50 protein-coding genes, 1 tRNA gene and 1 other RNA gene (1 of these 52 running past the window's edge) are annotated in these 57,671 nt (G+C 52.1%); 10 read left to right on the top strand and 42 right to left on the bottom strand.

The window, feature by feature from the left end:
• The 10 genes from BS639_RS14105 to xerD all read right to left on the bottom strand — a co-directional run.
• Positions 1–1,427, bottom strand: partial view of a site-specific integrase gene (locus BS639_RS14105; RefSeq protein WP_084983400.1) — the 5' portion only. The gene continues 181 nt to the left of window position 1, outside the view; 1,427 of the gene's 1,608 nt are visible here — the first part of the coding sequence; it begins with the start codon at positions 1,425–1,427; its stop codon lies beyond the left edge, outside the window.
• Positions 1,428–1,561: 134 nt separating this feature from the next.
• A tRNA-Gly gene (locus BS639_RS14100) sits at positions 1,562–1,635 on the bottom strand.
• Positions 1,636–1,847: 212 nt separating this feature from the next.
• Positions 1,848–3,179, bottom strand: a complete 1,332-nt coding sequence (locus tag BS639_RS14095) for a cytochrome c (protein ID WP_084983399.1) — start codon at positions 3,177–3,179, stop codon at positions 1,848–1,850.
• Positions 3,180–3,189: 10 nt separating this feature from the next.
• Complete coding sequence (locus tag BS639_RS14090; protein ID WP_084983398.1) at positions 3,190–4,974, bottom strand: GMC family oxidoreductase; 1,785 nt, start codon at positions 4,972–4,974, stop codon at positions 3,190–3,192.
• A gap of 2 nt (positions 4,975–4,976) precedes the next feature.
• Positions 4,977–5,717 (bottom strand): gluconate 2-dehydrogenase subunit 3 family protein, encoded by a 741-nt coding sequence (locus BS639_RS14085; RefSeq protein ID WP_055772711.1) that lies wholly within the window; start codon positions 5,715–5,717, stop codon positions 4,977–4,979.
• A gap of 342 nt (positions 5,718–6,059) precedes the next feature.
• Complete coding sequence (gene lysS, locus BS639_RS14080) at positions 6,060–7,592, bottom strand: lysine--tRNA ligase (RefSeq protein ID WP_055772708.1); 1,533 nt, start codon at positions 7,590–7,592, stop codon at positions 6,060–6,062.
• 9 nt (positions 7,593–7,601) lie between these two features.
• Positions 7,602–8,700, bottom strand: a protein-coding gene (gene prfB, locus BS639_RS14075; RefSeq protein ID WP_139804108.1) for a peptide chain release factor 2 whose coding sequence is annotated in 2 segments (ribosomal slippage) — positions 7,602–8,624 and positions 8,626–8,700 — 1,098 coding nt in all. Because the reading frame shifts where the segments join, the coding sequence is not laid out codon by codon here.
• A 129-nt stretch (positions 8,701–8,829) separates the two neighbouring features.
• Positions 8,830–10,563, bottom strand: coding sequence for a single-stranded-DNA-specific exonuclease RecJ (gene recJ / locus BS639_RS14070; RefSeq protein WP_055772704.1), 1,734 nt, complete (start codon positions 10,561–10,563; stop codon positions 8,830–8,832).
• 62 nt (positions 10,564–10,625) lie between these two features.
• Positions 10,626–11,333 (bottom strand): bifunctional protein-disulfide isomerase/oxidoreductase DsbC, encoded by a 708-nt coding sequence (dsbC, locus tag BS639_RS14065; protein ID WP_055772701.1) that lies wholly within the window; start codon positions 11,331–11,333, stop codon positions 10,626–10,628.
• 26 nt (positions 11,334–11,359) lie between these two features.
• Positions 11,360–12,241 carry a site-specific tyrosine recombinase XerD gene (gene xerD / locus BS639_RS14060; protein ID WP_055773177.1) on the bottom strand — a complete coding sequence of 294 codons (882 nt, stop codon included), beginning with the start codon at positions 12,239–12,241 and terminating at the stop codon, positions 11,360–11,362.
• Between the two features lie 155 nt (positions 12,242–12,396).
• Here xerD and fldB point away from each other — a divergent pair, with 155 nt between their 5' ends.
• Entirely contained in the window at positions 12,397–12,915 is a 519-nt protein-coding gene (gene fldB / locus BS639_RS14055) for a flavodoxin FldB (protein ID WP_055772698.1), read from the top strand.
• Between the two features lie 41 nt (positions 12,916–12,956).
• Here fldB and BS639_RS14050 read toward each other — a convergent pair whose 3' ends face one another.
• Positions 12,957–13,421, bottom strand: a complete 465-nt coding sequence (locus tag BS639_RS14050) for a protein YgfX (protein ID WP_055772695.1) — start codon at positions 13,419–13,421, stop codon at positions 12,957–12,959.
• Positions 13,402–13,668, bottom strand: a complete 267-nt coding sequence (sdhE, locus tag BS639_RS14045) for an FAD assembly factor SdhE (RefSeq protein WP_055773174.1) — start codon at positions 13,666–13,668, stop codon at positions 13,402–13,404. The genes BS639_RS14050 and sdhE overlap by 20 nt, the downstream gene beginning before the upstream one ends.
• Positions 13,669–13,986: 318 nt before the next feature.
• On the opposite strand from sdhE, the gene ygfZ reads away from it, so the two are divergent.
• On the top strand, positions 13,987–14,979 hold the full coding sequence (ygfZ, locus tag BS639_RS14040; RefSeq protein ID WP_084983397.1) for a tRNA-modifying protein YgfZ: 993 nt from the start codon (positions 13,987–13,989) through the stop codon (positions 14,977–14,979).
• Positions 14,980–15,085: 106 nt separating this feature from the next.
• Here ygfZ and BS639_RS14035 read toward each other — a convergent pair whose 3' ends face one another.
• Positions 15,086–17,515, bottom strand: coding sequence for a M60 family metallopeptidase (locus BS639_RS14035; RefSeq protein ID WP_084983396.1), 2,430 nt, complete (start codon positions 17,513–17,515; stop codon positions 15,086–15,088).
• Between the two features lie 196 nt (positions 17,516–17,711).
• On the bottom strand, positions 17,712–18,359 hold the full coding sequence (gene trhA / locus BS639_RS14030; protein ID WP_055772686.1) for a PAQR family membrane homeostasis protein TrhA: 648 nt from the start codon (positions 18,357–18,359) through the stop codon (positions 17,712–17,714).
• Positions 18,360–18,659: 300 nt separating this feature from the next.
• On the opposite strand from trhA, the gene BS639_RS14025 reads away from it, so the two are divergent.
• The gene (locus tag BS639_RS14025) at positions 18,660–19,268 is read left to right on the top strand and encodes an HD domain-containing protein (protein WP_084983395.1); all 609 of its coding nucleotides are present in this window, start codon (positions 18,660–18,662) and stop codon (positions 19,266–19,268) included.
• 57 nt (positions 19,269–19,325) lie between these two features.
• Here BS639_RS14025 and BS639_RS14020 read toward each other — a convergent pair whose 3' ends face one another.
• The 17 genes from BS639_RS14020 to BS639_RS13940 all read right to left on the bottom strand — a co-directional run bounded on the left by BS639_RS14020 (position 19,326) and on the right by BS639_RS13940 (position 37,204).
• Entirely contained in the window at positions 19,326–20,633 is a 1,308-nt protein-coding gene (locus BS639_RS14020) for an ABC transporter substrate-binding protein (RefSeq protein ID WP_055772681.1), read from the bottom strand.
• On the bottom strand, positions 20,626–21,735 hold the full coding sequence (locus tag BS639_RS14015; RefSeq protein ID WP_173882099.1) for an ABC transporter ATP-binding protein: 1,110 nt from the start codon (positions 21,733–21,735) through the stop codon (positions 20,626–20,628). The genes BS639_RS14020 and BS639_RS14015 overlap by 8 nt, the downstream gene beginning before the upstream one ends.
• Positions 21,735–22,562, bottom strand: coding sequence for a phosphodiesterase (locus BS639_RS14010; protein WP_055772675.1), 828 nt, complete (start codon positions 22,560–22,562; stop codon positions 21,735–21,737). The genes BS639_RS14015 and BS639_RS14010 overlap by 1 nt, the downstream gene beginning before the upstream one ends.
• A 9-nt stretch (positions 22,563–22,571) precedes the next feature.
• The gene (locus tag BS639_RS14005; protein WP_084983393.1) at positions 22,572–23,474 is read right to left on the bottom strand and encodes a carbohydrate ABC transporter permease; all 903 of its coding nucleotides are present in this window, start codon (positions 23,472–23,474) and stop codon (positions 22,572–22,574) included.
• Complete coding sequence (locus BS639_RS14000; RefSeq protein WP_084983392.1) at positions 23,464–24,336, bottom strand: carbohydrate ABC transporter permease; 873 nt, start codon at positions 24,334–24,336, stop codon at positions 23,464–23,466. Before BS639_RS14000 ends, BS639_RS14005 begins: the two co-directional genes overlap by 11 nt.
• Positions 24,337–24,430: 94 nt before the next feature.
• Positions 24,431–25,375 (bottom strand): ribokinase, encoded by a 945-nt coding sequence (locus BS639_RS13995; protein ID WP_084983391.1) that lies wholly within the window; start codon positions 25,373–25,375, stop codon positions 24,431–24,433.
• Complete coding sequence (alsK, locus tag BS639_RS13990) at positions 25,372–26,319, bottom strand: allose kinase (RefSeq protein ID WP_084983390.1); 948 nt, start codon at positions 26,317–26,319, stop codon at positions 25,372–25,374. Before alsK ends, BS639_RS13995 begins: the two co-directional genes overlap by 4 nt.
• A 15-nt stretch (positions 26,320–26,334) precedes the next feature.
• On the bottom strand, positions 26,335–27,015 hold the full coding sequence (alsE, locus tag BS639_RS13985; protein ID WP_055772662.1) for a D-allulose 6-phosphate 3-epimerase: 681 nt from the start codon (positions 27,013–27,015) through the stop codon (positions 26,335–26,337).
• 71 nt (positions 27,016–27,086) lie between these two features.
• On the bottom strand, positions 27,087–28,142 hold the full coding sequence (locus tag BS639_RS13980; protein ID WP_055773171.1) for an ABC transporter permease: 1,056 nt from the start codon (positions 28,140–28,142) through the stop codon (positions 27,087–27,089).
• 77 nt (positions 28,143–28,219) lie between these two features.
• Positions 28,220–29,209: an ABC transporter permease gene (locus BS639_RS13975; protein WP_084983389.1), complete on the bottom strand. Its 990-nt coding sequence runs from the start codon at positions 29,207–29,209 to the stop codon at positions 28,220–28,222.
• Complete coding sequence (locus BS639_RS13970) at positions 29,202–30,737, bottom strand: sugar ABC transporter ATP-binding protein (RefSeq protein ID WP_055772656.1); 1,536 nt, start codon at positions 30,735–30,737, stop codon at positions 29,202–29,204. The genes BS639_RS13975 and BS639_RS13970 overlap by 8 nt, the downstream gene beginning before the upstream one ends.
• 2 nt (positions 30,738–30,739) lie before the next feature.
• A complete protein-coding gene (locus BS639_RS13965; protein ID WP_084983388.1) occupies positions 30,740–31,723 on the bottom strand; it encodes a substrate-binding domain-containing protein in 984 nt (327 codons plus the stop codon).
• Between the two features lie 95 nt (positions 31,724–31,818).
• Positions 31,819–32,670, bottom strand: coding sequence for a DeoR/GlpR family DNA-binding transcription regulator (locus BS639_RS13960; RefSeq protein ID WP_055772651.1), 852 nt, complete (start codon positions 32,668–32,670; stop codon positions 31,819–31,821).
• A gap of 376 nt (positions 32,671–33,046) precedes the next feature.
• Positions 33,047–34,375 carry an MFS transporter gene (locus tag BS639_RS13955; protein ID WP_055772649.1) on the bottom strand — a complete coding sequence of 443 codons (1,329 nt, stop codon included), beginning with the start codon at positions 34,373–34,375 and terminating at the stop codon, positions 33,047–33,049.
• On the bottom strand, positions 34,372–35,016 hold the full coding sequence (locus BS639_RS13950) for a DUF4286 family protein (protein ID WP_055772646.1): 645 nt from the start codon (positions 35,014–35,016) through the stop codon (positions 34,372–34,374). The genes BS639_RS13955 and BS639_RS13950 overlap by 4 nt, the downstream gene beginning before the upstream one ends.
• 78 nt (positions 35,017–35,094) lie before the next feature.
• Entirely contained in the window at positions 35,095–36,450 is a 1,356-nt protein-coding gene (locus BS639_RS13945; RefSeq protein WP_084983387.1) for an amidase, read from the bottom strand.
• A 43-nt stretch (positions 36,451–36,493) separates the two neighbouring features.
• Positions 36,494–37,204, bottom strand: coding sequence for a DUF2848 domain-containing protein (locus BS639_RS13940; RefSeq protein ID WP_084983386.1), 711 nt, complete (start codon positions 37,202–37,204; stop codon positions 36,494–36,496).
• 134 nt (positions 37,205–37,338) lie between these two features.
• On the opposite strand from BS639_RS13940, the gene BS639_RS13935 reads away from it, so the two are divergent.
• Positions 37,339–38,016 (top strand): GntR family transcriptional regulator, encoded by a 678-nt coding sequence (locus BS639_RS13935; protein WP_084983385.1) that lies wholly within the window; start codon positions 37,339–37,341, stop codon positions 38,014–38,016.
• Positions 38,017–38,141: 125 nt separating this feature from the next.
• Positions 38,142–38,717: a chorismate mutase gene (locus BS639_RS13930; RefSeq protein ID WP_084983384.1), complete on the top strand. Its 576-nt coding sequence runs from the start codon at positions 38,142–38,144 to the stop codon at positions 38,715–38,717.
• A 172-nt stretch (positions 38,718–38,889) separates the two neighbouring features.
• Here BS639_RS13930 and gcvP read toward each other — a convergent pair whose 3' ends face one another.
• The 7 genes from gcvP to BS639_RS13895 form a co-directional block, all read right to left on the bottom strand.
• Positions 38,890–41,763, bottom strand: a complete 2,874-nt coding sequence (gene gcvP, locus BS639_RS13925; protein WP_084983383.1) for an aminomethyl-transferring glycine dehydrogenase — start codon at positions 41,761–41,763, stop codon at positions 38,890–38,892.
• Positions 41,764–41,959: 196 nt separating this feature from the next.
• The gene (gene gcvH, locus BS639_RS13920) at positions 41,960–42,346 is read right to left on the bottom strand and encodes a glycine cleavage system protein GcvH (RefSeq protein WP_084983382.1); all 387 of its coding nucleotides are present in this window, start codon (positions 42,344–42,346) and stop codon (positions 41,960–41,962) included.
• Between the two features lie 87 nt (positions 42,347–42,433).
• Positions 42,434–43,528, bottom strand: coding sequence for a glycine cleavage system aminomethyltransferase GcvT (gcvT, locus tag BS639_RS13915; RefSeq protein ID WP_084983381.1), 1,095 nt, complete (start codon positions 43,526–43,528; stop codon positions 42,434–42,436).
• A gap of 377 nt (positions 43,529–43,905) precedes the next feature.
• Entirely contained in the window at positions 43,906–45,129 is a 1,224-nt protein-coding gene (gene ubiI, locus BS639_RS13910; RefSeq protein WP_084983380.1) for an FAD-dependent 2-octaprenylphenol hydroxylase, read from the bottom strand.
• A 56-nt stretch (positions 45,130–45,185) separates the two neighbouring features.
• Positions 45,186–46,364 (bottom strand): 2-octaprenyl-6-methoxyphenyl hydroxylase, encoded by a 1,179-nt coding sequence (gene ubiH / locus BS639_RS13905; RefSeq protein ID WP_084983379.1) that lies wholly within the window; start codon positions 46,362–46,364, stop codon positions 45,186–45,188.
• A gap of 4 nt (positions 46,365–46,368) precedes the next feature.
• Positions 46,369–47,682, bottom strand: a complete 1,314-nt coding sequence (pepP, locus tag BS639_RS13900; protein ID WP_084983402.1) for a Xaa-Pro aminopeptidase — start codon at positions 47,680–47,682, stop codon at positions 46,369–46,371.
• A 105-nt stretch (positions 47,683–47,787) separates the two neighbouring features.
• Positions 47,788–48,360 carry a YecA/YgfB family protein gene (locus BS639_RS13895; RefSeq protein ID WP_055772618.1) on the bottom strand — a complete coding sequence of 191 codons (573 nt, stop codon included), beginning with the start codon at positions 48,358–48,360 and terminating at the stop codon, positions 47,788–47,790.
• Positions 48,361–48,565: 205 nt separating this feature from the next.
• On the opposite strand from BS639_RS13895, the gene zapA reads away from it, so the two are divergent.
• From zapA to BS639_RS13875, 4 genes are all read left to right on the top strand, one after another.
• Positions 48,566–48,895 carry a cell division protein ZapA gene (gene zapA, locus BS639_RS13890; RefSeq protein WP_009637913.1) on the top strand — a complete coding sequence of 110 codons (330 nt, stop codon included), beginning with the start codon at positions 48,566–48,568 and terminating at the stop codon, positions 48,893–48,895.
• 60 nt (positions 48,896–48,955) lie between these two features.
• Positions 48,956–49,138: non-coding RNA, 6S RNA (gene ssrS / locus BS639_RS13885), on the top strand.
• A 36-nt stretch (positions 49,139–49,174) separates the two neighbouring features.
• Entirely contained in the window at positions 49,175–49,777 is a 603-nt protein-coding gene (locus BS639_RS13880) for a 5-formyltetrahydrofolate cyclo-ligase (RefSeq protein WP_084983378.1), read from the top strand.
• A 160-nt stretch (positions 49,778–49,937) separates the two neighbouring features.
• The gene (locus BS639_RS13875) at positions 49,938–52,439 is read left to right on the top strand and encodes a PKD domain-containing protein (protein WP_084983377.1); all 2,502 of its coding nucleotides are present in this window, start codon (positions 49,938–49,940) and stop codon (positions 52,437–52,439) included.
• 92 nt (positions 52,440–52,531) lie between these two features.
• On the opposite strand, the gene serA is transcribed toward BS639_RS13875, so the two are convergent.
• Together serA and rpiA are read right to left on the bottom strand one after the other, a co-directional pair.
• Positions 52,532–53,770, bottom strand: a complete 1,239-nt coding sequence (serA, locus tag BS639_RS13870; RefSeq protein ID WP_055772600.1) for a phosphoglycerate dehydrogenase — start codon at positions 53,768–53,770, stop codon at positions 52,532–52,534.
• A gap of 364 nt (positions 53,771–54,134) precedes the next feature.
• Complete coding sequence (gene rpiA / locus BS639_RS13865; RefSeq protein ID WP_055773157.1) at positions 54,135–54,794, bottom strand: ribose-5-phosphate isomerase RpiA; 660 nt, start codon at positions 54,792–54,794, stop codon at positions 54,135–54,137.
• A gap of 186 nt (positions 54,795–54,980) precedes the next feature.
• On the opposite strand from rpiA, the gene BS639_RS13860 reads away from it, so the two are divergent.
• On the top strand, positions 54,981–55,883 hold the full coding sequence (locus tag BS639_RS13860) for a LysR family transcriptional regulator ArgP (protein WP_055772597.1): 903 nt from the start codon (positions 54,981–54,983) through the stop codon (positions 55,881–55,883).
• Positions 55,884–56,015: 132 nt separating this feature from the next.
• Here BS639_RS13860 and BS639_RS13855 read toward each other — a convergent pair whose 3' ends face one another.
• Both BS639_RS13855 and argO read right to left on the bottom strand, forming a co-directional pair.
• The gene (locus BS639_RS13855; protein WP_084983376.1) at positions 56,016–56,750 is read right to left on the bottom strand and encodes an oxidative stress defense protein; all 735 of its coding nucleotides are present in this window, start codon (positions 56,748–56,750) and stop codon (positions 56,016–56,018) included.
• 80 nt (positions 56,751–56,830) lie between these two features.
• On the bottom strand, positions 56,831–57,448 hold the full coding sequence (gene argO / locus BS639_RS13850; RefSeq protein ID WP_084983375.1) for an arginine exporter ArgO: 618 nt from the start codon (positions 57,446–57,448) through the stop codon (positions 56,831–56,833).
• Between the last annotated feature and the right edge of the window lie 223 nt (positions 57,449–57,671).

Genomic DNA, 57,671 nt, shown 5'->3' with positions numbered 1-57,671 from the left:
GAGTGGAACGCCAATCCGTCACGGTCAATAATAACCTTAGGTAACAACGTCCGGTTAAACCATTTGCTTACCTGCTCACCGTAACCATTCTTCATGAGGCGAAGTTCATTAAACACCATAGCATCCCCCCCACCAGTATTACTACGGGCTTCTACAAGCGTCATAAAGTCAGCCAATACAAAACCATAGGCTCCATCGACCAGAGGCACACAGCGATCACTGTGGGCATTCTTGATGCTCTTACCGGGTAAGCTACTGTCATCTTCATTGATATGGATATAAACGGTTCCGACTTCCGTGGCCCTGACATCCTTGACCTGTAGCTGAGCTACTTCATTAAGTCTTGCTCCAGTGATAGCAGCCAAAACGGTAACGTAATAGTGATAGGGCTTACCAGAAGGCTTTTGTGAGTAAACTTGGGCGGCATCCAATAGTTGATTTACTTGCACCGTAGAGAAAGCATTACGGGCCTCTGAAGCTTTACGCTGAGGAACCTTCAGTTCCAGACCCTCAGTCATATTCTTTTTGATCAGGTCGTTGCGTAAAGCCCACTTGAAGACAGCCGCCATCTTAATAAGATATTTATTATTGATAGTGACCACATCAAGACAATCAGTCTTATCTTCACGACTCAGCAGGTCAACCAACAGGATATCCTTAAAGCGCTGCTTACGATTCTTCGGTAACTGTTGGAGCACATCACGAACCTTGAGTATATCGGCCCTATTAGCATCAGCATTGAGACCGAGATAGCCGAAGATTTCAATTAATGTAGCGTGGGACGCTTTGTTTTCTTTTAAGGTGGCTGGCTTCCAGTTCTGAGCGTTTTCCGCTTCGTATTGCTCAAAGAGGCTCGCTACAGTGACCCCGGAATTAACTTCTGGAGCATTTACAGATAATGAAGCAGAGGTTTGATCACTTGAACGACTAACATCATTAAATCCATCGACGTAATCTATAAGAGGCTTACTGTCTCCAGCTTCGATGCGTTTCATGCACGCCTTGAGCACTTCCAGAGCCTCATTGATGTAACGATGCTGGTCAATGTTCAGGGGTTCACTCGCCAGCGCATCAGTAAGGCTCTCGCCTAATTCGCTGTACTGGTCCCGATAGAGATCTCTCATGTCTGGCTCGAATAGGTCTGAACGTCCCGTTGAAAGTTCCCACTCTGCAACTTCCCTAAGGTGCCCCCTCATTTCCTCATAGGTGGCATCAGGTCGGTCTGCATGGATTACTTTTAGTGCTGCCTTGATGTGCCGAGAGTGAGCCATAGCGGTACGCCTGTCCTTGGTCCGTAATGATACTGACGTAAGTTTATAACGTTTATGTTGTGGAAGCGAAGCCGGAAAGCGACCAATAGCCTTCATCCTAAGTCGGATATAGAAGACGCCATTGCGCTGATAAAGATAGGTTATTGAGTTGAGCATGTACTGAGACCTTAGGTCCGCTCACTACGTCAACAAAGTTAGTCACAGTGTTGGTTACAGTGAGTAAAACTATCGGAAGGCTTTGAGCCATATCCCTTAGGATTCAGTAAATTGAGATGCTTTAAGAAAGGTCATGGAGCGGGTGAAGGGAATCGAACCCTCGTATGCAGCTTGGGAAGCTACCGTTCTACCATTGAACTACACCCGCTTCGGTGTGTGGCTGGCATTATAACGGGTTACGCAGTACTAGCAAGGAATGCATCCAAATAATTGCTGAGGATTTAAGCATTTAGCTCAAAAAACATAAAGGGGTCGCCTGTATCACAGGCGACCCCTTTGTTTATTAACAGCGCTTAAATGAAGAAACGCATCTCATGCTTAATCGATGCCGTACCTTGTGCAAACAGCGGCCAGCGCGGGTTACTCAATCGGCGTCAGCAGTTCGATATTCTGATTACCTAACTGTTTTGGATTGGTGATGACATTTTTGTCTTCACGGATCTTTTTGACATCGTCGGCGGTGACGGGTTCTTGCGCCATGTTGCCCCAGCTGGTGCGGATAAATTTCACCACGTCTGCCACCTGCTGGTTGTTCAAACGCCAGCCGAAAGCAGGCATGGTGATGTTCGAAGGTGCACCGATAACGCCCGGCAATGTATTACCGGTCAGCACGATGTGGATAAGCGACGTTGGATCTTTCGCCAGCACCACCGGATTGCCTTTCAGCTCTGGGAAGAAGCGCTTATAGCCAGTGCCATCGGTCTTGTGACACGCGGCGCAGCTGTCAACATACACGGCGGCGCCGGGTTTGCTGTCGTCACCTTTCCACAGCGCTTTTGCCACGCTGTCGTCCGGCTTGAAGGCCGGTTTGCTGCTGTCTTTGGCATCCAGCGACTTAAGGTAGCGAGCGATTGCCGTGGCGTCTTCCGGCGTCAGGTACTGCAAGCTGTGTTTCACCACGTCGGTCATGCCGCCAAATACGGCGGTGTGATCGTTACGGCCGGTGCGCAGGAACTGCACCAGATCGTCTTCGCTCCAGCGACCCAATCCGTCCTGATTATCGCCACGCAGATTGCTGGCGGTCCAGCCATCGACGGGCGCAGCACTGCCGGAGAGGAAGTTATTGCCCTCGCCATTGTTCATGGCTTTTTCCTGCATAGTGATGCTGCGCGGGGTGTGGCAAGCGCCGCAGTGACCCAGGCCTTCAACCAGATAACGGCCGCGCGCAAGCTGCGAGTCTTCATCAAGTTTACCGGCGAAAGGCTGCACCTTCGGCGCGAAAGCGGTACGCCAGATAGCCAGAGGCCATCTCATAGAGAGCGGCCACGGAATATCGCTGTCACGGTTAGGTTCGGCAACCGGCTCAACGCCGTGCATGAAGTAGGCATACAGCGCCTTCATATCTTCATCGCTCACTACGGAATAGGACGGGAACGGCATCGCCGGATACAGCGTTTGACCGTTTTTCGCCACACCTTTACGCACTGCTTTTTCAAAATCTTCGAGCGTATAATCGCCAATACCGTTGGTTTTATCCGGTGTGATGTTCGTGGAATAAATAGCCCCTATCGGGGTGACCATTTTTAGCCCACCTGCAAACGGCTTGCCGCCCGCGGTGGTATGGCAGGCAACACAGTCACCGGCTCTCGCCAGATATTCACCGCGTTTAATCAGGTCCGCATTGGCGTTATCATCGGCCAAGGCAGCAAAGGCCACCGATCCCAAGAACAAGGCAGAAAGTAATGTTTTCATAGCGATATCCTTATGCCTGTACCAGTGGGCCTGGGTTTTTCAAATAGGTCTCACGAATTGCTTTTGCAGACCAGTAAGTCAATGCTGCCACCATGCCAGTTGGGTTATAGCCCAGTCCCTGCGGGAAAGCGGAGGCGCCCGGCACAAAGACGTTGTGCACGTCCCAGCTTTGCAAATAGCGGTTAACGGCGCTGGTTTTTGGATCTTCGCCCATAATCGCCCCGCCATTCATGTGGGTGGTCTGATAAACCGTGCTGTCAAAATGCGTATTGGCATTTTTAGGCGCGCCGGTGATCAGTTTCGGGTTCATCGCTTCGGCAATCTTGTGCATCTTGTCGTACATAAATTGCGACATCTTCACGTCATTTTCCTGCCAGTCAAAGGTCATGCGCAGCAGCGGCTGGCCGTAGACGTCTTTGTAGGTAGGGTCGAGGTCAAGATAGTTAGCACGATAAGACTGATGCGCCCCGTGGGCATCCATTGAAACGTTATGAGTATAAGCATCGGCTACCGCGGCCTTCCACTTGCTGCCCCAGTTTGGCGTACCTGGAGGGATCGGCAAACCTGAAATCGGCTTGGAACCGGCCTGGTTTACCCAGAACGGCGAGCCGCCGACAAAGCCGTATTTGGCATGATCGAAGTTGTCGGCGTTGAAATCGTCGACGCCCACCCCTGCTCCACCGGCACCTATAAAGGTGTTGGTGAACTTGTCGGTCTCAAAGAAGGTTTTGATGGTGGTCAGGTTCTGGTAGGCAAAGTTGCGGCCCACTACACCTTCGTTGGTCACCGGATCATAAGGTTTACCGATGCCGGAAAGTAGCATCAGGTGAACGTTGTGGAACTGGAACGCAGAGAGAATAACCAGGTCAGCGGGTTGCTCAACCTGCTGGCCCAGCGCGTCCACGTAGGTCACGCCGGTCGCGCGTTTTTTGTCACCCGTTAGGTTAACACGCAGCACGTAGGCGTTGTTGCGCAGCTCAAACGTAGACTCCTGACGCAGCGACGGCAGAATATTGACGTTCGGTGAAGCTTTGGAATACATGTAGCACGCATAGCCGCTGCAGTATCCGCAGAAGTTGCACGGGCCCATCTGTGCGCCGTAGGTGTTGGTATAAGGGCCTGAGGTGTTGGCCGATGGCAGATCGTAAGGATGATACCCCACCGACTCCGCCGCCTGAGCAAACAGTTGGGCAGAATAAGTGCGTTTTTGTGCCGGAAGCGGGAAACGGTCGGAGCGGTCTGGCGCAAACGGATTTCCGCCTTTATCTTTGCCAACTAGCTGACCTTTAATCGTCCACGGCGAACCGGAAGTACCAAACACTTTCTCAGCTTTGTCGAAGAACGGCTCCAGCTCGTTATAGTTAACGCCGAAGTCCTGAATGGTCATACCCTCAGGAATAAATTTCTTGCCGTAGCGTTCTTCATAGTGGCTGCGCAGGTTCAGTTCGACAGGATCCACGCGGAAATGCACGCCTGACCAGTGCAGACCTGCACCACCGGTACCGGTCCCAGGAAGAAACGCATTAAGTTGGCGATAAGGTAAGGCGGTCTGGGTCACGTTGTGACGAATAGTCACGGTGCTTTTCGACAAGTCCTGGAACAGCTTTTTACGAATGTTATAGGTCAGCTCATCCACTACCTGCGGATAGGCGCCGTCTGGATAGGTATCTCGGCTCGGGCCACGCTCAAGCGCAACCACGCTCAAACCGGCTTCGGTCAGCTCTTTGGCCATAATTGAACCGGCCCAACCAAAACCGACGATGACTGCATCTACTTTCTTCATTGCTTTAGTCATAATTACGCTCTTTCACCACTGATAGACACCGGCGGGAACGGATAACGTTCGCCGCGTTCAACCCAGTCCATAAAGTCTGCACGGGCACCGGGGAATCCGATGAGCTTCCAGCCGACCATCTGGTGATTGCCACCGTGGATAGGGTCACTGAAGAAGCCTTCACGGGTGTTTTGCAGCAGGAAAGAGAAGAAAACTTTGCTCGGAACCTGTTTGAACTCAGCCTTGCCGCTCTCAAATTCCATCAGCAGGGACTCTTGCTGCTCTGTCGTCAGCTCAGTGAATACCTTGCCGAACTTGGCTTTCGAGTAGTCGTTGGCATCGCTGATACCCAGCTGATAAATCGCGAAAGGCCCCAGCGGCAGCTGGTAACCAAAATCATGTTCGGCTTCGGGATGAAACGGCCCCTGCATGTACCAGTTGGCACCGGTGGCGTAAGGCGTGTCCATTTGACGGTCGATAAACTCGGGCACACCGGCTTCCAGCGCGCCAGGTCCACGATCGTCTGCCGGGATCAGTCGCGCAACGGCAGCTTGAACAAAAGCATACTCTTCGGCGGTAAACTTGGTGGGGTGATAATCAGGCGCTTTCACAGCGGATGACGACTCGGACGGTTTTTTTTCATCGGCCTGAGCCGGCGCTGACATAGCCATGAAACCGGTTCCATTTAAAGCCACAGCGGGAGCAATTGCGATGGTTTTGAGAAGGAAGTCTCGACGGGAATTTCCAGTAGTTTTAGACGACATAGCGGGTGTTGAATAACCAAAATGTTGGGGAAATTTGTTATACGCCTATTACCAGCGTTATAAGTTGTTAATTCCTTCCTTACATATAAGGAAGAATATGTAAAAATTTTACCACAATGTTAATGAGTGTAATTGGCTATTGATGCCAATAAATGTTTCGTCCTGTAAAATCATGCTTATAAAATACAAATAATCTTGTAATTTTTACGCATAAATTTTAAGGATACGATTCACCTTCTAGCAGGTTTTTTACTGTAAAAAAGTGAGGATATTTAGAGGGATACGACTAGATAGTGAAGAAAATAAATCACCCTCTCCTTTGCAGAAGAGGGTGTGGCACGGTTATTTCTGTGGGCGCATCGCCGGGAACAGAATAACGTCGCGGATGGTGTGGCTGTTGGTAAACAGCATAACCATACGGTCGATACCAATGCCGAGGCCGGCGGTTGGTGGCATACCGTGTTCCAGAGCGGTCACGTAGTCTTCATCATAGAACATTGCTTCGTCATCGCCTGCGTCTTTCGCCGCAACCTGGTCGGCAAAGCGCTGAGCCTGATCTTCTGCGTCATTGAGCTCAGAGAAGCCGTTACCGATTTCACGTCCGCCGATGAAGAACTCGAAGCGATCGGTCACTTCTGGGTTATCGTCGTTGCGGCGCGCCAGTGGAGAAACCTCTGCCGGATATTCAGTAATGAAGGTTGGCTGAATGAGTTGGCTTTCAGCGGTTTCTTCAAAGATTTCACAAACTATACGGCCCAGACCCCAGCTTTTCTCGATTTTAATACCAAGAGATTCCGCGATAACCGTCGCCTTCGCCATGTCTGCCAGATCGGCTACGTTGGTTTCAGGACGATATTTAAGGATCGCTTCGGTCATGGTCAGCTTGGTAAACGGCTTACCGAAGTCGAAGGTTTGATCGCCATACTGCACAACACTGCTGCCAAGAACGGTTTCGGTCAGCGTGCGGAACAAAGATTCTGTCAGCACAATCAGGTCACGGTAGTCCGCATACGCCATATAGAGTTCCATCATGGTGAACTCTGGGTTATGACGCGGAGAAACGCCTTCGTTACGGAAGTTACGGTTGATCTCGAACACGCGATCGAAGCCGCCCACCACCAAACGCTTCAAATACAGCTCTGGTGCAATACGCAGGTACATATCGATGTCCAGCGCATTGTGGTGAGTGATAAACGGACGCGCAGAAGCACCACCGGGAATAACCTGCATCATCGGCGTTTCAACTTCCATAAAGTCCTGCTCAACCATGAACTTGCGGATGCCAGCCATGATTTGTGAGCGGATTTTAAAGGTGTTGCGCGACTCGTCGTTAGCAATCAGATCAAGATAACGCTGACGATAACGGGTTTCCTGATCGGCAAGGCCGTGGAACTTGTCTGGCAACGGACGCAGCGCTTTAGTCAACAGACGCAGTTCAGTAACGTGGATAGAGAGTTCGCCGGTCTTGGTTTTGAACAGCTTACCGCGAGCGCCGAGGATATCGCCCAGGTCCCACTTCTTGAACTCTTCGTTGTACTGACCTTCAAGCAGGTCGTCACGCGAAACGTACAGCTGAATGCGGCCGCCGACGTCTTGCAAGGTGACGAAAGACGCTTTACCCATGATACGGCGGGTCATCATACGGCCACCGACGGTGACTTCGACGTTCAGCGCTTCCAGCTCTTCGTTTTCTTTGTTGCCATATTCAGCGTGCAGTGCATCGGAAATGCTATCACGACGGAAATCGTTCGGGAAAGCGATGCCTTTTTCACGCAAAAGGGCCAGCTTCTCACGACGCGCTTTCAGCTCGTTGTTAAGTTCCTGCACGTGTTCTGCGCCCTGTGGCTGCTGCCCAGATGGTTGTTGCTCAGACATTTCGGTTCCTTATAACCCGGCTTTCAAACTTGCTTCGATGAATTTATCCAGGTCGCCATCTAATACGGCCTGTGTATTGCGTGTTTCAACACCTGTGCGCAGGTCTTTGATACGAGAGTCATCCAGAACGTAGGAACGGATCTGGCTGCCCCAACCGATATCAGACTTGTTGTCTTCCGCCTGTTGTTTATCAGCATTTTTCTTTTGCATTTCATACTCATAAAGCTTAGCTTTCAGCTGCTTCATGGCCTGATCTTTGTTCTTATGCTGTGAACGGTCGTTCTGACACTGCACCACAATGTTGGTTGGCATGTGGGTAATACGTACCGCAGATTCGGTTTTGTTGACGTGCTGACCACCGGCACCGGAGGCACGATAAACGTCGATACGCAAATCTGACGGATTGATTTCGATATCAATATCGTCGTCAACTTCAGGATAAACGAACACCGAACTGAAGGAGGTATGGCGACGACCGCCCGAGTCGAACGGGCTTTTACGTACCAGGCGATGCACGCCGGTTTCAGTACGCAGCCAGCCGAACGCGTAGTCACCAATGATTTTGACGGTGGCCGATTTGGTGCCAGCAACGTCGCCATCAGATTCTTCAATGATTTCGGTTTTGAAGCCGCGAGAATCGGCCCAACGCAGGAACATACGCAGCAGCATGCTGGCCCAGTCCTGAGCCTCGGTGCCGCCGGAGCCTGCCTGGATATCCAGATAGCAGTCGGCACTGTCGTATTCGCCAGAGAACATACGACGGAATTCAAGCTGTTCAAGCTTGGCCATCAGCACGTCAAGTTCAGCTACGGCTTCGTTAAATGTTTCTTCGTCTTCAGCTTCAATTGCCAGCTCAAGCAGACCGGTCACGTCTTCACGGCCCTGAGTCAGCTCATCGATAGTATCGACAATGGCTTCCAACGCCGAGCGCTCTTTGCCCAGCGCCTGTGCGCGTTCAGGTTCATTCCATACGTCCGGCTGTTCCAGCTCGGCATTTACTTCTTCGAGGCGTTCTTTCTTGGCATCATAGTCAAAGATACCCCCTAATAACCGCGGCCCTTTCAGCCAAGTCTTGAATGCGGTTTTTTACCGGATTAATTTCAAACATGATTTTTTCGCGTCTTACGTTGAGTAAAATCTGGCACAGCGCCATTCGAACCGCACATTCTAAAGGAATATGCGGCTGTTTTATAGCAAGTCGAGTGACAATTACACTAATGAAGGGATATTGCGTGACTTAGCGTGGCCACAGGTGCTGGATCATCAGTTGAACGTTACGGTTACCGCGGTATTCGTTGATATCCAGCTTGTAGGCCAGTTGAACCTCACGCACGCTGCTGTCGGGCCATAAAGTGGGGTCGATATTAAAAGCAATACCGTCCAATAACGGGCCGCCGCCCAGCGGTTCGATCATCAGTTTCAAATGCCGCTCTTTTAAAAGCTTCTGCTGCAGAATGCGGAAAGTACCGTCGAATACCGGTTCTGGGAACGACTGCCCCCACGGACCTCCCTCGCGAATCTGCTCGGCAGTTTCAAGAGACATCTGCTGAGATGTCAGTTCGCCGTCAGACCATACCACGCCCTCAAGATAAGACGGGTCGAGCCATTCGCCCACCAGCTCGGCAAAAAGATCGCGGAACTGGTCAAATTTATCCGCTTCGAGCGAAAGCCCCGCAGCCATTGCATGACCGCCAAACTTCATCATCAGCCCGGGATTAAGGGTATCAAGCCGCTCCAGCGCGTCGCGCATGTGCAACCCATTGATCGACCGGCCCGAACCTTTGAGCACGCCATCACCCGCAGGAGCAAAGGCAATGACAGGACGGTTAAAGCGTTCTTTCAAGCGCGAAGCCAGTATACCCACCACGCCCTGATGCCACTCAGGATGATACATCGCCAGCCCGAACGGTAGATTCTCAGTACTGGTTTCCAGCTTCTCACACAGCGCCAGCGCTTCAACCTGCATACCCTGCTCGATTTCACGACGCATCAGATTCAGGGCGTCAAGGTCGCCCGCTAAGGCCCTCGCCTGCGCCATGTCTTCGCTGAGCAGCAGTGCTACACCCACCGACATGTCGTCAAGCCGCCCCGCCGCATTGAGCCGTGGCCCAAGCGCAAAACCCAAGTCACTGGCGGTGAGCTGGCGTGCCTCGCGCCCTGCGACTTCGAGCAACGCACGAACGCCTGGGCGGCACTTACCGGCGCGAATTCGGTTAAGCCCCTGATAAACCAAAATTCTGTTGTTGGTATCCAGCGGCACCACATCGGCGACAGTTCCTAACGCAACCAAGTCCAGCCATTCGGCCAAATTAGGCATCGGCAGGCCGCTCTGCTCAAACCAGCCGTTTTCGCGAAGCGAGCTGCGCAGCGCCAGCATCAAATAAAATGCTACACCAACGCCCGCCAGCGATTTGGACGGAAAAGCACAGCCGTGCAAATTAGGATTGATAATCGCTTCGGCAGCCGGCAGCGTTTCACCCGGCAAGTGGTGGTCAGTGATCAGTACCTGAATGCCCTTTTCATGTGCCAGCTCAACGCCCGCATGCGATGAAATACCGTTATCAACGGTGAGGATCAACTGTGCGCCGCGCGCCGCAGCCTGCTCAACCACTTCCGGACTTAGCCCGTAGCCGTCTTCAAAACGATTAGGCACCAAATATTTCACGCCGTCGTAGCCCATACTGCGCAGCGACAACACGGTCAGCGCGGTACTGGTTGCACCGTCGGCGTCAAAGTCCCCGACAATCATAATCTGTAGACGCTCAGACAGGGCGTTTCGCAGCAGTTTTACGGCATCATCAATGCCATCGAGCTGTTTATAATCGAGCAAACCGCGTACGCCGCGCTCAAGTTCCTGACTCTGTTTTACTCCGCGCATGGCGTAAAGACGACGTAGCAAAGGGGGCAGGTCCGCGGGTAAATCGGCGCCTTCCTGTGCCTCACGACGGCGAAGCTGGGTCTTGACTGTCACGAAAATCAACCACCTATATAATTTTGGACGGCAGAGATGTCATCCCGCCGTCCGTTAAAGTCTTATGCTTTGATACCCAGCATGGCGGCCATTGCCTCAGGCGGTTGGTAACCCGGAACCAGCGTTCCGTCTTCCAGCACCACGGCCGGTGTACCCGTTACGCCAAGCTGTTGACCTAGCTCAAAGTGTTTGGAAATATCGACCTTGCTGTCGGCAGTTTTGGCAATAGGGGAAACTGCGTCACCGCGCATCGCCTCATCCAGCGCCTTTTTGCGGTCACCGGTATTCCAGATTGACTGCATTTCTTTTTCAGTTGGCGACCCCAAACCGGCGCGCGGGAAGGCTAGATAACGCACGGTAATGCCGAGATCGTTATAGCCCTTCATCTGCTGATGCAGTTTGTGGCAATAGCCGCAGGTGATGTCGGTGAACACCGTGATCACCCGTTGCTCTTTCGCCGCCTTATAAACGATCATCTCATTTTGCAAGGCGTTGAGCTTAGTGATCAATGCCTGATTGCTAAGATTAACCGGACGCTCACCGCTCACGTCATACAAAGGGCCTTGCAGCACATATTTACCGTCTTCACTGACGTAAATTACACCCTGCGGAGTCGTTACCGCTTTTAAGCCCTTGATAGGCGAGGTGTTCACTTGTGGATTTTCAAGGCCAATCTTCTTGAAGGTGTTTTTCATGGCGGCGTCGTCGGCGTGTGCTGCCTGAGTCAAACCAGTGGCCACCAGGGCCAGCATGAGTAAAGTCTTTTTCATCGTTACGTCCTTTGTTATCCCTCGGATCACGCACGAGGGTGATGTTGTTGATGTAGCTGCTTTAAACGCTCCGTTGCTACATGAGTATAAATTTGCGTGGTCGACAGGTCACTGTGGCCCAAAAGCATCTGCACGACACGTAAATCTGCGCCGTGGTTCAACAAATGTGTGGCAAATGCATGCCTTAACACGTGCGGCGACAGCCTTGCAGCATCGATACCGGCCAGCACAGCATAATGCTTAATCCGGTGCCAAAAGGTCTGACGGGTCATTTTTTGACTGCGATTGCTGGGAAAAACAATATCCAGCGACTGGCCGTTCATCAACCAAGGTCTGCCGTGCTCAAGATAGTTTTCCAGCCAATAGACTGCCTCTTCTCCCAACGGCACCAGCCGCTCCTTGTCACCCTTACCAATAACCCGCACCACACCCTGTCGCAAACTAATATCGCTCAGTGTAAGTCCCACAAGCTCGGAGACGCGTAGCCCAGTAGCATACAGCAGCTCGAGCATAGACTTGTCTCGTAACTCTAGAGGAATATCTGTACTGGGGGCCGCGAGCAGCGCTTCAACCTGCGCTTCACTGAGGTCTTTAGGCAGCCGCTGTGGCAGTTTGGGCGACGAGAGCAACGCCGTTGGGTCATCATCACGCAGCGACTCACGATTCAAATACTGAAAGAAACGTCGCATCGCACTGAGCAAGCGCGCAGAACTGGTCGCCTTGTAGCCGCCCTCAACGCGCTCGGCAAGGAAGGATTGCAACTCAAGCGCCTGAACTTGAAGCAGGTCTGTCTCATGATGGTCCATCCACATCAGCAGCGACTTCAGGTCTAGACGATAGGACGCCAGCGTGTTTTCGGCGAGGTTTCTTTCAAGCCACAGCGCGTCGAGAAACTGTTCGACCAGCATTTGGCCATCGTCTGGTTTAGGCACATTTTCTCCTTTGTCCTGTTTCCAGGGTGGGCCGAGGGTGAAGGTAATACCCGCGCATTATGCCTTAATTTGGCACAAATCTGGTACACTGACCGCCATTCATTGATCGACTAAGTACGGCAGCAAGCATAATGAAGATTGGTCTTTTCTATGGTTCAAGCACCTGTTACACCGAGATGGCGGCTGAAAAAATCCGCGAAATTCTGGGTGAAGACCTGGTGGATCTGCACAATTTAAAGGATGTCGACCCGGCTAAAATGGAGGAGTACGACATTTTGATTCTGGGTATCCCCACCTGGGACTTCGGTGAAATTCAGGAAGACTGGGAAGCCGTATGGGAGAGGCTTTCGACCCTCAACCTGCGTGGAAAAATCGTTGCTATGTATGGCATGGGCGATCAACTGGGATACGGAGAATGGTTCCTGGATGCGCTAGGCATGTTACATGACCGCCTATTGCCGCTTGGTGTACAGTTTATCGGATTTTGGCCGATTGAAGGCTTTGAGTTCACCAGCCCGAAACCGCTCAGCGCAGACGGTAAGCACTTTGTCGGCCTGGCGCTGGACGAAGTCAATCAGTTCGAGCTGAGCGAAGACCGGCTGCAGGAGTGGTGCGACCAAATTCTACTTGAGATGGACGCCCTGCTCTAAGTGTTCACGCAGAGTTTGCCCTCCGCCTTGTGACTGAGTCACTAGAGCGGAGGGGGATTTTTGACCGGTGCCACATCACGTTTGCCCGTAAGCAACACCTGCCTCAGATGCCGCCACTCCTCCTGACTCATGCTGTCTGAAGCCAGCCAAAGCTTGTTCTTTTTTCCACGAAGCGCTTTAAACCAGCCGCGCGGCGTGTGTTCTCTCTTGAGCGATAACAAAATACCGCTGTCGATCATCCACACCGGTTGTTTAATTTTCCACTCCTGCTTGCGCCACAGGAGCCTATCTTGCGCCAGCAGGCTGATTTCGCCGTGACGTGCGCTGATACGACGCTGACTACGTATCGCCTGAGATACGACAATAACCAGTAAAACCAGCCAGATAACCCAATCTTCAGGCGGCCAGGGCGTGAGTAAGATGGCTAAAATTAGAATGCCATGAACTGCCAACGAGAAAAGTTGGCTACGCCACGACACCCTTAAATCACATTGCCACAGGGCCACGGTCTTTATTTCGCGTTTGAATCAGGTTAACCATACGCTTCAACTCCACATCGTCCGGCTCACCGTAATTCATTAACCAGTTAAACAAGTCGGGGTCGTCGCACTCCAGCAAGCGGGCAAATTGCTGTTTGTCCTCATCACTCAGGGTATCGAACTCATAGTTAAAGAACGGCATGATAGCCATGTCGAGTTCTTTCATGCCGCGGCGGCAAGCCCAGTGGATGCGTGATTTGTTATTTATATCCATGGTGCTGATATCCATATAAATGCTCTTTTTAACGGAATGGCTCATCATCAACGTAACTGTACAAGGGCGTTCATTTTTATCATTCAGCCTTGATTCTACCAGCCCAGTCTGTTCTCGCGTAACTATTCAGTGTAAGGATGTCACACGATGTTCATTTTTGGGTAACGTGCCGCAAAATAGCAGGTCGTGATGGTAACGACTAAGCAATCGATGCGAGACGTACCGTAAACAGTATCAATAAGTGTTTTCAAAGCGGGCCAGCTCTTTTACCATGCCTGTATACCTCCCTAAATCAGCAGCACAGGATTAGGAAATATCATGGCGTACAAGTATCCGTTTCCCCCGCAGAAACCTGCATCTTCATCGCATCTTCCACTGACCATTATGTCGTTGGAAGACTGGGCGCTGGTCACTGTGACCGGTGCTGACACGCTCAAATACCTACAGGGTCAGGTCACTACCGACGTTGAGAAGCTCGCGCCCGACTGCCACGTGCTTTGCGCGCACTGCGATGCCAAAGGCAAAATGTGGAGCAACATGCGTCTCTTCAAGCGCGGCGACGGCATGGCGTTTATTGAACGTCGCAACCTGCGCGACAACCAGATGCACGAAATGAAGAAGTATGCGGTGTTCTCAAAAATCACCTTCACCGCAGACGACGACGTCGTGCTGCTTGGCGTGGCCGGTTTTCAGGCCAGCGCGGCGCTGAAGAGTATTTTCTCAACGCTGCCGGATGCTACCCATCAGGTTGTTCAACAGGATGAAACAACGCTGTTGCACTTTACCCTGCCTGCCGAGCGTTATTTAATTGTAACCAGCCCCGAGAAAGCACAGCAGATTACACAAGAAATTGGCGAACAGGCGCAGTTAAACGATAGCCAACAGTGGCTGGCGCTGGATATTGAAGCAGGTTTTCCGGTGATCGATACCGTTAACAGCGTACAGTTTATCCCGCAGGCTACCAATATTCAGGCACTGGAAGGCATCAGCTTTACCAAAGGCTGCTATGCCGGTCAGGAGATGGTAGCACGTGCGAAATATCGCGGTGCCAACAAGCGCGCCCTTTATTGGCTGGCGGGCAAGTCAAGCAAAGTGCCTGCAGCGGGCGATGACCTTGAACTGCAACTGGGTGAAAACTGGCGTCGTACCGGCACCGTGCTGGCGGCAGTTCAGCTTGGTGATGGCTCAGTGTGGGTTCAGGCGGTGCTGAACAACGATTTGAATACCGACAACCTGCTTCGCGTGCGTGATGAGGCCTCAAGCTCTCTGCGCATTCAGCCGCTGCCTTATTCGTTGGAAGAAGAGAAGTAAGCAACACCGACCGCTGGCTACAAGGAGTTTGCACCTTGTGACACGTCTACTTCCCGCAGACAGAATAGAAGACTCTGTTTGCGGGAAGTAAGCGCCTGAGTGCAGCTTATTTACAGGCTGCGTGCATGTCCTTCGCGCCCATCTCACGCCAGACCCCGAACGTGCCATCAGAACCCGGTATATTCCCCACTGTCCACCAGCCGTTAAACCACTCTTTGCCCTGATAAGAGACTTTCACACAAGGTTTAGGATAGGTTTTTGATCGGTCCCAAGCGGGTACTGTGCTAGTGACTTCGGGCTGTTGCGTCATGCTCACTGCACGAGTGGCATAGGCTCCCTTAACATCTGTTACCGTGACTTCAAAACTATAAAGCGTTTTTTGGCTCACGGCTGAAAGCTGCGCAGTTGACTGCAATTTATTAGGTGAACCGAGGGACACGGTCGGTCCTGCAACCTGCTTCCATCGGTAGATTAACTTTTCACCCTCTGGGTCATAACTGCCTGAAGCACTTAGGGTAATTTTCCCCGCACCCGTAAGGCTTGTCGGATTAACAGAGGCATGAGCAACAGGAGGTAAATTATCTGGCTCGCCCACGACGGCTTTTTCGACTTTCAAAACGAAATCATCAAAATGAACGTCTGACATTTCTCCGCTTTTTTTAGTTGCCTGAACCTGCACGGCTAACGTTGCGCTGTCCGCAGGCAACGCCATGACAATATGATTGTCTAACCACTTATTTCGAATACTTTGGGTATCAACCGCTTTTGTTTGCAGCGTATCGCCCTGCTTGTCGCGAGCAATAAGGCTTACCGTGCCGAAATCACCATCTCCCCAGCTGTTACTTTTAAAGCTCAGAGTGGCCGTTGACTCTCCCTGGCTTACCGTTGCCTTATCCAGGCTAATACTTTGGGTCATTTGGTCCTGGTGTGCATAATCTGCGGCCCTGTCACTTAGGCGGGCAGTAAAGAAATAACTCCCTAGCGCAGGCTTGATTCCGTCCTGGGTTTTGACGACTCTGAATTGCCCTTGATCGAGACGCCAATGTGATAAATCGCCGCTTTCTGCACTCGCATTTTGCAATTTTGCCGAAAGGGGTTTTTCAATGCCTTGTGAAAGATCATAACGTATGTTGCTGTCTCTATTATCCCAAATTGGAACGTCTAGTTTTTTAAGGTCAAGTGTGCCAAGACTCTTCTTCGTCTGTTGGGTTATCGGCAGGCCCCATTTATCAAAGAAAGGCGTCAGGTCGTAGCCAGAAAGGCGGCTTGTTTCCAGAATAAAACGCTGAACTTTTTCATCTGAATTAGCAGGTTGCTGCTTTTGCGGTATTTCACGGTAAACCTTGCCAAGTCGAGCATAAAAATCACTGCCAAAGGTCAGATCAAGCTGCCAGAGCATCGCGACTTTGGTGAATAGGCTATCGAGATTGTGATAATCGCGTTTGGATTGATTCAGATAGGGGAAGACATCTTCATCCCAAGATCTGCCAGATTCCAGCCTTGAGGCCATGCCCATTTCACGCTGGACGTAAAGTGAGGTCAAATTCACCACCACTTCGGTCATGTTGCCCCCACCCGCCGAGGTTCCCCAATCAATCGGGATCATCTGGAACTGATGTCCCAGCTCATGCCAGCCTCCCCAGCCTTCATCGCTGGTCAGGAGTTTATTATTAACAATGTCTGCTATTGCGTCCTCGGTACAGGCTTGCATCCGCCAGGAGCTCGAGTTCATGTACCCCCCGCAGTTGTCATTATTGGTCACGCCGGGCAAAGATATGCCGTCTAACCAGTGGAATCGGTGACGAATACGCTGGTGCGGGCTGTTTGTACTTTCTTCGGTCAAACCGTACTGATTTTCAGCAAGCGTAACAATTTTGTCCCAATTTTTAAGCATCTCCTCCGGGCCATTTGAGCCAATGTGTTTCAGGGCTTTAGCACCGCGCAGGGTGATCATCATTCGCTTACTGACTAATTCGACGTAGGGGATATCTTTAAATTGACTCAGCATCTGCTGATAGTCTTGGGCGCTGTGCTGATTCAAAACAAAACGAGCAAAGGGTTTCGCACCTGAGAGGATGTTTATTTTGATATCACCGGTAATTGGCGCGTGATAATTAGCGATATAAATGATGCCGCTTTTTTCCGAAGAGAAAGTATTGTCACCCTGTTTCAGCGCCTTTTTGAATGCGTGCCTATAGTGAGTGGTTCTGTCATCAGGTGTAGTAACAAAAAACTCCAAAGCCGGTGTTAGACTCCCCCCTTGATGGTTGACATTAATCTTCACAGTCTCGCCTTTTTCCACCCAGAAACCGGTGGATTGCAAAGGCGTTTGATCATGCCAGCGGTACTGTTTTTCGACCATGTTCGGTTCGCCAGGCTGGTCTAAAACAAATTGACGAGGAGATTCGATTGAGCCGCGCATCTCTGCGAGCAAAGGTGAGGATTCTGCCGACGTATTTGCAGCGACCGTGGCGGGATAGAGACAAAATAAAGAAACGGCCAAGGCCGAGTATTTGAATAAGGTCCGTTTAGACATAACTTCCTTCTTTATATTTACATTTTGTAATATTTAGACATAAAGATAAGCGAAGTTATGTTCAGAACATTCCCGAGTGAGCCGAGAATAGTAGTTTAAAAATAGAGAAAGATACCTACACAGCACAAGAGGCTCTGTAGGTAATGATCAGAAGAGATTTTTATCAAAAGTACCTGTTTTTTCTAACCTACCTGCGTTATCTAACGTAATAGTAGATAGCCAGAAAATGGCAGAAACAGCCACCAAGCACAAAGCCGTGCCAGATTGCATGCCCAAATCGAATACGCTTCGAGGCATAAAAAATAACCCCCAGCGTGTAAATAATGCCCCCCGCAGCCAGCAGAATGACACCACCGTGAGAAAGCTTCATCGCCAGCTGATAAATCACAATCAGCGACAGCCAGCCCATGGTCAGGTAAATAATCAAAGACAACACTTCAAATCGGTGGGCAAATGCCAGCTTGAACACCACGCCGAAAGCGGCAATCGACCAGATAACGACCATTAATCCGTTTGCCAGCGGTGAATCCAAGCCCACCAGCAGGAACGGCGTATAGGTGCCGGCGATCAGTAAATAAATGGCGCAATGGTCAAGTTTTTTAAGCCAATACTTGGCTTTTTCATGCGGGATCGCGTGATAAAGCGTGGATGCCAAAAACAGCAGGATCATGCTTCCGCCATAAAGGCTGTAGCTGGTAATAGCCATGGCGCCCGCATTGGCACCCACCGCCTGTACCAGTAAAAGCACCAGACCCACTATGCCAAAAATTACGCCAACGCCGTGACTGAGGCTATTGGCAATTTCTTCCGCCCACGGATATCCCGGTGGTGATACTTTAACCATACGTTGAGACCCTCGAGACCAGAAAATACACAATTTAACTGCAACGGCACTGTATATGAGATCAATTCCAGTGTACACGTGTAAGCTTAAATATTGTATAAAGCGATGTAACGAAGGCTCAGCCATCTTTACAATCCACGGGATACTCATGCGATTCCCGGTTAAAAATTTTTAATGAATCGTGGCTTAGAACATGATTTTTTTGCCTTTTAGCCGTATCGTACTCAATACAATGCATTCAAAATGCAGGGTTAAAGGATTTTTCTGAAACAGCCGTCTCTAAATGACTAAGGTGTAATTATGTCCGTAGCCTCTCCGGCACTTAATTTCGGCCCGATGACCGAAGTTTTTCAATTTCTTATGGAAATCGATAAATTGAAAAGCGTGCAACGCCGTACCAAAGTGTTAGGTACACAGCGTCAGGAAAATTCGGCGGAGCACAGCTGGCATTTCGCCGTTGCAGCCATGAGCCTTGCGCCCTTCGCGGAAAAAGATATCGATATCCAAAAAGTGATCCGCATGGCACTGCTGCACGATATCGTCGAAATTGATGCGGGTGACGTACTGGTTTATGACCTAGCGGCACGCGAAGCCGTACACTCAAAAGAAGTTGAAGCGGCTAATCGCCTGTTCGGCATGCTGCCTTCACCGCTGAATCAGCAGTTTCTAGCGCTGTGGAATGAGTACGAGGCGGGTGAAACGCCAGAAGCCCGCTTTGCGCTAGTCATTGATCGCGTTCTTCCGGTGGTGATGAATCTTAATAATAAGGGCCAGAGTTGGGTGGAGAACAACATTCGCCTGGAGCAGGTGCTTTCGCGCAACGCGTTTATCAGCGAAGTGAATCCACTGCTTTGGGAACACCTGCTGGTACATCTGAACAACGCCCACGAGCAGGGCTGGCTGAAGTAGTTTTTCATGAGTAATAACCCTCCCAGACTTTAACAGCTCTGGGAGGGTTGATGATTTTTATTTAGGCAGACTCAGCGCGGTCTGCTCATTGTAAGGTTTCATGATTCCGTCAGCCTGCTTCTGCGCCTCGGCTGCTGCCGCTTCCGGCGTCAGTTTGGCATCGTTCATCAGAGCACCCAGCTGGTTTTCCATCGCCTGACGCACGGCAACAGTTTCATAAGTGGCATACCACGGCATGGCATACTTAAGCTGTTGCAGGGCAACCGCAGCCCGCGAATCTTTGGCAATGTAGTCCTTCATCTCTGGCGTATCGTAAGACGCGATACGTGGTGAGAAGTAGCCGGTGAATCGACTCCAGCTGCCGTTCACTTTCGGGCTGACCAGATACTGCAGGAAGGTGTAGGCCGCTTTTTTCTGCGCGTCAGAAATGCCCTTGAAGCTGACCAGACTCGCTCCACCGATAGTCACTGCATTACGCACTTCCTTCGGCATCATCGCCACGCCCAGCTCGAAGTCTTTGGTGTTTTCACGCATAAAGCCCAGCGCGCCGGTACTGAGCATGGTCATACCCAGTTTGCCTGAGAAAAACGCCGCACTGATTTGTTTCGAATTCAACACGCCTTCCGGCATCACTTTGTCGCGATACACCAAATTCTGCCAGAAACGCAGCGCGCCAATGGTCGAAGGCTGGTTGTAATACACTTCGCCCGGATAGTCGGCGTTGTAGTAGTTACCGCCGTTGGCGCGTGTGAGTGCAGAGAGTATCCAAGCGCCGTAGTCATCATTGGTCGACGGCAGCATAACGCCCCACTGCCCTTTGGTCTGATCGGTGAGCTTTTTGGCATCGGCCAGCAGCTCGGCCCAGTCGGCCGGTGGATGATCAATACCGGCCTTCTTAAACATGTCTTTGTTGTAATACAGAATCGGTGTCGAGTTGTGGAACGGGATCGCGTAAGTCACGCCGTTAACCTGGGCATTTTGACGCATCGCAGGCCAGAAATTTTGAGTCAGGAACGGCGTCGCCTTTTCATTGCCGTATTGGAACAGTTCGTCCATCGGCAAAATTTCATTTTTAATCGCCAGATCGGCGGTAAAGTTGGCCGACATAATCACCAGCGCCGGTGGCTCGCCCGATTTTGCCGCTGCCTCGGCCTTCACCTTCGTGGTGTCGTAGTTGCCCGTGAAAATGCCGCGCACTTCCACGTCATTCTGCGACTGGTTGAACTCTTTAATGACCCGCGTCATTTCCATTGTCAGTTTGCCATCGACCGGCGCGGGGAACATAAAATCAATACTCTGCTTGGCTGATACGCCGCCGGCGGTCATCATCGTGACCGCCAAGGTGAGCGCCTTAATATTACGCATGCTGCATCTCCCGGTGTAAATTTAGCTGGTTTTGGCCTGAAAAAAGGTGAATGTCCTGCAAAGAAAAACTCAACGTAACCTGTTGATTAGCCTGTGGTGCATTGCCACGGTTTTCTCTCAGGTAACGCAGTGCGCCGAGCGAGGTTTGGGCATGATTGAGATAGTCCGCTCCCAGCAGTTCGCAGTAAGTCAGTGACGCGTTAAGCATAATTCGTCTGCTATCGTCGCCATTGAGTGGGGTAAAGCGGGCATCGTCTTCGATATGCTCGGGTCTGATGCCAAGATAAACCTCGGTCAACTGGCGTGCGTGGGCGGTATCGGGCAGGTGAACGGCCTGGTTATCGACCATCACCACGCCATCGCGGCAAGGCAGTTTGAAAATGTTCATCGCCGGTGTGCCGATAAATCCGGCAACGAACAGATTGGCTGGATGGGCATACAGCGTTTGCGGCGCGCCGATTTGCTGTAAATGACCGCCGTTAAGCACCGCAATGCGGTCGGCCATCGTCATTGCTTCCATCTGGTCGTGGGTCACGTAAACGGTGCTGGTTTTCAGCTGTTGGTGCAGTGTCATGATACCGTCGCGCACTTCGGTTCTCAGTCGTGCATCCAGATTCGACAGCGGTTCATCCATCAAAAAAAGTTTAGGGTCACGCACAATAGCCCGCGCCATCGCCACGCGCTGGCGCTGGCCGCCGGAAAGCTTGCCCGGCTTTCGGCCCAGCAGCTCACCTAACTGCAGCAGGTCTGCCACTCTATCGACTCTCGCCCGATGCTGCGACTTGGGTTCGTTGCGCATGCGCATGCCAAAAGTAATGTTCTGCTCAACAGTCATGTGGGGGAAAAGCGCATAGTTCTGGAAGATCATCGAAAAATTACGCTCGCGCGGCTCAAGGTCGGTGATATCGCTTCCGGCCTGTAAAATACGCCCCTCGCTGACCTGTTCAAGACCGGCCAGCAGGCGCAGCAGCGTACTTTTCCCACACCCTGAAGGCCCCACCAGCACCAGAAATTCGCCGTCGGCGATTTCCAGCGACAGGTTATTGACCGCCATACTGCCTTCAAACTGTTTACTGACGTTCTCCAGACGAATGCTCGACATTATTTTTCATCCACCGGGCAACTGATATTGGCATCGTAAAGATAAGGTCCCGGATACTGCGACAGCGGGTGCAAATAGCTGACTAGACCCGTTTTATCCACCAGGCGGTGCATCAAACAGGCGGCAGGTTCAAGGTTATAAAACGGTGCCGGATTCTCATGATAGTAAGGCACCTGATGCACCGTGCCCGGAATGGTAGTGATGATCGCCTGACGATACTGGGTGAAAATCAGCCGGTGGGTGTGACCACAGAAAACGCGACACAGCGACGGGAAACGCTCGATCAGCGCCAGCAGCTGGTCGCCGTTTTCACAGGCAATGCTGTCCATCTGCGCCGAGCCAAGCTTCATCGGCGGATGATGCATAAACACCGCCGTCGGTTTATCGCCGCCCTGCTCCAGCTGCGCCTCAAGCCAAGACAGCGTTTGTGGCGTTAACCACCCTTTTGATTCACCCGCCAGGCTGGAGTCAATAAACAGCAGGCGCATGTCGAAATCATCGACCGCATAGTGCATGTTTTGCGGATCCGTCCCCAACTGCGGGCACAGTGGCCCCATTGCTTCTAAAAACTGCGCTTTGTCATCGTGATTGCCCGGAATGATGTACAGCGGGTAACGCAGATTTCCTAGCGTATGGCGAGCAACGTGGTATTCGCTGGCTAGACCGCAGTTGACGATGTCACCGGTGATAACAACCGCATCTGGGCGTTCTTCCAGCGCATTGAGCTGGCTGACCACTTCAGCATTGCAGGCATTGACGTCGATAAAGTCATACAGTTTGCGGCCGTGGCTGCGAAAATGCATGTCGGAAATTTGAGCTAAAAACATGGAAACTCCTTATTTAATGCCTGAAAAACCGAAGCTTTTAAGGAACTGTTTCTGAAAAAGAACAAACGCCAGCATCAGCGGGAAGCACACCATCAACGTGCCTGCGGTAATTAATCCCCACTGCCCACCCGACTCGGCGCCCATGGCAAACGACACCAGACCTACGGTCAGTACCTGTTTGTCGGGATCGTTAAGCACCATCAGCGGCCATAAATATTCGTTCCAGTGATAGGTGATACTGACGGTGGCGAACGCTAAAATAGCGGGCCACGACATCGGAATAAGTACGCGGAACACCACCTGCCACCAACGACAGCCTTCCATTAACGCCGCTTCTTCAATTTCACGCGGGATAGCAAGAAACGCCTGACGCATCAGAAACACGCCAAAAGCCGACGCGAAATACGGCATCATGGTGCCGGTCAGCGTATTGAGCAGGCCTATTTGTTTGAGGATCATCATATTGGGCACCATCATGATGACCGGCATGATCATCAGTTGGATAAGCAACAGGTAAAACAGCGCCTGCTTGCCGCGAAACTCGTGATAGGCAAACACGTAGCCTGCGGTGGTGATAGTGACCAGCTGAACCAAAAAAGTGCCGAAGGAGAAGAACAGCGTATTGGCATACAGCCGCAGCCAGTCGGCGCTTTCCCAGGCCTGTTTAAAGTTGTCGAAGGTCAGAGGAAAACGCGGCAGCATAGAGGCCATGTTGGGCGAGAAGCTGCTTTCGCTAAAGGCCGATGAGAGCATCCAGATAAAAGGCGTCAACCACAGCAGCGCCGCACAGCACAGCAAAATTGGCAATGTCATACGCGAAGTGCGACGCAGCAGCAGTGAACCTCGGCGCGCACCGGTCTGACTGCCGACGGATTTTTTCAGCAACGGCTGAGGGGTAGTTTCAACGCTCATGGTGGGCTCCTCTTTCCAAAACGCGCAGATTAAGAACCGAGAAGGCAAACAGCAGCAACAGAGTGATAAAAGTGGCGGCGGAGGCCTTGCCTAGGTCGTGCGTATCGTTAGCGAGGCTTTGAATGTAGTAAAGCAGCACCGTGGTCGCGTTATTCGGGCCACCCTGTGTCATCACCGCCACGTGGTCAATTTGGGTAATGGAGTAGATAAGCGCAATGGTCACCACAAAGCTTATCGTCGGTCGCAGCAGCGGCAGTGTGATGTAAAAAAATACCTGCGTGCGCGACGCGCCTTCCATCAGCGCGGCTTCGCGGGCCGATGCTGGAATAGACTGCAATCCGGCCAAGAAAAACAGCATGTAGTAACCGGCAAATTTCCATACGCCAATCACGCTCAGTGCAATCAGCGCGCTGTTGCTCATGCCGAGATAGTTGTTGTTCATCGGACCAAAAAATTTGGCAAGATAGTAGTCGAGCAGGCCCATTCCAGGCATAAAAATAAACAGCCACAGCGTTGCGGCACTAACCAGTGGAATGATCATTGGGAAGAAAAAGGCAGTGCGCAGCCAGCGATTGAGCGAGGTATTTTCCCACAAGGCCACCGCCAATAGCAGTGCCAGCACAATACCAGGGATCACTGTCATCAGAATGTAGGCGAGATTATTGAGCAGAGCGCGCCAAAAGACGGCGTCTTCAAACAGGCGCTGATAGTTTTGCAGGCCGACAAAAGGCGGGTTGGTGCTTGCCATACGGCTGTCGAACAGGCTGTCCATCGCCGAACGCAGCAGCGGGAAATAGGTAAAGGCAAACAGAAAGACCAGAGTCGGCAGTAAAATCAGGTAAGGGAAAATCTTGTGTCGCATCGCTATTTTTCCAGCGGGTCTTAATAGGATGCTTACCCTAGTCTTTCTGTATTTCAGTAAAATGTCAGTTATGTGATTGTTTATTACTCAAATGTTACTGAACAATCTGCTTGATTGCGGTTGACTGCCGTGCCAGCGCTTCCTCATAGGTTGGCATTGAAGAAGCCGCACCGGCTCTTTCTACGCAAACTGACGCATAGGCGGAGGCAAAGCTCGCCGCATCGACCAACGCGACGCCGCTGGCAAGCTGGGCAGCCAATGCGCCGTTGAAGGCATCGCCCGCGCCGGTGGTGTCTTTAGGCACAGCGGCGAAGGCAGCAACCAGCTGGGTCTGCCCAGCCACGGACAGCAGCGCACCCTGAGTACCAAGCGTGATAATCAGCGCATTAATCCCTTTACCGTGCAGCACCTCCGCCGCCTGCTGGGCAGAAGAAACATTTTTCACTGTGATACCGGTCAGCAGAGTGCATTCGGTGGCATTGGGCGTCAGTAAGTCAACTTTTGCCAACAGCGCATCGGAAACCGGCTGGAAAGGGGCCGGGTTCAAAATGATGTAAGTGCCAGCTTCGGTCGCAATATCAATAACTTTCTCAATCGCTGGAAGATTGTTTTCCAACTGAGTGAGCAGAATGTCAGCGGCGGCGATAGCGGGTCGGCATGACTCAATTTCATCCTGCGTGAAGGTCAAATTGGCACCAGGATCGACGGCAATCATATTTTCTGCATCGACACCGGCGACGTAAATAAGCGCGTTGCCGGTGGGGAAATCGGCAGTAGAAAACAGCGTAACTGCGTCAAACCCGGCACTGTCGAGATGGCGACGGGCAAAAGTGCCAAAATCATCGCGCCCGACTTTACCGATGTAATGCACCCGTGCACCCGCACGCAGCGCCGCAACCGCCTGGTTGGCACCTTTGCCTCCCGCACCCATCATGCTGTTGTGTGCAATCAGCGATTCGCCGGGCTGCGGAAAGCGTGACATTCCCGCCACGATGTCCAGGTTGAAGGACCCTAATACGCAGACTTTGCCTTTTTTCATGCCTTTCTCCTTACTGGCATTTCCATGCCGGAACTCTGTGGTTCACAACGTTCAAAGTCTCGCTGTGCGGCCAGACAGGCACCACGGCAGCCGGTTTCATCCGTCACACCGCTTTGCACAATTCGCAGGCCGTTTGCCGGCTCTGGGCCACGCAGATGGCTGCGGATTTGCTGCTCAAGCCGCTCACTTGGGAATCCGCTCATGGCCAAAACGCCGCCGCCCAGCACCAAATATTGTGGGTCGAGAATGTTCATTTCTGTGGCAATCGTGCGCCCTAATCGGTCAACAAACGCCAATAATTCCGGATGTTTTCCGTACACAGTAAACAAGTCGGCGAAGGCGGTATCTGCGGCGTGTTGGCGTTTCCACCCTGCTAGCCAGTTGCCTGAGGTCAGCGTTTCAACGCAGCCTACTTTTCCGCACGGGCACAGCGCCGGATTACCGTCCAGAGGAATATGCCCCAACTCACCGGCCGCGCCGTGTGCGCCGTGATAAAAGTCCTGATTGAGCCACAAACTGTTGCCCAGACCGGTGCCTAAATATACGCCAACCGCCACGTCAGGCAAGGTCCCAAGACGGCTTAAGTCCCACCACATAAGGTGGTTAACATCTTTGTCCATCACCACCGGCAGACCCAGTTTCGCCGATAGCAATCGCGCCACCGGCTGGTCGTCCAGCGCCGGAATAAACGGCAGGGACAGCACGGTTTGGCGGTCACGCGAGAGAATTCCTGGCAGACCCAGCATCACTCTGACTACCTGTCCGGCACGGTCCGTCTGCTGTAAATAATGGCTAATAAGCTGCTGTAGCCCGTCGAGCGGGTCACTTAGGCCAGCCCATGACTGGGTCGCCACTTTTTTGTATCCGTGAAACTTTTGATTGCCGTCCATCAGCATCAAACGGGTGTTGGTGCCGCCAATATCTACGCCGAGAAAACAGTGCATACGGCTCTCCTGCCCTTAGGCTGCCTGACGTGCCTGACGCATCTGATCGAGCATTTTGTCCCACGCCTTATCCAGATCTTTATCTAGATTGAATAGACCGGAGGTGCCCACAATTAACACTTCTGCCCCCGCGCCCATCAGATCCTGATAAGTGCGCTCGTTGCAGGATCCATCAATCTCGATCAAATACTTATAGCCGTGCTGTTGTTTCAAATCGCGCAGCTGGCTGACTTTGTTGAGCATTTCGGGAATAAATGGCTGACCGGCATAGCCCGGATCCACTGTCATGATGGTGATTTTATCCAGCAAGTGAATATAGTGCTGAATGAACTCAACCGGCGTGGCCGGGTTAAGCACAATGCCCACTTTCTTGCCAAATGAGCGGATCTGATTGATCACGCGGAAGGCATCTCGGTTGATGGTTTCGGCATGAGGACAGATATAGTCGGCACCGGCTTTAGCGATCGCCTCGATAAAATCAGTAGGATTTTCAACCATCATATGAACGTCGAGTAGCAACTGAGTGTGTGGGCGGATCTGCTCAATAAAGAACGGCGACAGGGTGATATTTTTCACATAATGTCCGTCCATAATATCGATATGCAGCATGTCAGCACGGCGATTGAGCACGGAAAGCTGCTCTTTGATATCAAACAGGCTCATACACATTAATGAAGGCGAAATTTTGTATTCCATAGCGTTTTCCTAAGGGCCCCAGAGGCCGAGGTTCAAGATAAGTGTCGGTATTGATGCGTTTTTAATCATGCTCAGAGCTGAGCAGCACGCGCCTTGGCGGCACTGCGCCGGCTGGCTCGCTGCTGGAGATAGCGGGTGCGGAAGAATTTCACCGCCAGCACCACAATCAGCACCACGCCCCACATCGCCAGGCTAAAGTGCGGGCTGACATTGAGCAGATTGAGTCCGGTGGCAATCACCTGTAGAACAATCAGCGACAGCACCACGCCGCTGACCTTGCCGAAGCCGCCAAACGGGTCGGTTCCGCCGAGAATGATCGCCAGCACGGTCAGCAGTAAATAAGAGTCGCCGTAGCCCATGCGTGCCGAGTTAAACCGCGCCATCATCACCAGACCGGCAATCACGCACAGCATGCTCGAGAGCACGTAGATGGCGATTAACACGCGGTGGGTGTTCACGCCGCTGAAATGGGTGGCATTAATGTTGCTGCCGCTCATGTAGATGTATTTCCCCAAACGAGTGCGCTCAAGGAATACCGAGATAACTACCGCAGTGGCCAGGAAAATAATCAACGGTACCGGCACGCCAAACACGGTTTCTGCGCCGATAAAGCGCACGATGTCCGGCATTCCGCTCAGCGCCGCACCGCGTGAAAGATAGATACCAATCCCGTTAACCATCGTCATGGTGGCCAACGTCACCAGAATCGGATGCGCGCCGATATAGGCCACCAGTGCGCCAGTCAGCATGCCAATCACCAGTGCCAAGACCATCGCGCCGACCAAGGCAATCGTCAGCCAAACGGCCTGCATCAGCATGCTGGCATCCGGCGGCAGATAAGTCATAAACACCCAGGCCATCAGCAGGCTGGTGAGGTTCGCGGTGGCGATAATGCACAGGTTTAAACCGCCACTGAGGATAGGAATAAACATCGCCAGCGTCAGTAGGCCCAGTTCAGGCAGTTGGAAGGCCACGCTCATGAAGGTCGCGTCACTAAAAAAGCGGCCCGGCATGGCGATACTGAAACCCACCACCACCAGAACCAGCAACAACATCAGCCCTTTATTGGTCGCATCAACTTTGAAACGCGGAAGCTGAGGCGTTTTACTGTCAGTTTTTTCTCTCATTAACAGACTCTTGGATTTAGCAAACATGGCGGCATTCCTTAAATATCAGCAAAGACGGGGATCAGAAAAAACGGACATCAGGCAAAGCCAACGTCGGTTTCTTTGCGTTTTTTGTAATGCGTAATCGTAATAGCCACCACAATGACCCCGCCGATCACCACGTTCATAAAGTAATTGGAGACACCAATAAGATTCAGGCCGTTTTTTAGAATGCCGATCAGGAACACGCCCATCAGCGTGCCAACGACACTTCCTTTACCGCCGTTAAGGCTTGCGCCACCCAGCACCGCTGCCGCCAGCACGTCTAGCTCGCCGCCAACCAGCGCATTGGGCACCACTTCCCCGACGCGGTAGACCTGCACCAACCCGCCTACCGCCGCCATCGCCCCTAAATACCCATAGGCAAACAGATGGAGCAGGCCAACGCGAATACCGATACGGCGTGCCGATTCCTGATCACCGCCCACCGCAAACAGCTGGCGTCCGAGGTGCGTTTTGTTGAGCAATACCCAGGTCAGTGCGGCCACCAGCAGCATCACCACTATCGGTAGGCCAATCTGGTAATGTTCTGCCCCCACGCTAAACGGCAACACTTTGAGCGGCGTCACCAGCCAGTCAGGCAGGTCATAAAGGCTGGTACCTTTGGTGAGCCACATCAGCATGCCAAACAGCAGCGACTGCATGCTGATGGTCACAATGATAGAAACGATGCGCAGGCAGTAAATCAGCACCGCATTCACCATGCCCAGCGCAGTGCCAATCGCCACCGCCAGCACAATGCTCCCGAGCGGATTGCTCATGCCGTAGCTGATGGCGAGCGTCGCGATGATGTACTGCACTACCGAAGCGACAGCGGCGAAGGAGATATCGATGCCGCCGGTGACCAACACCACGAACAGGCCGAGAGCGAAAATACCACTGACCGCGTAGCTTTCGCTGAGGTCCAACAGATTGCGCAGCGTTAAAAATTGGTTGCTGAGCACGGAAAAAATCACCACCAACGCCAGCAATACCCAGGCCAGATAACCTTCGTTACTGGACGGTTTAAATCGTTTTAAATTAAGCATTCACCGCCTCCGCAAGCTGCTGCTGAGTTATTCCGCGAGGGAAATATTCGCCCATCACCGTACCTTCACTAAAATGCAGCACACGATCGCAGTTGAAATACACTTCTGGCACTTCGTCAGATATCAGCAAGATAGAGATCCCTTCCGCCGCCAACTGATGGATCAACTGGTAAATGCTGGCTTTGGCCCCCACGTCGACACCCACGGTTGGCGAGTCGAGGATCAGGATCTTCGGCTGCGTCAGTACCCATTTGGCGAGCACGATCTTTTGCTGATTACCGCCGGAAAGCGTGGAGATCGCCTGATCCGGATCGGCCACTTTGACGCCGAGTTTTTCGATCCACTGATAGACGATTTTGTTTTTGCGGTATTCGTCGATCAGATGAAAACGACTGCGTAGTTGATCCATAATGGCCAACACGGTGTTGTCCCCCACCGACTGCTGCTGCACCAGCCCTAACGTCAGCCGATCTTCCGAGACGTAACCAATACCGGATTTAATCGCATCCTCATGACCGCGAAAACGTACCGGTTTGCTGTCAAGATAGATTTTTCCGCTGTCAGGCTTGGTCATGCCAAACAGACTCAGCGCCAGCTCGGTGCGCCCTGACCCAAGAAGCCCGCACAGGCCGAGCACTTCACCCTGATACAGTTTAAGATTGACGTTGTGATACTGATCAGCACGGCTGAGATTATCGAGCTCGAGCATGATGCGTTCGTCATGCTGGTTAGCAGCCTTCAGCGCGTAGTTGAGTTTCAGACCGGTCATCAGCTCGGTCAGTCGTTCACTGCTGACCTCAGACGCCGGGAAGGTGCCCACTTTTTGCCCGTCGCGGATAACCGTTACGCTGTCCGAAATTTCAAGCACTTCATCAAGACGATGACTAACGAACACCACGCTAATCCCTTTCGCTTTCAGGTAATGCACGGTGCGCAGCAGTTGATTCACTTCGGTGCGAGTCAGCGAGGCGGTTGGCTCATCCATAATCACCAAACGTGCATCGGCCACCAGCGCACGGCAAATGGCGACCTGCTGGCGTTGAGCAATCGGCAGCGCGGCCACTTTGCTGTCCAGGTCCAGCGTGAAGTTCAGCTCGTCGAGAATGCGCTTTGCGGTTTGGCGCAGACGGCCCGGACGATACCAGCCGAGCAGTCCGTGCAGGTTGTGTTCAAAAGCAATATTTTCGGCGACGGTCAGGTTCGGGAACAGCGACAGGTCCTGATAAATCACCTGAACGCCAAAGCTGCGTGCCTGATCCGGCGTCAGTCGACTAAAGGTCTTGTCGCCGAGTGAAATTTTGCAGCCATTATCGGGCTGGTAGACCCCCGAGATAACCTTGATGAGCGTGCTTTTTCCGCAGCCGTTAGTCCCGGCCAGACAGTGCACTTCGCCCGGCATCAGCCGCAGAGAAATATTATTTAACGCACGCTGTCCGCCGAAGGTGACTGAAAGATTTTCGACGTCGATTAACGGACGAACGTCTTCAGCGCCTGAGGTGTCATGTTGGAAAATCTCGGAGATCGCCATAATTACAGCCCCATTTTGACCAGTTTCGGCAGATTTTCTTTGTCGAGACTTTCGGTACGATTACCCACAATGGTGTGAGTCGTTTCATCGACCTTCACCTTGCCCATACCTTCAATGTCCATGCCGTCAGTGATTTTCTCGCCTTTAGAGATCATGCCGGCGATACGAACAAAGATTTCACCCGCGACCATTGGGTTCCAAATGTAGCCGCCGGTAATGGCACCGCTTTTAACTAGCGAAGACCCCTGACCCGGACTGAATGGCCCAAATACGCAGATATCACCGGCTTTACCGCGGTTAAGCACCGCACGGCCCGCGCCAATAGGGCCTTGTGAACCAATCGCCAGAATGCCTTTCAGATCGGGATATTTGGACATCAGATCGTTAGTGGTGCGGATGGTGTCATCCAGAGATTCTGCGACACCAAAGCGGTCACCCACCTGATGCATATTCGGGTAATGTTCCTTCTGATATTTCACGGCGGCATCGGCCCAAGTTTTGTGCACCGGTACCGTCAGGCTGCCGACGTAGATGGCGTAACTGCCGGTTTCTTTCATACATTTCGCCAGCGCAATCATGTGATTAATGCCGTGCTGTTGCGCATCGACCATCTCAAAATCCCAGTTGGCGTATTTCTGATCCGGTGATTCATGGGTGATGACTTTGATACCGGCGTCACGCGCGCGTTTAAGCACCGGCTCAAGCACCTTGGCGTCGTTTGGCACCACGCCAATGATGTCGACTTTCTGAGCGATCAAGTCTTCAATCGCGCGCACTTGCAGCGCCGGGTCAGCGCCGGTTGGGCCGACCTGCCAGGCATCAATGCCCTCTTTCGCCGCTTCCTGTTTAATGCCGACTTCCATAGCGTTGAACCACGGATTACCGCCCACTTTAACCACGACCCCCATGCGAATTTTGTCGGCGGCGTGCGCCGAAATAGAAAGGAAAGCGGCTGCAAACAGGCAGGCAAGTACAGTTTTCTTCATGTTTTTTACTCCACAAATTGTCAGTTTTTTACCGCAGTCAGTGGCTCACCACGGCTGTTATTGTTGTTGTGACTTATAGGTAAGATGTTTTTTGTTTAAACAGGAGATGAATCTCCCCGGTGTGTCTTGACGCTAACTTGCTTGTTTCTAACCGGGGCAACCTCAATCACATTGACGTTGCTCCAGGCCAATTCCTGACGGAATTCATCGTCCTCCAGCGAATCGGTGATCAGCGTGTCTATCTCTCGATAGTGGCAAATGCGGGCAAAGGATCGGCGACCAAACTTGCTGGAATCGGCCAGCAGAATTTTGTGTTCCGACGACAGCAGCATTTGCTGTTTCAGCCGGGCATGGTGCTCGTTGCTCTCGCGGATCCCACCTTCATGGCTGATGCCGTGACAGGAGAAAAACAGCTTGTTAATCACGAACTCTTTCAAGATTTTCTCGGCCAGTACACCGATGAAGTCTTCATATTTCGCCGAATATTCACCGCCCAGCCCGATAGTTTTAACGTTAGCCTTAGCAGCCAGGGTCTGAATGATATGCAGCGAGTTAGTCAACACGACCAGCTGGATGTCGGGCAATTGCCGCGCTAAAAACCAGCTGGTCGAGCTGCTATCGAGCAGTAAACAGTCGCCGGGATTAATCAGCGCCAGTGCCCGTTTAGCAATGCGGGTTTTCTGGTCCGGCGCCTGGTTACTGCGTTCGCGAAATGATTCACCCTGCTCAATCTGCGCCGGCACATAGAGCTTTTCGCTTTCGTGCTGCTCGACAAATACCGCGCCTCCGTGGCTGCGCAACAACGCGCCGCGTTTCTCCAACAGCGCGAGGTCACGGCGAGCCGTTTCAAGCGATATCTGGCACAGTGTGGCAACTTCTTGAACCAGCACCCGACCACGTTGGCTAAGGATTTCGGTAATAAAGCGATGACGTTCAACAGGCAGCATTTTTTTCCCCTTCCCGATAGTGAATAAGATACGCAACCGCAAGCTTTCTGAATGCGCGTTGCTTCATAGCGGGCCACGCGGTCTTATCGCCGCGCTCGCCGTGTGATATTTGTCAAAAAAAAATGAGATAAGGTGAAATGGTAAATTCAAGATCTGTGGCGGGGCCTGCATTAAATCGCTTTCAAGGTTGCAAGTTGTCACGAGTGTTTCAGCAAACGGTCACAATTCCTCGGTCCAATCAGTGACCGAGCGTGACCGTTTGTGTGGTGTTGCCCGAATTCGGTCATCCTGAAGGGGTTTTATTTGAATAAATAAAAAGCGACCGCTAAACGGTCGCTTACACAAGGAGTGACGGGAATATAACGAGGTCGGACTTTTATAGCGGTTTTTTGGCCGTCTCCTTGGCGGCAAACACGGCCAACAGAGTGATCAGCAACGTCAACGTAACGTAGCATGAGACCGCCAGTGTCGTGTTGTACTCTTTAAACAGCGTGGTAATAATCAGCGGTGCAAAGCCTCCGCCAACAATCCCTGACAGCGTGTAAGCCAGCGACGAACCGGCATAGCGCACGCGGGTTGGGAACTGCTCGGTGACAAACGCCGCCTGCGGCCCGTACATAATGGCGTGAACCTGTAAGCCGCCGATCACCGCCAGGCAGATAAGCACCGGATGCGCGCTGTCGAGCAACATAAAGAAGGCGAATGACCAGACGATCGCCAATGCGGCCCCCATAATATAAACCGGACGGCGTCCCCACTTATCCGAGAGCGCACCAAACATCGGCACAGTAATCGCGTTACCCAGCGCACCGAGCATAGTCGCCGTCAGCGCCAGCGGTCGCGGCAGGTGCAGAACAGTCGTGACGTAGGTCAGCGTAAAGACCACCACCAGCGCATAAAGCACGTCTGAACCAATACGTGCACCACCGGCCACCAATAGCGGGCGAAAATGCTGGGTGAACACTTCTTTAATTGGCGTGTGGGTGGTGTTTTTCGTCTGCTCCAATTTAAGAAAAGCAGGCGTCTCGCCTACGCCACGGCGCAGCCACAGCCCAAAAACAACCAGTACTAGGCTTAATACAAACGGAATGCGCCAACCCCACAACAGGAAGTCATCGGCCGACAAAAATACCGTAACCAGTGTGATCAGTCCGGTACCAATCAGTGTGCCGCAGGAAGGGCCTACCTGTGCAAACGAAGCGTTGCGGCCACGCTGTTCTGGCTTGCCGTGTTCCATAGACAGCAGCACGGCACCGGCCCATTCTCCACCCAAGGCGATACCCTGAATAAAGCGCAGACTGACCAGCAATAACGGGCTCCAAATGCCCCAGGTTGCGTAGCCGGGCAGCAGACCCATTAACGCCGTAGTGACGCCCATGATCACCAGCGTTGTCACCAGCACGAACTTTCTACCCAGCACATCGCCTAAATGACCAAACACCATGCCGCCGATTGGCCTTGAAACATAGCCTACCGCGTAGGTCGAAAACGCCAGAATAGTGCCGACCAGTGGATCAAACGAGGGGAAAAACACGTGGTTAAAAATCAGCGCCGCCATGATGTTGTAAACAGTAAAGTCATACCATTCCAGCGCAGTGCCTATTGAACTGGCCGCCGCAAGACGCCCTGTCTTTGGTGGCGTGTATTCATCCTTGGCGGTATTTGGGGGCAAAACCTTGGAATTATCGGTAGAAGAAAGACTCATAATTTCAACTCCTGTGCGGTAAGTTGCCAGCCGAGGCTATAGTGCAGCACGTCAGCCAATGGAAGGTTTAACGCGTGGCAGGCGTGGGCGGCCAGACGCTGTGAGGCTTCGGCGCTGCTGCTTTCAATCAACATCATAGGGAGCAACTGCCGGTTTTCAGGAGACTCTTTCGGCAACGGCGTACTGAGCGCAGTATCCGGCGTCAACAGGCTTGAATGAATGAAACCAGCATGAGCAAAAAGCGTATTCCCCAGCTCGGCGATTTGGTTTTCCAACGAGCCAACGGGCAGAGTCACAATGGCCAGATGACTGCCGCTGCCCAAACCTACCTGCGCGCTGATGGCACAAACGCGACGCATCGGTGACTGCATTTTTTGCAGATTAGCCACCGACCATTCCGTTTGTCGCGTGAAGGCGGCGTGATACGCAGCGGAGGTGAAACTTTCCAGCGATTCGGTTTTATACAGGCCAAGGTATTGGCGTCCGCCCTGCAAAGACTGATAGCGCGTACCGGAAAGAAATCCTTCAATACGTACGCGCTCTTCGACGTGTTCGCGATCGTACCATTGGTTAAAGTCCGCCTCGTCCTGCGCGGCGACGTCGGTGGCGACAAAAAGCATGCCCTGATTTGAAGAGTTCATCATTAATCCTGTCGTTTTCCAGAGTGGGAGTGAATGTGTGTTAAGTCATTGCTTTTGATACTTATATATTTGTTATTTTTAAACTTTAAGGCAGCGTTCTATTTCCAACGTCCAGCTCATTAGCGCCTCGTCCTGCATCGGCAGTGCAGCCACCATCAAACCCACCGGTGCATCACCTTGTGCATGACAAGGTAGCGACACCGCACAGCCGTCCAGGAAGTTAATCACCGACGGATTGCGCAGCGCCGCGCCATTAACACGGAAATAGGCCTCTTCGTCGGCTTCCAGCTCGACAATCGTGGGAGCAATAAAAGGCACAGTCGGCATTAACAAGGCGTCATACTGTTGGACCTTGCTACTGACGCGCTGCTGCCAGTCGGCACGCTGCTCGACTAAACGCTGGCGATCGCTTTCACCCAGCGGCTCACCGCGGCGGATGCGTGACACCACGCGCGGGTCATAGTCGTTGGCACGTTGTTCGATAAGCGGTTTGTGCCAGGCCCATGACTCCAGTGCGGTAAAGCCACCGGTGGCGTTAATGGTGGCCAGCTCGGCGATTTCTGTTAGAGGAATTTCAGAAACCTTTGCACCGGCCTGCTTAAGCGCCTGTACCGCATGCGCGAAAGCAGTGGTCACCTGTGCGTCTAGGCCGTCGAGCACGACAGTCTGGGGAATCGCAAAATGCGCGTCGGCGAGCTTTTTTACCGTCAGCGATAGAGGCCGATGCGCGATTGCAGCGTCCAGCGCAACGCAGCTCGCCACGTCTTGGGCAATAGTTCCCACTGAGTCTAAAGAGCCGGAGAGTGGCAACACGCCGTCCATCGAAATTCTGCGCGCCGTGGGTTTAAATCCGGTAAGGCCACAAAACGCTGCCGGAATGCGCACCGATCCACCGGTGTCACTGCCGACTGCGCCAAAACACATGGCATCGCTGACTGAAACGGCGGCACCGGAGGATGAGCCACCCGGAATGCGGCGCGAGTCGCGATCCCACGGGTTCGCAGGCGTACCGTAGTGCGGATTAATGCCGAGACCCGAGTAGGCAAATTCGGTCATATTCGTTTTTCCCACTATTACGGCACCGGCTTTGAGCAGTAAGTCGACGATGGCGGCATGCGAGGGGGCGACAGGCATATCGGCCAACACACGTGAGCCGCCGGTGGTCGCTTCACCTTTTACGTCAAACAGGTCTTTAATCGAAATCGGCACGCCGTCGATAGGTGAAAGTGCAGCCCCTGAAGCCCGGCGCTGCGCGGAAGCCGCCGCCTGTTTACGCGCCCACGGGGCATAAACGTGGGTAAACGCCAGCGCGCCTTCACCCTCAACGGCGTTGATATTGGCCAGCGCCTGCTCGGTCAATTGCTCTGCGGTTACGTTGCCGAGAGCCAGTTGTTCAATCGCCTGATGCAGGCTTAAAGAGAGGTGAGAAGTCATTGCGATGCTCCCAGTTCAACATACGTCATGATTAGCGGCGCGATTAGGCGACGACGGGTAATTCAATACTTTGATAGGTATGGCTAATCGTGCGGCCTAACTGTTCATCCACCAATTCCATACGGAACTCTGTTGCAGGACGAATGCCACCTATCGCCGAAACGGTGCCACAGGTCATGCCCAGACCGTCGGCCGGAACTTCGCCATTGTTCAAATAGCGGTTCAGCAGGTCATCGGGTTTACGCAGGCTAGACAGCGGGCCTTCCTGATATAAACGGAACTCGCCCTCCTCTTTTATCCAGGCGCGCAGAACAAGCTGGTCCCAATGCTCGGCCACTTCACTCATGCGCCAGGCCACCGTGGCCACCGGTTTCACACACAGCTGTTTGGAGAGCGCCACACTGTGGGATTCCAACTCGCGATCGGTGTGGTCCGAAGCCAGTGAAACGTACAGCTCACCTTGATGGGTGAAAATAAAGACTTCTGCCTCGCCAGAGCTGGCGGTTCCAATGACTTCTACCGATTTATTTTGTGTCAGTTGGTTAGCCGCAACGCGATAGAACAGCGGCACTGCACTTGGGCGGGGCACACCCAGGACTTCCAGCTCACTAATATGGTGCATGATGGCTTCAGGATCGCGCCCGGCCCATCCTGCAATAACCAGCCTGTCTATCTCGACCTCAAGGCTTGCTGCGCTTGGGCTGGCAGGCTTTTCAGTGGCTAAAATGGCAGGCAGACTAAAGGTAAGTTTCATCGGGTAAATCCTCTTTATTGCATTCTTTTTAAAAACACAGTGAAATTTCACTATAACTTCATTTATTAAATAAGCGATTTCCGTGCCATGTTTTTGTGTAGAATGTCTAAAAATCTTTTCAGCAGGAGCTGGATGTGAAGACTGATGTCACAGAAACGCAGGAAAGAGCGGTGAATGAAGAGTCAGGATTATCGTTAAACGAGCAGGCGTATCGTCGTTTTAAGCAGGCGCTGGTCACCCTAAGCTACAAACCGGGTGAATATTTGAATACTGCTCAGGTAATGAATGACCTGGCAATGGGGCGCACGCCGATTAATCAGGCAATCCACCGTCTGTCTAACGAAGGGCTGCTGCAAATTATTCCGCGCAAAGGAGTGATGGTGTCGCCGCTGTCTGTCGATGACGCACTGGAGTTGATTGAGGTTCGATTGGCCAATGAAATGCTGTGCATGCGTCTCGCCAGTTCGCGTATTTCAGCGCAGGACATTGCCAGCCTTGAAGCGATAAACCAGCAAATTGAAGTGGCAACCCAACAGCGCGACCGCGATGGGATGATGTTGCTAGACAACCAATTTCATCAGCAATTGGCCAAAATTGCTGGCAACAAGATGCTAATGGACATCCTCAGCGTACTGCACGCCCAGGCGCAACGGTTTTGGGCTAGCTCGCTGTCGAAAGAGGGACACATGCAGGAAGTTATCGAGGAACATCGGGCTATCATCAACGCGTTGGCGGCGCAGGATGCTCAGGCTGCGGCAGATGCCGCCGAGGTGCATATTCTGTCGTTTCGTCATGCGCTGCTGCGAGGGTAAACCGTTGGCAAACGTCATCCATTGAGTGTGAAAACGAGCGGTTTACTGCTGCCCATTTTTCCCTGATTGCGTATGATGCTTACCTGCCCTACCCAAGATACCCATAATTAAAGGATTAATTAACGATGACAGCCGTAAGCCATATTATTAATGCTGCCGCTAAAAAAAGCGTCGGCGGCCTGTTACTTGCGCTGATTTCCCTTTCTACGGTGCCCGTCTTTGCCCAGGCTTCTGAAAACGGCAATCTACCGGGGCTAATCAACGAACGTCTTTCTTATATGAAGGATGTAGCCAGCAGCAAGGCAGAAAACCATCAGCCGGTAGAAGTGCTGGCGCAGGAAGACAAAGTATTAACAGCGACGCAAAAAACCGCCGAGAGTTTGGGCCTCAATCCCGAGTCGATCAAACCCTTTATCGTTGCACAAATGAGCGCCGCCAAGGCCATTCAATATCGTTACCGTGCTGACTGGCTCGCCGCACCAGAAACTGACTGGAAGCCTCGGCCACTGGAGCAAATCCGTAACGATATTGCAGGGCTATCGACCCGAATTCTTCAACGACTCGCCGTTGAGTTAAAGGCTAACGGACATATTTCGCCAAACAATCAGGCAGAGTTTATTGCCCAGCTTGATCAAAAAAATCTCAGTGAAGCCGATAAAATTCAACTATTTAAAACGCTTGAGCAAGTGCGTGTAAAGTAACAGCGCTCGGATAACGACCCGTGACTGTTTGGCCCGCTTCGCCCTTCCGTGGTGCCTTGCCGTTGCCTGAGATAAGCCGGTTATAAAAAAATCCCTGAGAGTGACGTCAGGGATTTTTTGTTTATGCTGTAAACCCTGCACGATTAAGCAACAGGGTTTGGTCCAGCGGCGATTATTCGTAATCGCTGATAGGTACGCATGAGCAGAACAAATTACGGTCACCGTAAACGTCATCAAGACGTTTCACCGTTGGCCAGTATTTGTCGTCACTTCCCGCAGGGAACACCGCCAGCTCGCGGCTGTAGGCGTGGTTCCACTCGCTGACCAACTCGGCCTGAGTGTGCGGCGCATTCACCAGCGGGTTGTCCTGCAACGTCCATTTGCCTTCGGCCACGTTCGCAATTTCACCGCGGATAGACAGCAACGCATTGATAAAGCGGTCCAGTTCAACTTTGCTTTCAGACTCAGTGGGCTCCACCATCAGCGTGCCCGCAACCGGGAACGACATGGTTGGCGCATGGAATCCGTAGTCGATCAGACGCTTAGCAATGTCCATTTCACTGATGCCGGTGGTCTCTTTCAGCGGACGAATATCCAGAATACATTCATGCGCCACGCGACCGTCACGGCCGGTATACAGCACCGGATAAGCCTCTTTCAAACGGGTAGCAATGTAGTTTGCATTCAAAATCGCGACCTGACTTGCCTGCTTCAGACCTTCTGCCCCCATCATGCGGATGTACATCCAGCTGATTGGCAAGATTGATGCGCTGCCAAACGGTGCCGCAGAAACTGCGCCGTTTTGCGTCAATACGCCGTCAATCTGTACCACGCTGTGGCCTGGAACAAACGGTGCCAAATGGGCTTTTACGCCGATTGGTCCCATGCCCGGACCGCCACCGCCGTGTGGGATACAGAATGTTTTATGTAGATTAAGGTGCGACACGTCCGCGCCGATGTAACCCGGGGTTGTGATACCGACCTGCGCATTCATGTTAGCACCGTCGAGGTAAACCTGACCGCCGTACTGATGAACAATCTGGCACACTTCACGGATGGTTTCTTCGTACACGCCGTGGGTTGACGGGTAGGTCACCATGATACAAGAGAGCGCATCACCCGCCTGTGCCGCTTTTTCGCGCAGGTCACTTAAATCGATATTGCCCTGTTTATCACAGGCCACCACGACCACAGACATGCTCGCCATCTGTGCAGACGCTGGGTTAGTACCGTGCGCCGAACTTGGGATCAGACAGATATGACGGCTGCCTTCGTTGCGGCTTTCGTGATAATGGCGAATCGCCAGCAGGCCCGCGTACTCGCCCTGTGCACCCGAGTTAGGCTGCATACAAACGGCGTCATACCCCGTCAGTTGAACCAGCCACTGAGACAGCTGACCGATCATCTGCTGATAACCGCCCGCCTGCTCAACAGGGCAGAACGGGTGCAGTTCGGCGAACTCCGGCCAGGTGATAGGGATCATTTCTGCGGCGGCGTTAAGTTTCATGGTGCAAGAGCCCAGCGGGATCATCGCCTGATTCAGCGCCAGATCCTTTTTCTCGAGGCGGTGCATATAGCGCATCATCTCGGTTTCACTGTGGAACTTGTTGAACACCGGATGGGTCAGGATCGGATCCTGACGCAGTACGGCGGCAGGAATTGAGTTGCTGTCCGTGCTGGCAGCCTTGTCGAGTTGGTCGATATCCAAACCATTTTCGTCGCCAAGCAGCACCGCGAACAGTACCTGCACGTCTTCGCGTGAGGTCGCTTCGTCGAGCGTGATGCCCACCGCACCGTGAATATCAGTACGGAAGTTTAAACCAAAGCTCAGGGCGCGATCCAATACGGCGGCTTTATCCTGCACCTCAACGGTCAGGGTGTCGAACCAGCTATTGTGGCGCAGAGTCAGGCCACCTTTTTTCAGGCCAGCGGCCAGAATGTCGGTCAGGCGATGAATGCGCCCGGCAATGCGTTTCAAACCTTCAGGACCGTGGAAAACGGCGTACAGGCTAGCGATGTTGGCCAGAAGCACCTGAGAGGTACAAATGTTGGAGTTGGCTTTTTCGCGGCGAATGTGTTGCTCGCGAGTTTGCATCGCCATACGCAGCGCGGTGTTACCGGCGGCATCGCGTGAAACACCAATGATGCGGCCCGGCATTGAGCGCTTAAACTCATCGCGGCAGGCAAAGAATGCAGCGTGTGGACCGCCGTAGCCCATTGGTACGCCAAAGCGTTGCGCAGAACCGAATACCACGTCGGCGCCCTGCTTGCCCGGTGCGCTCAACAGCACCAACGCCATGATGTCAGCGGCCACGCTGGTGATGATTTTACGAGATTTCAGTTCAGCGAACAGCGCGCTGTAGTCGTGTACTTCGCCGGTGGTGCCAACCTGCTGCACCAACACACCGAACACGCCGTCGAGATCCAGTACTTTTTCAGCTTTATCAACGATGATATCAAAACCAAAAGTCTCGGCACGGGTACGCACGACGTCCAGCGTCTGCGGGTGCACGTCATCGGCCACGAAGAAGCGGTTGGCGTCTTTGAGTTTACTGGCACGCTTGGCAAGCGCCATCGCTTCAGCGGCGGCGGTCGCTTCGTCAAGCAAAGAAGCAGACGCCAGGTCCAGACCGGTGAGGTCGAGAGTCAAGGTTTGGAAGTTCAGCAACGCCTCGAGACGCCCCTGAGAAACTTCTGGCTGATACGGCGTATACGCCGTGTACCAGCCTGGATTTTCCAGCATGTTGCGCAGAATGACCGGCGGAGTCAGTACCGCGCTATAACCCATTCCGATATAGGATTTGTAACGCTGGTTTTGGCTGGCAATCGCTTTCAGCTCAGCCAACGCCTGATGCTCGGTTACCGCATCACCCACAGCCGGTGGGCCAGGTAACTGGATGTCCGCCGGAACAATTTGCTGGATCAAGGCGTTTAACGAGCTCGCGCCTACGGTTTCCAGCATTTGCTGTTGCTGTGAAGATGAAGGACCGATATGGCGACCAATAAAGGCTTCGCTGTGTTCAAGTTGGCTGAGAGTCTGAGTCATGTGCTACGCATTCCTGAAATCTTGCATTGAGGTATCGGGAGTTTTCTAAATCTTTGTCTATACCAAGAACATTTATTTCCGTCATTGGCGTTACAGCAAGGCGGCAGGTTTGTAGATCCCCAAAAGCTTACATCAGTAAGTGACTGGGGCGAGCAAACGCTGCCAACGCCGCTGTAACGTCAAGAACGACGAGAAATTAGTCTTCCAGAGTGGCTTCGTAGCCTGCGGCATCAAGCAAGTTGCCTAGCTCCGCTTCGTCAGAGGCTTTAATATGGAACAAGAAGCCTTCACCGTACGGTGCGCTGTTAACTAATTCAGGAGATGACTCCAATTCGCTGTTAACTTTCACAATTTCGCCGCTGATTGGCGAATAAATATCAGACGCTGCCTTTACAGACTCGGCAACGGCGCAGTCTTCGCCGGCGTCAACGGTGCGGCCAACCTCTGGCAGGTCGACAAACACCATGTCGCCCAGTAATTCTTGCGCATGCTCGGTGATACCTACGCTGTAAATGCCATTACCTTCTGAACGAACCCATTCATGAGAGGTGGCATATTTCAATTCTGCTGGAACATTGCTCATAAATAATCTCCGGAAATTTTAATTAATTTTTAAAACCAGTCAGTTATCAAGACGTTAATCGTTAATAATCAATAGATTATCTGCGCATTACACCACGCTTTTACCGTTACGGACGAAGCCAGGCTTGGTCACGCGAACCGGCATTTCACGGTTGCGGATTTGCACAATCGCCTGCTCGCCAATGCCCGCAGGCACGCGAGCCAGCGCAATGCTATAGCCCAAGGTTGGAGAGAACGAACCGCTAGTGATCACGCCTTCAAGTACATTACCGGCCGCATCGGTGAAACGCACCGGCAGCTCATTACGTAATACACCTTTTTCGGTCATGATTAAACCAACCAGCTGCTCGGTGCCCGCTTCTCGCTGTTTTTCCAGCGCATCGCGACCGATGAAACGACGATCTTCCGGCTGCCAGGCGACAGTCCACCCCATATTGGCGGCCAGCGGCGAAACGCCTTCGTCCATTTCCTGACCATAAAGATTCATGCCCGCTTCCAGACGCAACGTGTCGCGTGCGCCCAAACCAGCAGGTTTTACGCCTGCGGCCAGCAGCTTTTTCCAGAAGTCTGCCGCCTCTTCCTGCGGCAGAGCAATTTCATAACCCGCCTCACCGGTATACCCGGTGGTAGCGATAAACAGTGAACCGGACTGCACGCCGAAGAAAGGCTTCATGCCGCTTACGGCCTGCTTTTGTTCGTCAGTAAACAGTGTGTTAGCGCGCTCTTTTGCCTGCGGACCCTGTACGGCAATCAGCGCGAGGTCATCACGAACGGTCAGTTCAATGGCAAATGGCTTGGCGTGTTCGGTAATCCACTCCAGGTCCTTTTCACGGGTTGCAGAGTTCACGACCAGGCGGAAAAAGTCTTCAGTAAAGAAATAGACAATCAGGTCATCAATGACCCCGCCGGATGCGTTGAGCATGCCGGTGTAGAGCGCTTTACCCGGCTGAGTCAGTTTGGCGACGTCGTTGGCTAATAAATAACGGAGGAATTCGCGAGTGCGTGCACCGTGCAAATCGACGATGGTCATATGGGAGACGTCAAACATGCCGGCATCCTGACGAACAATGTGGTGTTCATCAATCTGGGAACCATAGTGCAGCGGCATCATCCAGCCGTGAAAATCGACCATGCGCGCACCACAGGCGACGTGTTCATCATATAACCGAGTCTGCTTTGTCATCTTATTCCTCATTCTTTTCCGAAGCGATTAACCCGATCCTCAATCAGCGGCTCAATGGATATCGAGATAGCTTGTTTAAAGAAAACCGGTGCAAGAACTGTGCCGACGCAAACGATACCTTTCGTTGAACGTTATCACCGAATGCCCCTGCTAACCATAAGTTAAAATATACGTTCCTGTGACGTTGTCAGGAATTTTCGGGTCGTATGATGCAGAGTTTTTGACTGGAAAAATGGGGTTTATGACGCAAAATCTATAATTAAACTATAAATTGTTCGATGTTATATAACGCCGAGGCCGAATTTCGCGTCATTTGCCGTTCGCGAAATCCGACCCCGGATTAGAAAAAGTAATGGAAAAAAAGGAATGGAATTAGATTATTTCAGCTGAAGTTCTTTGGTCTGTAACCACTCGGGTAAATCATTCAGTCCCATCGCCTGACGCAGCAATTTTGGCTTCACGCCCGGCAACGAGTCCGCCAGCGTCAGGCCAATATCACGCAGCAGTTTTTTGGCCGGATTATTGCCGGCGAACAGTTCACGAAAGCCCTGCATACTCGCCAGCATCAGCGCCGCGCTGTGTTTACGTTTGCGCTCATAGCGACGTAAATACATGTGTTGCCCAAAGTCTTTACCTTCACGCTGTAATCGTTTGATTTCAGAAGACAACTCCGCTGCATCCATAAAGCCGAGATTCACACCCTGCCCGGCCAACGGATGTACGGTATGCGCTGCATCACCGATTAACGCCAGACGCTGTGCGGCGAAGCTTCGCGCATAGCGGCCGGTCAGCGGGAAGGTTTGGCGTTCGCTCACCACCTGACACACGCCGAGGCGCAGGTCAAAGGTGCTGGCCAGAACCTTGTTGAACTCTTCTTCGGATAACGCAAGCAAACGCTCGGCCTCTTCAGGAGAAACTGACCAGACGATGGAGGAAAGATTCGCATCTGCCAGCGGTAAAAAGGCCAAAATACCTTCGCCGTGAAACACCTGTCGTGCCACAGATTGGTGCGCGTCTTCGGTACGAATCGTCGCCACCAGTGCATGGTGACGGTAATCCCAGAAGGTCAACGGAATGTCGGCATGCTGGCGTAGCCATGAATGTGCGCCGTCGGCACCCACCACTAAACGGGCGGTGATCATGCGGCCGTCTTCAAGATTGATAAAGGCTTCATTCTCGCCCCAGGCCACGTTTTTTAGCTGCGCGGGTGCAAAGATTTCAATATCACTGAGCCGCTCCGCGCGCTGCCACAGCGCTCGGTGAATAACCTCATTTTCGATAATGTGCCCCAGATGGCTGAAACCGTATTCGTCGCTGCGAAAGGCGATTTTGCCAAAACTGTCGCGATCCCACACTTCCATTCCCTGATACGGACTGGTGCGTTGGGCAATAATGTTGTCCCAGGCACCAATGTGCTGTAGCAGGCGCTCACTGGCGGCGTTGATTGCCGAAACGCGTACGCCGGGGATTTCGGGCAGTGGATTATCATCAGGCTGACGGTTTTCGAGTACAGCAATGCGCAGACCGCTGCCGCTTAGGCTACAGGCTAGCGCAAGACCTACCATGCCGCCGCCGGCGATAACCACATCAAAAGATTGCATAATTTATTTTATTCCTGTCATTTTTCTGCGGTCAGACAAGGCCTTTGCAAGCGCATTCAGCGTTCTGTCCAGCCCAGCGTTCGGCGAGTAAAAGCGTCACGAAGCGTAGGGATGCGTTCCATGGCCATCAGGCCAAGATTACGCCCTACCACCAGTGGCGTATAGCGATTGGCAAACAGGCGCACCAGGCCATCGGTTATGCCGACGGTTGCGCGCTGGTCCGGCTGGCGGCGCTGTTGATAGCGGCTCAGTATCTGATAACTGCCGATATCCTGATTCTGCCGCCACGCGTGGGCCACGGTTTCACTCAACGTCATGACATCGCGCAGACCAAGATTAAAACCCTGTCCGGCAATCGGATGCAGCGTTTGCGCAGCATTGCCCACCAGCGCCAGCCGATGGCTAATATGTCCGCTGGCGGTCAGTAATTGTAGGGGATAACTGTGACGTGCGCCGGTTTGCTGCATTTTACCCAGGCGCCAGCCAAAGGCTTTTTGTAGCTCATGCAAGAACTGTTCATGGCTCCAGCCATTCACTTCATCACGTCGTTCAAGGGGATGGCACCACACCAACGAGCTGCGGCCTTTCGACATCGGCAACAACGCCAGTGGGCCATGCTCGGTAAATCGTTCGAATGCGCGCCCGTCGTGAGGCAGTCCGGTGGTGATGTTGGCAATGGTGGCTATCTGCTGATAGCTATCGCGCTGCCAGCTTATGCCACAGGCCTGCGCCAGCGTAGAATTTGAGCCGTCGGCGGCCACCAGCAGGCTAGCTTGCAGCGTTTCACCGTTGTCTAGCGTCACGCTGGCGCTGTCGGCTTGGCGACTCACCGACACCACGCGAGCCGGACAGTGCAGATGCACACCCGCCGCCTTAGTCAACAGGGCAAACAGCCGCTGACCTGCGTCATGCAGCTCAACAACCTGCCCTAATGCCTCCACACCGTAGTGCTTGGCATTGAGATTAACAAAACCGGCATGACCGCGATCGCTGACGTGAATATCAGTGATCGGCGTGGCGCATTGGGATAAGGCCGACCAGACGCCAATCCCCGCCAACTGCTGGCAGGTGCCCTGCGCCAGTGCAATGGCGCGCGCATCAAATCCCGGATGAGTGAAGTCATCGGGTGAGGTTGCTTCAATCAGGTGAATCGGCACTCGGCCCTGAGTCAGTGAGGACACCGCCAGTGCCAGCGTGGCACCGGCCATACCACCGCCTACAATAATCATGCTCATGGCGTTATCTTGCCGCCGCCATCAGAGCTTCAATATCGTCGGCCTCTTTTACCACGTCACCGGTCAGAATTTCAATGCCGGTTTCAGTGATGACGATGTCGTCTTCGATACGAATTCCAATGCCTCGATAGGCTTCCGGTACGTCGGCGTCCGGCGCGATGTAAAGGCCAGGTTCGACGGTCAATACCATGCCTGGCTCCAGCTTACGGCTGCGGTCGGTAGTGCCATAGTTGCCGACGTCGTGCACGTCCAGCCCCAGCCAGTGAGACAAGCCGTGCATGAAGAATTGGCGGTGTGCCTGTTCGGCAATCAGTGGGTCAACGTCGCCCCTCATCACGCCAATACCAACCAATCCTTCCACCATCACCCGTACCGCGGCTTCGGTGGCTTCCTGAATGCTGCTGCCCGGGCCTAAGACTTCAAGCGCTTTATATTCTGATGCCAGCACAATGTCATAAATCTGGCGCTGTGCCGGAGTGAATTTACCGCTGACTGGGAAAGTCCGTGTGATATCACCGGCATAGTTTTGATATTCACAGCCCGCATCAATCAGCACTAAATCGCCGTCGCGCAGCTCACTTTCGTTTTCGGTGTAGTGCAGAATGCAGCCATTTTCACCGCTGCCCACGATGGTGTTGTAAGACGGCGTGCGAGAGCCGTGGCGACTGAATTCGTAGTGAATTTCGCCTTCAAGGTGATATTCGTACATGCCTGCGCGACAGGTTTGCATCGCTCGCGTGTGCGCTTTGGCAGTAATTTCACCGGCGCGACGCATCACGGCAATTTCCTGAGGCGATTTGATCAGGCGCATCTCATGCACCCAGGGACGCCAATCGGTAACAGTGGCAGGCGCAGAAAGATTTTGCCGAAAGCCTTTACGCAATTTTTCCATCGCCCGGTCAACAATGCCGTCGGCGTAGGCATAATTGCCCTGCGCGTGATAGAGCACATCCAGTCCGTTAAACAGCAGGTGAAGCTGGTCGTTGATATCGTCAAACGGCAGTGCACGATTCACCCCCAGACGTGAAGGCGCGGCGTCTTGCCCCAGTCGACGACCAAACCAGATTTCAGCGGTTAAATCACGTACGCGGTTAAACAGCACGCTGTGATTGTGATTTTCATCGCTTTTCACCAGTACCAACGCAGCTTCCGGCTCATTGAAACCGGTCAGATACCAAAAATCGCTGCTCTGACGATACGAGTATTCGCTGTCAGCGTTACGGGTTGCCTCCGGGGCAGCAAAAATAACGGCCGCACTGCCGGGTGCCATCTTGGCGATGAGTGCCTGACGACGCGCTTCGTATTCCTGCTGAGTAATGCTCACTGTTGTCATCACCTGCTCCTGAAATCGGATGTTATCCGCGTTAACTGGGCTGTTTTTATACGTTTTATTGTCAAACTTGGGTGCTATTAACAGAAAATTTTAGTGCAAGGTACGCTGATTTTCCGCCGCGGTCGGCCTGCTGTGGCCAAATTCACCAAAGCACAGGATTGCCGATACGCGTACATATTCGATGACTTCTTCAAGCGACTGAGCCAGCATTTCCTGATCTTCGTCTTCTTCGTAACCCAGTTGCGCGATGCTGCGCAGATCGTCAATCGCTTCACCGACCTCGCCTTTCACCTGAGCAAGTTTAGGCTGCATCATGCCAAGCCCGAGCATGAAGTGGTTAACCCAACCAGCCAGCGCATCGGCACGCTCAAATACGCTGGTATCGTCGTCCGGCATCAGCATTTTGAATTCAAAACTGTCGTCTTCCAGCGTGTCCGAGGTGATTTTTCGGAGTTGTTGAAGCATGTCGGCCAGCGAGTGGCTAAAGGCCATTCCTTCGTTGGTCAGATCATGCACCAGTGTCAACCAGCTGCCGTCACGGTTGCCGCCGCAGAGTAAGCCACTGATAAGCCCGTGCATTTCTGCAGGCGTCAGGGCAACAGATTGCTGCTTAAGATTTTGATTCAGCGAATCATAGTTTGGATAAGTATTCTCAATAGACATGCGCATTCGCCATCGTTGGCTGGATAAGTTCGTGTTATGCTACCACCAAGGCAAGTCTCAGTACCAGATTAGCGAGCCAGGCGTCCGCGCTAAACGGCGTTGCAAATCAGGGGTGAGGTATATATAGTTGCGCCCGCTTTCGATGTCCTGAGCGTTTGGCAGTGTTTCATTCGGGGGCTGGCGAATAATTTGGCAGGAAGGTGGCATGTCTGCACAACCGGTAGATATACAAATTTTTGGTCGCTCATTAAGAGTAAATTGTCCGCCAGAACAACAAGAAGCGTTGAACATGGCTGCCGAGGATCTTAATCAGCGGTTGCAAGATCTTAAAGTTCGCACTAGAGTCACAAATACAGAGCAACTCGTATTTATCGCGGCATTGAATGTTTGTCACGAACTTGCTCAAGAACGCTTGAAAACTCGCGACTATGCCTCCAATATGGAACAGCGTATTCGCATGTTGCAACAAACCATCGAGCAGGCTTTGCTCGAACAAGGACGCATCACTGAACGTGAAGGGGCGCCTTTCGAATAAGTCAAGCTGTTGATATTTATCTCATTACGTGAGAGACTAGATCCACAGTAAGAACACAAAATTTCTCTGAGATGTTTGCCAGCGGGCCCGTCCCCTGAGCCGATAATTAGTACCAACAGAATGTGATGATCCGCAATCGGTGCGCATGCTCGGTCCGCCGAGAAGCCTAAAGATTGTGACTGAACGTTCACCTTGAACCATGGGTTCAAGGGTTACAGCCTGCGGCGGCATCTCGGAGATTCCCCTTTCTTTCCTTCACTCTCTTCTTTGGTTTTTTCTATGTCCTTTACAGCTCAACACGCGCTGATCAGGCAAGCTATTCGTACTGAAGTACGCCAGCGCAGAAAACAACTTACCCAGCAGCAGCAACAGCAGTTTGCCCTGCAAGCAGCGCAGCGCATCGCCAATCATCCCAAAGTTCAGCAGGCTAAAACACTGTCCGTTTTTCTGTCTTTTGACGGAGAACTCGACACTGCGCCGCTGATAGACCGACTGTGGCAAGAGGGCAAAACGCTTTATTTGCCAGTATTGCACCCTTTTACGGTGGGCCACTTGCTGTTTCTACGCTATCGTCCCGAGACAAAGCTGGTGCGGAATCGTCTGAATATTCTTGAACCTGCACTCGACGTGAGAGAGATTTTGCCGCTCAATCAGCTGAACATTATCCTCACGCCGCTCGTCGCCTTTGACTCACTCGGGCAACGATTAGGTATGGGGGGTGGATTTTATGACCGTACGTTGCAGAACTGGCGCGAAAGTGGCCCTTACCCGATAGGTATTGCCCACGACTGCCAGTGGGTGAATACGTTGCCGAGTGAGGAGTGGGATATTCCGTTGCCCGAGATTTTAACGCCGAGTAAAAGCTGGCGTTGGCCGGATTAACACCTTAACCCCGCAGGTTAGTTTCCTCCTCCGCTTTGCACTACCATTCTTCTTATAAATTTAAAGAAACTTCTTAGCCAAGTTAAACGTTTTCTCTATGTTTTATATAGCAAAATCCTCATCAGATTATTGTTACATTATATTACACAGGGAAGTAAGCATGAAAAAACATTACGGATTAACACTTGCAGCACTCGCGGTAATAGCCTCGTTCAATACTGCAAATGCTGATGATTTATCGGACAAAACAGCAGCTTTCATGTTGCCTAATATTCAGGCCCCTATGTCTAGCAGCAGTGAACGAGAAACAGGTCAGTTTCTTAAGCTGTCAGCGCTTCTGCGCGATACCGACTCAGTATCAGTAACCGAGTTGTCGGCATCCTCTACGGCAACAATGGTCAGGGATACGAAGTATAAAGACGCCGCTGTTTATACCGGAAAAATGCCGTCATTAAGCCGCTCTGCAGGGTCAACGGATATGGTTCTGGTCGTTCGTGAAGACAAAAGTTTTCTGGCGATGTATCCCGATCAGCATAAAATTATTTACAGCACGCCCGCAGGTGAACAAACTCAAATTACGTTCAAAAAACCCATTTTTTCCCAAGAAGATACGCTAATTCCCGCAACTCAAGGCGATGCTTTACAAACTTTGGCACGAGACGGCAGCTCTCTTTATCAAGGAGATATTGATAAAGACGGCTATATTGTTATCGATGTTCTTGCCGGTTTCTCAAAAGCTGCAGCGAAAACGATTATTGATCCTGAAGCCTTCGCGCTTGCTCAGTTAACCACAGTCAATCAGGCTTTAAAAAACTCCCGCATTGAAAAAATACGCGTCAGGCTGGTAGGCACGCAAATCATTGATCAGGATTACTCGATTACTGGTGGTACGCTATCACAAATAAATAAACTGTTTAGTCAGGGCATGTCCGAATATGGTCCCGACCTCGTCGCTGCTTTTTTCGAAGGTAATAATGACGATACGGCTATCGGCTGGGCCTACGTCAATGGCCGCTACAGCATTAACGCGCTCTACGCTTCAACTTCCCTGCGCCATGAATTGAGCCATAACATCGGTGGCAGTCATTGTTGGTCAGGCAGTGGCGATAATCATGGCTGGGACAACGATAAAACCCAAACCATACAGTGTGGTAACGATATCGGCTACTTCTCCAATCCCGATTTGCAAGACAACTATGGTTTGCCGATCGGTGACAAGAACAAGGCCAATATGGCGCGAGTCTGGCGAGATAATGCGGCAAAAATCTCGGGCTACAATCCAGCAGTGATCCCTTTTGATCACGAAAAATCGCTAATGCTGGCAGAACAAAGCGTTAAGCTGAACAAATCCAATAATTATCTGCATCGTATCGAACTTAACGTGCCGGCCAATACCCATAGATTGGCTGTCAGTGCCGTACCGGGTCCGCAGCACGAAGAAACCAGCAAATTTAGCCTTTATCTCAGCAAAGGTAGCTGGCCTTCGGCCAATGATTACGACTATAAAGGGCGTGAAGCATGGAATACCTCTTTGGGTGTGACCAAGCCCGCTGCTGGAAAATGGCACTTAGCGGTTGCCTCTAAAAACACAGCGATAGACGATATTATTGTTCGTGTACAAGCCTTTACCGAATCTGGTGAAGAGATTGTACCCGATGAGGTCTCCACCTCGCTGCAAAATGCGGGCGCAGAAACCGGTAACCTAAGTGGCTGGAAACTGACTCAGGGACAATTCCGCGTGGTGACCAGCCAGGACGGTATCCTGCCAGCCAAAGGGAAATACTTCTTTACCGCGAGAATCAATAATAGCGCGGCCAATAATGCCACCCACGACCAAATAAGCCAGAGCATCGCCTTGGACAAGTCTTTAGTCAGTCAGGGTAATCACGTTGCCAAACTGCAATTCAAGAGCAATGGTTTTGGAGACGGTGATTACGGTACTGTCTATTTGATTGCTAAAAATGCAGCGGGGGCGACGCTTAAAACGGCGCAGGTAAATACTCAAGGCCTCTACAAACGTTGGCTGGATAATACGGTCTCAGTTGACCTACCAGCACAGGCAACGCTACTCGAAGTTCAAGTGCAGGCAACGAAAAAAGCGGGGGCAACATCAGACGTACATTTTGATGATTTTATTCTCAATATCGAGAAAAAAAGCAATGATGGAGACGATAATCAGCCAGAGAATCATGCTCCGACTGCCGTTGCAAAAGCCACGCCAGCAGAAATTACCGGTTCAGGCAGCGTCATTTTATCGGCCGTGGGCAGCAGCGACCCTGACGGCGACAGCCTGAAGTACCAGTGGAGACAGATATCTTCTGGCCCACAAATTACTCTCAAAAATGCTCAAACCATTCAGGCTACAGCATCATTCCCCGCCGTGGAAAAACAAACCACCTACCGTTTTAACGTCACAGTGACGGATTCGCACGGTGCAAGTGCCACCAGTGAAACTCAGGTTACGCAAAAACCTGCGGCAACCGCAGCCAACCCTCAATGGATATCCTCAACAACCTATCCTAAGCCCTGTGTAAAAGTATCTTATCAGGGGAAACAATGGATGAACGGTTGGTGGACAGTAGGCAATGTGCCGGGTGTCGATGGTACATGGGGAGTTTGGCGCGAAATTGGTGACAAAAATATGCACGCTAGCTGTAAATAGCGGCTGACTTTTTTACAGCTGTGATATTAATGAAAAGGGGCATCTCTCGATGCCCCTTTTGCCATTCAAAAATTAAAACTGCTCAAAATTAATCAGTAAAGCAGACGCGCGCGAATGGTGCCTGGGATGGCTTTCATCAGCTGCAGCGCGTTATCAACGGTTTCGATATCGGCTTCAACGTCAATAACCACATAACCCACTTCTGGACTGGTCTGCAGATACTGAGCAGCAATGTTGATGCCCTGCTCGGCAAAAATCTGGTTGATGCTGGTCAATACGCCAGGACGATTTTCGTGGATGTGCAGCAAACGGCTGGCTTTTTCGCTGTGCATTGGCAGCGAAGCCTCCGGGAAGTTAACCGCAGACAGCGTAGAACCGTTGTCTGAGTATTTCGCCAGTTTACCGGCCACTTCCAAACCAATCCCTTCTTGCGCCTCCATGGTAGACCCGCCGATGTGCGGCGTCAGGATCACGTTATCAAACTCACACAGCGGCGAAATGAACGGATCACTGTTGGTCGCAGGCTCTTCTGGGAATACGTCGATGGCGGCACCGGAGAGATGCTTGCTGCGCAGCGCGTCGCACAGCGCAGGAATATCAATAACGGTACCGCGTGAGGCGTTAATCAGCAGCGAGCCAGGCTTCATCTGTGCCAACTCTTCGGCACCAATCATATCTTTGGTGTTAGCGGTTTCAGGCACGTGCATGGTGACCACGTCGCTGGTGTTAAGCAGTTCGGTCAGACTTGGTATCTGCTGCGCATTGCCTAGCGGCAGTTTGCTTTCGATATCATAGAAGTAGACCTTCATACCCAGACCTTCGGCCAGAATACCCAACTGCGTACCGATATGGCCATAGCCCACAATACCCAGACGCTTTCCGCGGGCTTCATAAGAACCGACGGCCAGCTTGTGCCAGATACCGCGGTGCGCTTTGGCGTTAGCAGCCGGAATGCCGCGGATCAGCAGCAGCATTTCGCCCAGCACCATTTCTGCCACGGAACGGGTATTGGAGAACGGAGCGTTAAATACCGGAATACCGCGCTTGGTCGCAGAATTCAGGCTTACCTGGTTGGTACCAATGCAGAAACAACCGACGGCAACCAGTTTTTCAGCAGCAGCAAAGACTTCTTCGGTCAGTTGGGTACGGGATCGGATCCCGACGAAATGCGCATCACGGATTGACTCTTTCAGCGCTTCACTATCCAGCGCCCCTTTATGAAACTCGATATTGGTATAACCCGCTGCGTGAAGCGTATCGATAGCGCTTTGGTGGACACCTTCAACCAGCAGAAACTTAATTTTGTCTTTTCCGAGTGATACTTTTGCCATTTCCCGACCCTACTGTTTTATTCATACCGGCAGTAACGCATACCGAAAGTTATTCATGCTGAATGCAGACTTCAGAAGTCACTGCTTTATGCAGTTCACAGTCAACATAACAAAATTTTTGCTACGGGCAATACAAACGATTGCCTACCCGATAGCACAAGCCCTAGCTGGTCCTACATTTTTCAGAACTTAATACTCAAATTCTGGAACAGCGTGGAAGCAAACGTCAAAACGGCGTCTTTATGTGACATAAGTCACCAAATTAGCCGTTTTAAATAAAAGATGATTCAGGCGGTAAATTATCATCTTCATAACATTACATTATGCTAACGACCCCAGAGAGATCGTAAGCTTATCGCCAGCACTACTTTTTAATGACTTTTACGCCGTCTGGCGAACCCACCAGCGCGATATCTGCCCCCCGGTTGGCAAACAGTCCAACGGTCACTACGCCAGCAATCGCGTTTAACTTATTTTCCAGCGCGATGGCGTCAAGAATGCTCAGGTTATGAACATCCAGAATAACGTTTCCGTTGTCGGTGACTACGTTCTGGCGATACTCCGGCAGTCCGCCCAACTTCACCAGTTCACGTGCTACATAGGAGCGCGCCATCGGAATAACTTCAATTGGCAGCGGGAATTTGCCCAGCACGTCGACCTGCTTGGAGGCGTCAACGATACAAATAAACTTGCGGGAGATAGCGGCGATGATTTTTTCACGGGTCAGCGCCGCGCCGCCGCCTTTGATCATCTGCATGTGACCGTTGATTTCATCCGCACCGTCGACGTAGATGTCGAGTTCGTCAACTTCGTTGCTATCAAACACGTGAATGCCGAGGCTTTTAAGTTTGGCCGTTGACGCGTCAGAGCTGGACACCGCGCCTTCAATCTGGTGTTTAATCGAACCGAGCGCATCAATAAAATGCGCCGCCGTTGAACCGGTGCCTACGCCAACAATCGTGCCTGGTGTGACATATTCCAACGCTGCCCAACCCACCGCTTTTTTCAGTTCATCCTGAGTCATGGTCATTTTTCTCTTTCAGTAGACAATCTGCCTTGAAGTGGTGATCAGTATAAAGCATGGTCTGAACAATTGGGGAGTACACTTATGCCCAAAAAGCGGAAGATTTTGTGCGCCACAAATTTGAATGAACTGTGGCATAGTGTCTGAATAGGTTTTAATTCCAGACGAGCAAGGAATAGATTTTCGATGAAACGCCCAGACTATAGAACGCTGCAAGCGCTGGACGCTGTGATCCGTGAGCGCGGCTTTGAACGAGCGGCACAAAAGCTGTGTATTACCCAATCCGCCGTTTCTCAACGTATTAAACAGTTGGAAAATTTATTCGGGCAGCCGCTGCTGGTGCGTACTGTTCCTCCTCGCCCAACCGAACAGGGCCAAAAGCTGCTGGCGCTGCTGCATCAGGTGGAACTGCTTGAAGAAGAGTGGCTTGGCGGTGATAACATCAACGACAGCAATGACACCCCGCTGCTGCTCTCTCTGGCGGTGAACGCCGACAGTCTGGCAACCTGGCTTCTACCGGCGCTGAAATCGGTGCTGGTTGATTCCCCTATTCGTCTGAACATGCAGGTCGAGGACGAAACCCGTACTCAGGAACGTTTACGCCGTGGCGAAGTGGTGGGGGCCGTCAGTATTCAGCCACAGCCTTTGCCAAGCTGCCTCGTGGACCAGCTCGGCGCACTTGATTATCTGTTTGTGGCCTCAAAAGGCTTTGCCGAGCGTTATTTCCCCAATGGCGTTACCCGCTCTGCGCTGCTTAAAGCACCGGCGGTCGCCTTTGACCATCTCGACGACATGCATCAGGCGTTTTTACAGCAGAACTTTGATTTATCACCGGGCAGCGTGCCGTGTCACATCGTGAACTCGTCGGAAGCCTTCGTGCAGCTCGCCCGTCAGGGCACCACGTGCTGTATGATCCCGCATTTGCAGATTGAAAAAGAGTTGGAAAGCGGAGAGTTAATCGATTTAACGCCGGGTCTTTTCCAGCGCCGAATGCTGTTCTGGCACCGTTTCGCACCGGAAAGCCGCATGATGAGAAAAGTCACTGACGCCCTTCTTGCGCACGGCCGTCAGGTACTCCGACAAGACTAATTTACGCTTCATCATTCAAGCTACAGGGGTGTTCGCTTTACTCACTCACCCAAGTCCCTTAGTGAACTAAGCGCCTTGGGATGAGCTCATTTTGCCGCCTACCTGTAGCTCGTCTGCTTTTGAATAAAAACGTTATTTAGTTACGTCACCGTTTTTCAGTTCAAACACCACATCTACCTGATCGTCAAAGTGAATGCTTTGCTGCTCATAGGTTTGAGCGGCATCACTTTGGCCACTGGCGTCGGCGGTTTTATACATTCTGGCAACCGGCATAGGCTGATAGTTTGCGACGTGGTAGCGAATGCTGTAAACCTGTCCGAGCTGGCTGTGGAAGCCTTCTGCCAGCGCTTTGGCCTGCTGCGTAGCGTTATCGATGGCCTTCTGACGTGCCTGATCACGGTAGGTATCCGGATTGGCAACGCCCAGTTCAACGGCGCGGATCTCGTTTAAACCTGAACTCAGCGCACCGTCAAGCAGCTCATTGAGTTTGTCGAGCTTACGCAGGGTGACCTGTACCTGACGTACGGCGCGGTAGCCTTTCAGCACGCTACTGCCGTCTTTCAGGTAGTTATATTCCGGCTGAGTACGCAGGTTGGCGGCGTTAATGTCTTTCTTATCAATGCCGTTCTTTTGCAGGAAGGTAAAATACTCGGCTACGCGCTGGTCAGCCTGTTTCTTGGCCGAGGCAGCGTCTTTCGCGGAAACATTGACTTCAATTGCCAACGTAGCGATGTCCGGAACGGCATCAACGCTGGCTGTACCTGAAGTTACCACATGCGGCCCTTCTGGCACTTCAGCAGCCTGAAGTGCAGCAGGTAGTGTCCCTAATCCCAACATGGCGGCCATAGCCAATGCTTTCAATTTCACAGTGTTTCCCTCATTCATCTGGTGAACAACAACACTAGCACAGTAGTTTGGTAGCGAAATTAAGATTAGTGATAAATTATTCAGAAATGCAGGTTCTGTAGCGCCAACTGTAGAGCTATGCCCCACATCACCAATCCCACAACGGTGTTAATCGCCCGCTGGGTTTTTCCTTTGTTTAACCAAGGAGAAAGCAGCGCGGCTAACATCGCCAGGCCAAAAAACCACAGCGTTGAAGAAAGCACCGCCCCTAGTGCAAACCACGAACGCTCATCGCTGGCAAGACGTCCACCGAGGCTACCCAGAACCACAAAGGTGTCGAGGTAAACGTGCGGATTGAGCCAGGTTACCGCCATCATACTCACCACAATCCGCCAGCGGCTTTTCGCCATCACTGCGGCTTCGACCTGCAGCGGGTTAGCCGTCATAGCGGTGCGAAACGCGCCCCAGCCAAACCACAGCAGAAAAGCTACGCCGCCCCAGCTGACAATAAACAGCAGCGTTGGATAGTTGTCGAGCAGTGCACTGCCACCAAAAATTCCTGCGCAAATTAGGGCAATGTCGCTGGCTGCACAAAGCCCGGCAATCATCAGATGGTACTGGCGGCGGATACCCTGATTCATCACAAACGCATTTTGTGGACCGATCGGCAAAATCATCGCGGCACTCAGCATCATTCCCTGTAAGAATGTCGAAAACATGGCAAAACTTCCTTATAAAAAGTCTGGAAAAGGTTTCTGCCGCGCAGTGTATGCAAGAGTGGTCATTAGAGGAAATGGATTTTTCTAATCCAGCATTAGTTAGTCTTATGTCGTGAGTTATTTTTATTTTTAATAACCCCTCCTATAAATCCTTATCGTTAATTAAGCTTTTAAATAAAAATTAAATTAATAAGAAGATACTCGTATTCTATAAAATTAATAG

It is taken from the genome of Rouxiella silvae, assembly GCF_002093625.1.
GTDB lineage: Bacteria > Pseudomonadota > Gammaproteobacteria > Enterobacterales > Enterobacteriaceae > Rouxiella > Rouxiella silvae.
This window is presented reverse-complemented; position numbering and strand designations above follow the sequence as displayed.

Excerpts from the sequence above, each read along its gene's own strand:
- BS639_RS14095 (WP_084983399.1), bottom strand. The coding sequence starts at position 3,179 with ATGAAAACATTACTTTCTGCCTTGTTCTTGGGATCGGTGGCCTTTGCT.
- BS639_RS14090 (WP_084983398.1), bottom strand. The coding sequence starts at position 4,974 with ATGACTAAAGCAATGAAGAAAGTAGATGCAGTCATCGTCGGTTTTGGT.
- BS639_RS14085 (WP_055772711.1), bottom strand. The coding sequence starts at position 5,717 with ATGTCGTCTAAAACTACTGGAAATTCCCGTCGAGACTTCCTTCTCAAA.
- lysS (WP_055772708.1), bottom strand. The coding sequence starts at position 7,592 with ATGTCTGAGCAACAACCATCTGGGCAGCAGCCACAGGGCGCAGAACAC.
- dsbC (WP_055772701.1), bottom strand. The coding sequence starts at position 11,333 with ATGAAAAAGACTTTACTCATGCTGGCCCTGGTGGCCACTGGTTTGACT.
- xerD (WP_055773177.1), bottom strand. The coding sequence starts at position 12,241 with ATGCTGGTCGAACAGTTTCTCGACGCGCTGTGGCTTGAAAGAAACCTC.
- fldB (WP_055772698.1), top strand. The coding sequence starts at position 12,397 with ATGAAGATTGGTCTTTTCTATGGTTCAAGCACCTGTTACACCGAGATG.
- sdhE (WP_055773174.1), bottom strand. The coding sequence starts at position 13,668 with ATGGATATAAATAACAAATCACGCATCCACTGGGCTTGCCGCCGCGGC.
- ygfZ (WP_084983397.1), top strand. The coding sequence starts at position 13,987 with ATGGCGTACAAGTATCCGTTTCCCCCGCAGAAACCTGCATCTTCATCG.
- BS639_RS14035 (WP_084983396.1), bottom strand. The coding sequence starts at position 17,515 with ATGTCTAAACGGACCTTATTCAAATACTCGGCCTTGGCCGTTTCTTTA.
- trhA (WP_055772686.1), bottom strand. The coding sequence starts at position 18,359 with ATGGTTAAAGTATCACCACCGGGATATCCGTGGGCGGAAGAAATTGCC.
- BS639_RS14025 (WP_084983395.1), top strand. The coding sequence starts at position 18,660 with ATGTCCGTAGCCTCTCCGGCACTTAATTTCGGCCCGATGACCGAAGTT.
- BS639_RS14020 (WP_055772681.1), bottom strand. The coding sequence starts at position 20,633 with ATGCGTAATATTAAGGCGCTCACCTTGGCGGTCACGATGATGACCGCC.
- BS639_RS14015 (WP_173882099.1), bottom strand. The coding sequence starts at position 21,735 with ATGTCGAGCATTCGTCTGGAGAACGTCAGTAAACAGTTTGAAGGCAGT.
- BS639_RS14010 (WP_055772675.1), bottom strand. The coding sequence starts at position 22,562 with ATGTTTTTAGCTCAAATTTCCGACATGCATTTTCGCAGCCACGGCCGC.
- BS639_RS14005 (WP_084983393.1), bottom strand. The coding sequence starts at position 23,474 with ATGAGCGTTGAAACTACCCCTCAGCCGTTGCTGAAAAAATCCGTCGGC.
- BS639_RS14000 (WP_084983392.1), bottom strand. The coding sequence starts at position 24,336 with ATGCGACACAAGATTTTCCCTTACCTGATTTTACTGCCGACTCTGGTC.
- BS639_RS13995 (WP_084983391.1), bottom strand. The coding sequence starts at position 25,375 with ATGAAAAAAGGCAAAGTCTGCGTATTAGGGTCCTTCAACCTGGACATC.
- alsK (WP_084983390.1), bottom strand. The coding sequence starts at position 26,319 with ATGCACTGTTTTCTCGGCGTAGATATTGGCGGCACCAACACCCGTTTG.
- alsE (WP_055772662.1), bottom strand. The coding sequence starts at position 27,015 with ATGGAATACAAAATTTCGCCTTCATTAATGTGTATGAGCCTGTTTGAT.
- BS639_RS13980 (WP_055773171.1), bottom strand. The coding sequence starts at position 28,142 with ATGAGAGAAAAAACTGACAGTAAAACGCCTCAGCTTCCGCGTTTCAAA.
- BS639_RS13975 (WP_084983389.1), bottom strand. The coding sequence starts at position 29,209 with ATGCTTAATTTAAAACGATTTAAACCGTCCAGTAACGAAGGTTATCTG.
- BS639_RS13970 (WP_055772656.1), bottom strand. The coding sequence starts at position 30,737 with ATGGCGATCTCCGAGATTTTCCAACATGACACCTCAGGCGCTGAAGAC.
- BS639_RS13965 (WP_084983388.1), bottom strand. The coding sequence starts at position 31,723 with ATGAAGAAAACTGTACTTGCCTGCCTGTTTGCAGCCGCTTTCCTTTCT.
- BS639_RS13960 (WP_055772651.1), bottom strand. The coding sequence starts at position 32,670 with ATGCTGCCTGTTGAACGTCATCGCTTTATTACCGAAATCCTTAGCCAA.
- BS639_RS13955 (WP_055772649.1), bottom strand. The coding sequence starts at position 34,375 with ATGAGTCTTTCTTCTACCGATAATTCCAAGGTTTTGCCCCCAAATACC.
- BS639_RS13950 (WP_055772646.1), bottom strand. The coding sequence starts at position 35,016 with ATGAACTCTTCAAATCAGGGCATGCTTTTTGTCGCCACCGACGTCGCC.
- BS639_RS13945 (WP_084983387.1), bottom strand. The coding sequence starts at position 36,450 with ATGACTTCTCACCTCTCTTTAAGCCTGCATCAGGCGATTGAACAACTG.
- BS639_RS13940 (WP_084983386.1), bottom strand. The coding sequence starts at position 37,204 with ATGAAACTTACCTTTAGTCTGCCTGCCATTTTAGCCACTGAAAAGCCT.
- BS639_RS13930 (WP_084983384.1), top strand. The coding sequence starts at position 38,142 with ATGACAGCCGTAAGCCATATTATTAATGCTGCCGCTAAAAAAAGCGTC.
- gcvP (WP_084983383.1), bottom strand. The coding sequence starts at position 41,763 with ATGACTCAGACTCTCAGCCAACTTGAACACAGCGAAGCCTTTATTGGT.
- gcvH (WP_084983382.1), bottom strand. The coding sequence starts at position 42,346 with ATGAGCAATGTTCCAGCAGAATTGAAATATGCCACCTCTCATGAATGG.
- gcvT (WP_084983381.1), bottom strand. The coding sequence starts at position 43,528 with ATGACAAAGCAGACTCGGTTATATGATGAACACGTCGCCTGTGGTGCG.
- ubiI (WP_084983380.1), bottom strand. The coding sequence starts at position 45,129 with ATGCAATCTTTTGATGTGGTTATCGCCGGCGGCGGCATGGTAGGTCTT.
- ubiH (WP_084983379.1), bottom strand. The coding sequence starts at position 46,364 with ATGAGCATGATTATTGTAGGCGGTGGTATGGCCGGTGCCACGCTGGCA.
- BS639_RS13895 (WP_055772618.1), bottom strand. The coding sequence starts at position 48,360 with ATGTCTATTGAGAATACTTATCCAAACTATGATTCGCTGAATCAAAAT.
- zapA (WP_009637913.1), top strand. The coding sequence starts at position 48,566 with ATGTCTGCACAACCGGTAGATATACAAATTTTTGGTCGCTCATTAAGA.
- BS639_RS13880 (WP_084983378.1), top strand. The coding sequence starts at position 49,175 with ATGTCCTTTACAGCTCAACACGCGCTGATCAGGCAAGCTATTCGTACT.
- BS639_RS13875 (WP_084983377.1), top strand. The coding sequence starts at position 49,938 with ATGAAAAAACATTACGGATTAACACTTGCAGCACTCGCGGTAATAGCC.
- serA (WP_055772600.1), bottom strand. The coding sequence starts at position 53,770 with ATGGCAAAAGTATCACTCGGAAAAGACAAAATTAAGTTTCTGCTGGTT.
- rpiA (WP_055773157.1), bottom strand. The coding sequence starts at position 54,794 with ATGACTCAGGATGAACTGAAAAAAGCGGTGGGTTGGGCAGCGTTGGAA.
- BS639_RS13860 (WP_055772597.1), top strand. The coding sequence starts at position 54,981 with ATGAAACGCCCAGACTATAGAACGCTGCAAGCGCTGGACGCTGTGATC.
- argO (WP_084983375.1), bottom strand. The coding sequence starts at position 57,448 with ATGTTTTCGACATTCTTACAGGGAATGATGCTGAGTGCCGCGATGATT.